The organism is Streptomyces sp. NPDC058525 (assembly GCF_042719495.1).
Lineage (GTDB): Bacteria > Actinomycetota > Actinomycetes > Streptomycetales > Streptomycetaceae > Streptomyces.
Genome location: NZ_JBHXNP010000015.1, coordinates 1 through 53,630 on the forward strand (window position 1 = coordinate 1; position 53,630 = coordinate 53,630).

Sequence of the window (53,630 nt, forward strand, 5' to 3'; positions counted from 1 at the left end):
CCAGATGTGGAAGCCCGGTAACGGGTGAAGCTGACTGGTACTAATAGGCCGAGGGCTTGTCCTCAGTTGCTCGCGTCCACTGTGTTAGTTCTGAAATAACGAACAGCTGTGTCAATGCCAGCGTTCAAATTTCATAGTGTTTCGGTGGTCATAGCGTTAGGGAAACGCCCGGTTACATTCCGAACCCGGAAGCTAAGCCTTTCAGCGCCGATGGTACTGCAGGGGGGACCCTGTGGGAGAGTAGGACGCCGCCGAACAATCATTGCGGAAGCCCCGCATCGAATCCTTACGGGTTCGGTGCGGGGCTTTTCTGCGTTTACGGGGCGATGGGGCGGGGCTAGTCTCGGTCCATGAATCAGTACGTGATACGTCCGGTGCGTGGCGACGAGTGGGAGCAGGTCAAGGAGCTGCGGATCGCCGCGCTGATGGATCCCTTGGCGCCCGTGGCGTTCCTGGAGACCGTGGCAGAGGCCGAGGGCCGGCCCGACGAGTTCTGGAAGGCGCGTGCCGAGGGGGCTTCGCACGGGCGGGCGGCGCGGCAGTTCGTTGCCGAGGGGCCCGGCGGGGAGTGGGTCGGGTCGGTGACGGTGCTTGTCGAGGAGAGCGGGACCGCCGACATCTTCGACCAGGTCATCGAGCGGAACCAGGGGCATCTGGTCGGGGTGTTCGTACGGCCGGAGCAGCGGGGGACCGGGCTCACGGAGAGGCTGTTCCGGGCCGCGCTGGATTGGTGCTGGTCGCTGGAGGAGCCGGCGCTGGAGTGCGCACGGCTCTACGTGCACGAGGACAACCCGCGGGCCGAGGCGTTCTATCGGCGGTTCGGATTCGAGGCGACGGGCACGGTCGCGCACGTGTCGGCCGATCCGGCCGCGAAGGACCTCGAGTACGTGTTCCCGAGGCCGGCGACCGTCTAGGGCAGTTCGGCTTCCGGCCAGCGCGAGCGGGCCTGTTCGCGGCTGCGGCACAGGGCGAGGAGCGGGAGCGTCTCGTCCGTCAGGAGGTCCGGGAGCTGGGGGATCGGGGCGACCGCCGCGATGTCGTCCAGGACGAGCGTGAGTGGTGGGTCGAGCCGACCGTGGGATGACCGTGCGGCCATGCGGCGGCCGTGCTCGACCACGTCAGCGGCGAGTGCGGTGAGCAAGGGCATCGCACCCGGGTGGGTGCGGGGGTCTTCCAGGGATTCGCCCACCATGTAGAGGGTGCCCCCCTCGGTCACGAACGAAGCCAGTGTGAGCGAATCCGTTCGGTTCGGATTGCAGGCCTCGCGGATGTGGATCGAGGTCAGGCAGGCGAGGGCACGGGCCGTCAGGTGCTGGGCCAACTCCCGGCGTTCGGGGTGGGCGGTGAGGGCGCTCTCCAGTTCACCGGCCGCGCCGGCGGCCGCCTGGGGGTGGGTGCGCAGGATGCGGACCGGGTCCTGGGCGCTGTTGCCCTGGGTCCAGCGGTGGAGCTGTTTGAAGGGCCGGTCGTCGAGGGCGGCGGCCTGGAGCCAGCTGCGGAGCAGGGTTTCGGCCGTGTCGGCGACCGCGGCGTCCATACGGGCCTGGGGGCATACGGGGGCCAGCAGGGCGATGGCGCGGGCGGTGGAGGTGTCGCGGTCGGCGCAGCCCTCGGCCGGGTTCCAGTGCAGGCGGGCCGGGGTGTCGCACAGGTGCGAGGGGTCGTAGAGGAGCACCGGGCCGAGCTTGGCGCGGGCGTCCTTGGTCTCGGCCCAGAGGGCGGGGGAGGAGGTCACGACCAGGACCGCGCCTTCGGCCGTGGCGATGCTCTGCGCTGCCAGCCGGTGGCGATCGGCGGGGCCGGCGTAGGCCAGGCGGGGCTGGGGTGCGGCGAGGGCGGGGGGCGCCGGGGCGTAGCCGAAGCCGTAGCGGTAGGCCTCGTCCGCGGGGGCGGACGGACGGTCCGCGCGGAGGGGGACCGGGGGCGGGGCGGGGGCGATGGGGGTGGCGGGTGTGGTCGGGGGTGCGGTGGCCGGGGCCGGGGCGTGAGCCGGGGGTGCGGTGACCGGTGCCGGTGCCGGGGCATGGGCCTGGGCTGCGGTGACCGGGGCATGGGCCGGGGCAGGTGCCGGGGCAGGTGCCGGGGGTGGGATGTAGGGCTGGGTTTTGGGGGGTGTTGCCTGGGCCGGCGGGTGTGGCTGGGGTTCTTGGGCCGGGGCCGCGGGCGGGGGTTCGTACGGTGCGGAGGCGGAGGCCTGGGCGGCCGCCTGTCTTGCCAGGGCGCGGCGGGACTTGGTGCGGGCGATCACGCCGATGGCGAAGACGGTGAGCACGAACAGCACCAGGAGCTGGCTGAGGAACAGGCCCCAGAACAGGCCCCAGCCGGACAGGGCCGCCGGGTCGGTGTCGGGCCAGGCGCCCGGGAGGTCGTGCGGTTGCGCTATCAGGGCGCGGACGGCCTCCGGGGTGCGGGTGAAGGTGACGGTGTCGGGCCAGGCGCCCTTGGCGAAGAAGGCGGCGAGGCCGGTCGCCGACCAGACCAGGACGGCGAGGCCGAGGAGAAAGGCCAGGAGGCCGACCAGCAGGCCGTCCGGGACGCCCCCTGCGCGGGCGGGGGGCTCCGTGCGTCGTGCGTCGTGCATGGTCAGGCCACCGTGGTCGCGGAACCCGGGCCGCCGTTGCCGCGGCGGCGTTCGATGGACAGGGCGCGTTCCTCCGCCTCGAGTTCGGCGGCGAGGAGTTCGTCGGGGAGCTGGGAGGGGACCGAGGACTCGGTCATGGCGCGGTCGGTGTAGACGAGGGGGCGTTCGGCCTCGGTGATCAGGTGTTTGACCACTTGGACGTTGCCGTTGACGTCCCAGACGGCGATGCCGGGGGTCAGGGTCGGGATGATCTCCACCGCCCAGCGGGGCAGGCCGAGTACGAGACCGGTGGCGCGTGCCTCGTCGGCCTTCTGGGCGTAGATGGTGCGGGTCGAGGCCATCTTGAGGATGGCCGCGGCTTCGCGTGCGGCCGCGCCGTCGACGACGTCGGAGAGGTGGTGGACGACGGCGACGAAGGACAGGCCGAGGCGGCGGCCGAACTTCAGGAGGCGCTGGAACAGCTGGGCCACGAAGGGGCTGTTGATGATGTGCCAGGCCTCCTCCACGAGGAAGATGCGCTTCTTGCGGTCGGGCCGGATCCAGGTGTGTTCCAGCCAGACGCCGACGATCGCCATGAGGATCGGCATCGCGATGGAGTTGCGGTCGATGTGGGAGAGGTCGAAGACGATCAGCGGGGCGTCGAGGTCGATGCCGACGGTGGTCGGGCCGTCGAACATGCCCCGCAGGTCGCCGTCGACGAGGCGGTCGAGGACCAGGGCCACGTCGAGGCCCCAGGCTCGTACGTCGTCTATGTCGACGTTCATCGCGAGGGCGGATTCGGCTTCGGGGTGGCGCAGTTGTTCCACGATGTCGGTCAGGACGGGCTGGCGGTCCTGGATGGCGTCGACGACGTAGGCGTGCGCGACCTTGAGGGCGAAGCCGGCGCGCTCGTCGAGGCCGTGGCCCATGGCGACTTCGATGATGGTGCGGAGCAGCGCGAGCTGGCCGGTCGTGGTGATCGCCGGGTCGAGGGGGTTGAGGCGGATCCCGGAGTCGTTGGCGGCGATGGGGTCCAGGCGGATGGGGGTTATTCCCAGCTGCTGGGCGATGAGGTTCCATTCGCCGACGCCGTCTTCGCCCTGGGCGTCGAGTACGACGACCTGGCGGTCCTTGAAGCGGAGCTGGCGCAGGACGTACGTCTTCTCCAGGGCGGACTTGCCGTTGCCGGATTCGCCGAGGACCAGCCAGTGCGGGGCCGGGAGCTGCTGGCCGTACAGCTGGAAGGGGTCGTAGATGTAGCCCTTGCCGCTGTAGACCTCGCGGCCGATGATGACGCCGGAGTCGCCGAGTCCGGGGGCGGCGGTGGGCAGGTAGACGGCTTGCGCCTGCCCGGTGGAGGTGCGTACGGGCAGGCGCGTGGTTTCGACTTTGCCGAAGAGGAAGCTGGTGAAGGCGTCCGTCAGCGCTGTCATGGGATCTCGCATGGGCGGCACTTCCCTCCAGCTAGCGTCGGATGCCGGTGGCGAACGGCAAGGTGTTGACGAAGGCGCGGTGGTGCTCGCGGTCGCACCATTCGAGCTTCAGGTAGGACTTGCCGGCGGAGGCGCGGATGGTGCGCTTGTCGCGGGCGAGGGACTCCGGTGAACGCGAGGACACCGTGATGTACCCGACGAGGTTGACTCCGGCAGCGCCGCTGGCGAGATCTTCACCCCTCTGGTCGAGCCGGCCGTGGGCGGCGATGTCGCGGGGGTCGACGGTGCGGTTCATCTTGGCGGCGCGGGAGGCGTCGGCCTCGTCGTTGGTCTTCTCGGTGAGCATCCGCTCGATGGCCACCTCGGTGGGCTCCAGGTCCATGGTGACGGCGACGGTCCGGATGACGTCGGGGGTGTGGACGAGGAGGGGGGCGAGGAAGTTGACGCCGACCGGGGTCATGGGCCATTCCTTCACCCAGGCGGTGGCGTGGCACCAGGGGGCGCGGGTGGAGGATTCGCGGGTCTTGGCCTGGAGGTAGGTGGGTTCCACCGCGTCGAGTTCGGCGGGCCAGGCGTTGCGCTTGGTCATGGCCTGGATGTGGTCGATGGGGTGGTCCGGGTCGTACATGGAGTGCACGAGGGAGGCGAGGCGGCCCTGGCCCAGCGGCTGGCGGACGCGGATGTCGGCTTCGGCGAGGCGGGCGCAGATGTCGGTGAGCTCGCGGGCCATGACGATGGCGAGGCCGGAGTCGCGGTCGAGCTTGCGGCCCTTCTGGGGGGTGGCGGCGCGGGCGATGGTGTGGGCCTCGGCGGCGAGTTCGCGGGTGTAGTGCATGCAGGCGACGAGGTAGGCGCGGTGCTGCTCGGAGGAGGTGGACACCATCGACTGGAGCTGGTCGTAGGAGTCGCGCAGCCAGCCGGGGGCCTGGGTGTCGCCGCGCTGGGCGACGTCCTTGGCGTGGGCGTCGGGGTCGGCGGGCAGGGTGCGGGCGAGCATCTGGAGGCGGGTGACGAAGCCGTCGCCGTTGGCCACGTGCTTGAGGAGGGTGCCGAAGCGGTCGACGAGGGCTTCCTGGTCCTCGCTGTCGCGCAGGCCGACGCCGGGGCCCTCGATCTCGATGGCTGCGGTGACCGTTCTGCGGTCGGCGTGGAGGAGTACGGCGATCTCGTCGGGGCCGAAGGGGGCGGCGAGCCAGCTGATGCGGCCGATGCCCGGGGGCGGGCCGACCTCGACCTCGCGGCCGTCGGCGCCGCGTACGCCGGCTTCCATGGCGCCCGAGCGGTAGGTGGTGCCGCGGCGCAGGGTGCGCTTGTAGCTGCGGCTGATCTCGAACCAGCGGTAGAAGGTGCGGCCCTTGTACGGGACGTACACGGCGGCGAGCGCGAGCATGGGGAAGCCGACGAGGCTGACGATGCGCAGGGTGAGGTCGGGGACGAGCAGTCCGCTCATCATGCCGAAGAACGCCCCGGCGACGATCAGGGCGATCTCGCCGGTCTCGCGGTTCTTGCCGACGATCGCGTTCGGCCGGGCCCGGCCGATGAGATACGTGCGGCGGGGCGCGACCGGGTGCATCTGGTGGGACTGGGTCGTCAACGCCCGTCACCTCCTGTGTTCCTCGTGCTCGAGCTCGTGCGGGGTGCGGGTGCGGCGGAGGGGACAGATCCGCCGCCGGCTCCGCCGCCGGAGGTGGGGCGGCTGCTGTGGGCGGCCACGCCTCCGGAGAGGGGGTTGGCGGGGCGGGGCGTGCCGCCGCCGCCGTCGCCTCCGCGGTGGGCGCCGCGGCTGCTGTGGGTTTTGATGCCCTGGGAGACGAGGGAGGCCGGGGAGCTGATGACGGCGGCTGCCTGGGCGCCGTCGGTGGCCTTGCTGCGGTTCGAGCGGGCGGCGGCGATCTCGTCGCCGAAGCCGGGCACGAAGCGGTAGATCATCGCGGAGGCGAAGATCGCCAGGAGGATGATGGCGAGGCCGGTGACGACGGCGGAGAAGGCGTCGGGGCCCTCCTCACCGGCGAGGGCTCCGGCGAGGCCGAGGACGATGACGATGACCGGCTTCACGAGGATGACGGCGATCATGATGCCCGCCCAGCGGCGGACGTGGCCCCAGAGGTTCCGGTCGACCAGGCCCGCGTAGACGACGACGCCGAGGAGGGCGCCGACGTAGAGGAGGGCGGCCCGGATGAACAGCTCGAGGAAGAGGATGCCGGCGGCGAGGACGGTGACGAGGGAGACCACGATCAGCATGATCGGGCCGCCGCCGATGTCGTCGCCCTTCTTGAGGGCTTCGGAGAAGGAGCCGAAGAAGACGTCGGTCTGGCTGCCGGAGGCGGAGGCGATGACCTCGGTGACGCCGTCGGTGGCGGAGACGACGGTGTAGAGGATCAGGGGGGTGAAGGCGGAGGCGAGGACGGTGAGCCAGAGGAAGCCGATCGCCTCGGAGAGGGCGGTGCTGAGGGGGACGCCGCGGACGGCTCGCTTGGCCACGGCGAAGAGCCACAGGACGAGGGTCAGGATGGTGGAGGCGGCGAAGACGACGGCGTACTGCTTGAGGAAGGTGGCGTTGGTGAAGTCGACGTTGGCCGAGCCGTTGACGGCTGCGCTGAGCTTGCCGACGATCCAGGCGGCGGCGTCGGCGCAGCCCTTGGCCAGGGAGGAGAGGGGGTTCAGGGCGTCGGCGGGGTCGCTCGGCGCTAGGCCTGGCGCTTGTCCGGTCGAGGCGCCTTCGCCGCGCTCGCAGTACTCCTTGGCGGGGCCTCGGATCAGGTCGCAGGGGTTGTTGCTCGCCTGCGGACTGGGCGTGGCGCCGCCGGGCGGGGTCGGGGACGGCGTGGGAGCGGCCACCGCGCGGGTCGCAAGGAGCACTGCGATGGTCTGCACGGTCGCCACGATGGCCGTGAGGGACAGGCCGCGACGGTCAGCGCGCATAGGTGAGCCCCCCGAACTGTGACACCGCGGCGGCCATCTCTTCCGCCGAGGCGGCGGCCTGGTCCCGGCCCACCGGCGCGGGACCGTCCTTCTGCGTGAAGTCCGCGATCCGCCAGTCGCCGTTGAGCCAGCGGAGCTCGAACGTGTTCGTGTACCAGCTCTCGGAAACCGGGTTCTTCGAACCTTCGCCCGCGAGGCCGAACAGCGCCGAGTACCAGACGGCGACGGTGGCGCTGTCGCCGCTGAACTTCTCGACCTTCGTACCCACCGGGTTCACGCGCGAGATGAAGGTCAGACCCTTGGGCGCCTTGCCGCCGGCTTCGAGGCCGATGCTGGCCAGGAACTCCGGGTCGGCGTAGACCTTGTCGAGGTCGCCCTGGCGCGAGGCGGCCACGTCGGGCAGGTAGACGCTCTGGACGATGGCTCGTCTGCGGGCCGCGTCGAACATGCCGTCCGAGCTGAGCGCGACGGCGTAGTTGGCCGCCGCCGACTGGGCGCCCTGTTCGTCGTGGGCGAAGCCCTTGGGGATGGTGCCGTTCTTGCCCGTGACCGGGGTCGTGCCCGTGGGGGCTGTGGACGTGGTGGACGGGGCGTTGTCCGTGGAGGGGGAGGTGGGGGTGTCCGGGCCCTGGTTCGCGAACGCGATGGCCGCGATCAGGAGGACCACCACGCCGACCACCGTGATGAGGCTGCGGGAGGTGCGCGGGGTGCGGCGGGTGGGGCCGTACGGGTCGGCGGGGGAGTCCGGGAGGCGGGTGCGGGTCTGGCCCGTGCCGCCGTACTGGTCCTCGCTGCTCATTCCGTTTCGGCCCCCTCCGCGTCGTACGACGGTAGTGCTGGTTACCGCGTAGGTGCGGTGTGGTGAGTCCTCATCAGGTCCTGCGGTACGGCGCTACGGCCGCGGTGGCCCGGCTAGACGGCCATTCCGTAGACGATGGTGAAGAGGGTGCCCAGCGAGCCGATGATGAAGACGCCCGTGAGGCCGGCCACGATCAGGCCCTTGCCCTGTTCCGCGCTGAACGTGTCGCGTAGGGCGGTGGCGCCGATGCGCTGTTTGGCCGCGCCCCAGATGGCGATGCCGAGGCAGAGGAGGATCGCTACGGCCATGACCACCTCGATCATGACCTTCGCTTCGTTGCCGAGACTGCCGAACGGCCCCCAGTTCGGGGCGATTCCGCCGATGATGGTGGTGATGTCGCCCTTTTCGGCTGCCAGGATCATGTAACTCACCGCCCCTGTATGGGTAGTTCCGGAAGCCCGTGCCCGACGGCAGGGGTCACGCACTATCTTCGCTGATGAAACCGCCGTCGTCGTCGACTTGACGGCTCTCTTTACCCGATCTCCCGGCCTGCGTCCCGCCCCTGTGCTCTGACCTGCGCAGGTGTGGTGTGTATGCGAAAGAACGTATGGTCACTCTGTGTATCACGGGGGGTGACGCCGGGCAATGATTGTCGTCTCGGCGTACGGGGGGTGGGGTGAGTGGCCGCCGTTCGGCGCAGTGGTTGGCGTGTCGTTGGGTGATATCGGCCGGATATGTCCGATGGTCCGTCAGCCGTGCCGGGGGCTCAGGCCCAGTGGGCGGGGTGGGTCAGGTGCGGGGGGATGCGGGTGGCGGGGGTGCCCCGGGCCGCGTTGAGTTGGGGCTGGGTGAGGAAGAGGGCGTGGCGGAGGTCCGCTTCGCGGAGGTCGGCGTCGCGGAAGTCGGCGCCGATGAGGTCGGCCGTGCGGAGGTCGGCGCGGCTGAGGTCGGCGGCGATCAGGTAGGCGCCGCGGAGGTTCGCGCCGCGCAGGTCCGCGCCGGAGAGGCGGGCGCCCATCAGGTCGGCTCCGCGGTGGTTCTTCTTGCGGCCCGGCACCTTGGCCCGGGTGAGCTCGCTGGTCTTCAGGAGCAGGGTGTTGATCTTCTGGCGGAGGGCGCCGACGTCCAGGTCCGCGAGGGCGGCCGCGTCCTCCCGCGTCCACTGCTCGGTCTCCGCGAGCGCGTGGCGCAGCTGCGGGTGGAGCGGCGCGGCGGCCGGGAGGGTGAGGGCCTCGGCGACGTAGAAGAGCAGTTCGTGCAGCTGCCGCATCACCGGGAAGGCGTCGAACATCTCGGCCCGGGTCTCGGGGTGGGTGCGCCAGTCGCGGCCGCCGAAGGTGACCTGGGAGATCTGCTGGCCGGCCCCGAAGCAGTCGAAGACGGTGCAGCCCTGGAAGCCGGTGTCGCGCAGCCGGGTGTGGATCCCGCAGCGGAAGTCCGCCCGGAGGTTCTTGCAGGGGGTTCCGGCCGGCTTGTTCATCGCGAAGTCGCTGGACTTGGCGAAGGGTAGGGCGACGCAGCAGAGCGCGAAGCAGTTCGAGCAGTCCGCCTGGAGAACGGGGAGGTCGGGGAGGACAGGGAGGTCGGGGAGGTCGGGGAGGGCCGGGGGGTGGGGGCGACGCGTGGGCACGTCGTCCATTGTCACCGGTCGGGGGTGGTGGGCCGGATGCCGGGGGCGGCCGGGCCGAGGTCGTTTCTCGAGTGCGAGGAGAGCGGACGGGCTTGATCCGGGGGTGGGCGGGCGGTGAGCATCGGCCCATGACAGAAGTGATCGCAGTCGCCGTTATCACGATGCTCGCCGTGATCAGTCCGGGCGCGGACTTCGCCATGGTCGTCCGCAACAGCTACCTCTACGGGCGGCCCACCGGGCTGTTCGCCGCCGCCGGGGTCGCGGCCGGGGTCCTGGTCCACGTCTCCTACACGATGCTCGGGGTCGGTCTGCTGATCGCCTCCTCCACCACCCTGTTCACCGTGATCAAGCTGGCCGGCGCGGCCTATCTGGTGTGGATCGGGATACGTACCTTCCGGGCGCGGGCCGAGGTGACCGTGGACCTGGAGTCGAAGGCGCAGCTGACCCGGCTCGGGGCGATGCGGTCGGGGTTCCTGACCAATGTGCTCAACCCGAAGACGACGCTGTTCGTGGTGTCGACCTTCACCCAGGTGGTCAACCCGGGCACTCCGGTGTGGCAGCAGGCCGGGTACGGGCTGTTCATGTCGGCCGCGCACCTGGGCTGGTTCGGGGCGGTGGCGCTGTTCTTCTCCAACTCCCGGCTGCGGGACCGGATGCTGAAGGCGCAGAAGGCGCTGAACCGGGCGATCGGTTCGGTGCTGGTGGGCCTGGGCGTGGGGCTCGGGTTCGCCCGCTGAGCGAGCGGGGATGCGCCCGGCGGCCGGGTCGGCGGCCGGGTCGGCAGTCGGGCCGGCAGTCGGGCCGGCGGCCGGGCCGTAGGGGGCTGGTGGTGGAGGTTACCTGTGGGTAGCGTGGGTGGCATGGGTGCTGCGGAGGGGTTCTTCGAACGCGTCGACGCCGGCCGGTTCCTGGCCACGGAGTACACGCGCGGGCCGTGGGACCCGGGCGCGCAGCACGCCGGCCCGCCGGCCGCGCTGCTCGGGCGGGCCGTGGAGGAGCGGCCGGACGCCCGCGCCGACATGCGGATCGCCCGGATCACGTACGAGATCCTGCGGCCGGTGCCGATCGGCCCGCTGGAGGTCACGACCGGCGTGCTGCGGGCGGGCCGCGGCACCGAGGTGGTCGAGGCCGCCCTCACTCCCGAGGGCGGGGCGGCGCCGGTGATGGTGGCGCGGGCGCTGCGCATCAGGGTGGCCGAGGGCGCGGTGCCGGCCGTGGTGCCGGGGCCGCAGCTGCCGCCGCCGGGGGAGGCCGGGACGGTGCCGTTCTTCCCGGTGCCGTGGGAGACCGGCTACCACACGGCGATGGAAGCCCGTTTCACCGAGGGCGCCTTCGTGGAGCTCGGTCCGGGCACCTGCTGGATGCGGATGAGGGTGCCGCTCGTCGCCGGGGAGGAGATCCGTCCGCTGGACCGGGTGCTGGTCGCCGCCGATTCCGGCAACGGCATCAGCTCTGTGCTGGACTACGGCCGGTTCGTCTTCGTCAACGGTGACCTGACGGTCCATCTGCGCCGCCATCCGGTCGGCGAGTGGGCCTGCGTGGAATCCCGTACGAGCGTGGACGCGGGCGGCATCGGGCTCGTCGACGCGCGGTTGCACGACGAGAAGGGCCCCATCGGGCGCAGCGCGCAGAGCCTGTTCGTCGCTCCCCGGTAGGGCGTGCCCCCGACCGCCGTCCGTGCGGACTGGACGGTGGGCTCCGGTCGCGTCGAGGATTGGGCGGTGACGCGCGCCCGCATCGCCTGTTCGGGTTTCCGAGTGGGGTGCCGGGACGTGCGACACGGCCGAATCACACGTTGAAGTGACGGGGATGGGGGAGGGTTGACGGGTGCGCAGATTCTGGATGGCCGGTGGGATCGGGATCGGGCTGTGTCTGACCTTCGTGGCGCTGCTCGTCGTGGGGACGTACTCGGCGGCCGCGGGCCTGGTCGGGGCCGCCGGGGCAGGCGGCCGTGCCGTGGGGCTCGTGAAGGGGGCGGTGCCCGCCAAGTACCAGGCCCTGGTGGAGAAGTGGGGCAACCTGTGCCCGGCCATAACCCCGGCGCTGCTCGCCGCCCAGCTGTACTCGGAGAGCGGCTGGAACCCGAGCGCGGTCAGCCCGGCGGATGCGCGCGGCATCGCGCAGTTCATCCCGGGTACGTGGGCGGGCCACGGCATCGACGGTGACGGGGACGGGGACCGGGACATCTGGGACCCGAGCGACGCGATCCCGTCGGCGGCCTCGTACGACTGCCAGCTGGCCAAGGACGTGGCGGGCGTGCCGGGTGACGCGACGTCGAACATGCTGGCGGCATACAACGCGGGGGCCTATGCGGTCATCAAGTACGGGGGCGTGCCGCCGTACAAGGAGACCCAGGGCTACGTGAAGACGATCACGACGCTCGCGAAGAGCTTCGCCCGGCCCGTCGGGCGGGTCGCCCCCTCGCAACAGGCCGCAGGGGCCATCTACTTCGCGCAGAAGCAGCTGGGCACGCCGTACCTGTGGGGCGGCAACGGAACGCCCGACCAGGACGGGCGCTTCGACTGCTCGGGGCTGACCAAGGCGGCGTACGAGACGGTCGGGATCCAGCTGCCGCGCGTGGCGAACGACCAGTACAACGCCGGCCCGCATCCTTCGCGTGACGAACTGCTCCCCGGTGACCTGGTGTTCTTCTCCGATGATCTGACGAATTCGCGGGAGATCCGGCACGTCGGGCTGTACGTGGGCGGCGGCTACATGATCAACGCCCCCTTCACCGGCGCCGTCATCCGCTTCGACAAGATCGACACGCCTGACTACTTCGGTGCGACGCGCGTGACCAAGGACGGCGCGGAGGCCCTGCCGGAGCGAGTTGGGGCGAGCCGGGCGCCCTAGCCACGCTCCGTTAAGCCAAGGCCCTGAGCTGCGACGATGAGTCTCTCTTCGATAACGTTGGAGTGATCATTCGGTGGAGAGTGGAACGTAGTTGCCAGAACGGGCGTTCCATGGACACGGGGGCTGATCAATCGGGGGGCGAAGGGGCGTACACCGTCGTGCGCCCGCAGGGGAACCACGGCAAGGGCAAGGGGCCGCATCACCATGGCTGGACTCACGACCGGTGGGCCGAATGTGGATGTCAGCCTGCTGTACGAGATCAACGGACTGGCCCTGCGCGCGCCCGACTGGGTGGACCGGTCGGTCGGCCTGATCGGCGAGTACGGGATTCCGCTGGCGCTGGTGCTGCTGGTCCTGTGGTGCTGGCGCGGCGCCCGCCGGCAGGACGAGAGCACGGCCGTCGAATCCTTCGCGGCGCTGGTGTGGGCCCCGCTCGCGGCCGGGCTCGCGCTGCTCGTGAACGCGCCGCTGCGTGAATTCGTCGGGCGGCCGCGGCCGTTCCGGCAGCACGAGGGGATCCAGGTGCTCGACACGGGCCCCGGGACGCGCTTCGGGGCCGAACTGGCGGGCGCCGACTTCTCCTTCGTCAGCGGACACGCCACCCTCGCGATGGCCCTGGGCGTGGGCCTGTTCGTCGCCAACCGCAGGCTCGGGCTCATCGGGATCGCCCTGGCCGTCGCCGAGGGCGTCTGCCGGGTGTACGCCGGCGTCCACTACCCCACCGACGTGATCGGCGGATTCGCGCTCGGCACCGCCGTCGTCCTGGTGCTCGCGCCGCTCGCCATGGCGCTGTTGACCCCGGTGGTGCGCGCCGTGGCCGGCTCCCCGCGCCTGGGGCGCCTGGTGCGGGCCAAGGACCGGCTGCTGCCCCTGCCGGTCGGCCTGGCGCAGGCTCAGTCCACCCCGCCGGCCGGGCAGCGCCCGCACGAGAGCGACCTCGCCGCGTAGCCCGCGCCGGGGCCGCCGTGATCGGGGCCGCCGTGGTCGGGGCGGACCGGGCGGAGGGACGCCTAGGACGAGTTCCACACCGAGAGCAGCAGGGCCACCACGAGGCACAGGCCCGCCGCGCCGAAGAACAGGCGGACCGCCGTCGGACGGGGCCGGGGGGTCACCGGTCGCCGCCGTCGGGGTCGGTCTCGGTGTCGCGGCGGTAGCGGGAGCGCAGCCACAGGCCGGTGGCCACGGCTGCGGCTCCGGTGAGTCCGATGGCCAGGGCCACGTCGGCCGGGCCGTCCGCCGAGCCGACCGGCCGGGCCCAGGCCGCGGCGGCCGGGGCCAGCGAGAGGAGCAGGGCCCAGAAGAGGGCCGTGAGGCGGGCTGCGGGTCCTGGCATGACTCAAGGGCATCCGCTCCGGCGGACCCCGGCCAGCCGGGCCGTCCGAACGGGCTACCCGCCCCGGCCGCCGCACCGGTACCGCCGGGCCTGCCCCGGCAGACCCGGACCGGCTGCGGACTCCTCCGGGCGGCTCGTTGGTACCTCCGGGCTGCGCCGGGCCGCTCTCTCCTACCCCGCGGCGTGCCGGGTGGCGTCCTTGCGGGCCAGGTCGCGGGAGCGGCGGGCCGGGCCCTTCCAGCCGCAGGTGCACACGGCCAGGCAGAACGATCCGCGGTCGGCGGTGGAAGTGGTGTGCCCGGCGGTCGGCGGCTGTGGCTGGTGCGGCACGGTGGCGGGAAGCGGAAGGGCCAGGGGCGCTTTCATGTGCGGATCCACCCCTCCACGGTACCTGGACCGGAACCGGGTCGCGGAGGGCCGGGGGCCGTGACGGGAAACCCCTGACCTCGTTAACCGGAGCGGGTGGGGGCCTCGGGCAAACAGCGGTCATGCGTTGGGGGTTGGCAGGCGATGGTGGTGCACCAGCACAGGCGGCGGCGCGAGCGTGCGGGTGAGGCCGTGCTCGCCTTCGGCGTCACCCTGGCGGTCACGGCGATGAGCGGGTGCGCGGGCGCCGGCGACGACGACCGTCCCCCCGCCGACGCGGCGGCGGTGATCCGCGGGGCCGCCGACGCGCTGGCCAAGACGGGCAGTGCCCGGGCCCGTACGGCCATGGAGATGGCCACCGGCGGGACCAGGGTCACGATCCGCGGCGAGGGCGGCGTCGACTTCAAGAACCGGATGGGCCAGCTGCTGGTGATGCTCCCCGCCGACGTGAAGGGCAAGGCCGAGCACCGGCCCATCACCGAGCTGCTGGTGCCGGGCGCGCTGTACATGAAGAACCGGGGCGCGGGCGTCCCCGACGACAAGTGGGTCCGGGTCGACACGACGACCCTCGCCGACGGGAACCTCGTCACGGGCGGCGCCACCGATCCGCTGGTCGCGGCCGAGCTGCTGCGCGGCGTACAGGAGGTGACGTACGTGGGGGAGACCGAGGTGGCGGGCACGAAGGTGCGGCACTACCGGGGGACCACCGACATCGGGCGGGCCGCGGGGCGTGCGTCGGCGGAGGTGAAGGGGGCGCTCGAGGCGGCGGCGAAAGGGTTCAGCAAGGACACCGTGCCGTTCGACGCTTACCTGGACGAGGAAGGGCGGCTGCGGAAGGTCCGCCACCGCTTCACGTACGTCAACAATGGCGTGATCGATGTCTCCTCGACCACGCTGCTGTACGGATTCGGGACGCCGGTGACCGTCGTATTGCCCGCAAGCGGGGACATTTACGCCGGGAAGATCGCCGAGTAGCGGTGCGGAGCGGTCAGGGCGGGCCACGGCCGGTATCCGGAAATGGTCCATCCGTGTCATGCGCCGCGGGCGGTGTCCTCCCTACGCTGAGAGTCGAGCGCCGACGACCGAAGACGGCAGATTGAGGTGACACGCGTGACTCCCGCAGGCGGTACGACGGTGCAGGATCATGTGGCGCTCGCCGAGATCGAGCTCTGCGGTGAGTTGATCATCGCGGCCTCGGCGGCCGCGGAGGAGCGGCTCAGTCAGGACCGGATCGACGAGGTGCTGATGGGGATCTGGTCGGGCTGACCGCCTGCGGGTCAGGTGCGCGGTCAGGTGCGCAGGAGGCGGGCGATGGCCTTGGTGGCCTCCTCCACCTTCGCGTCGATCTCTCCGCCGCCCTTGACGGCGGCGTCGGCGACGCAGTGGCGCAGGTGCTCCTCCAGGAGCTGGAGGGCGAAGGACTGGAGCGCCTTCGTGCTCGCCGAGACCTGGGTGAGTATGTCGATGCAGTAGACGTCCTCGTCGACGAGCCGCTGGAGGCCGCGGATCTGGCCCTCGATCCGGCGCAGCCGCTTGAGGTGCTCGTCCTTCTGGTGGTGGTAGCCGTGGACGGCGCCGCCGTCGTGGGAACCCTCCGCCTCGATGGTCGTCATGCGTCCTCCCGTGTCCGGAACGAGGGGTGCATACCCCTCATGGGTATAGGGTACTGGGCCCTGGCCGCGGGGGCAGGGGTCCGTCGTCCTCACTCTGCCTGATGGAGGACACTGGGGAACCGCCGGTTAGCCGTGGCCGGGGGATGCGCCTAGCATCAGCCTGACCGAATCCAATGCACCCCGAGGACCTCACGTGCGATTTCGTCTGACCCCCAGGGAGACGAGCTTCTACGACATGTTCGCCGCATCCGCGGACAACATCGTCACGGGCTCCAAGCTCCTGATGGAACTGCTCGGAGCGGACTCTTCCGCCCGGGTCGAGATCGCGGAGCGGATGCGGGCTGCGGAGCACGCGGGAGACGACGCGACCCACGCGATCTTCCACCAGCTGAACTCCTCCTTCATCACGCCGTTCGACCGCGAGGACATCTACAACCTGGCCTCGTCGCTCGACGACATCATGGACTTCATGGAGGAGGCGGTCGACCTGGTCGTCCTCTACAACGTGGAGGAGCTGCCCAAGGGCGTCGAGCAGCAGATCGAGGTGCTGGCGCGGGCGGCCGAGCTGACCGCCGAGGCCATGCCGCACCTGCGGACGATGGACAACCTGACCGAGTACTGGATCGAGGTCAACCGCCTCGAGAACCAGGCCGACCAGATCCACCGCAAGCTGCTCGCCCAGCTCTTCAACGGCAAGTACGACGCCATCGAGGTGCTGAAGCTCAAGCAGATCGTCGACGTGCTCGAAGAGGCGGCCGACGCGTTCGAGCACGTTGCGAACACGGTGGAGACCATCGCGGTCAAGGAGTCCTGAACCTCGTGGACACCTTTGCACTGGTCGTGACCATCGGTGTCGCGCTCGGCTTTACGTATACGAACGGTTTTCACGACTCGGCGAACGCGATCGCGACGTCCGTCTCGACGCGGGCGCTGACCCCGCGCGCGGCGCTGGCGATGGCCGCGGTGATGAACCTCGCCGGTGCCTTCCTGGGCAGCGGGGTCGCCAAGACGGTCAGCAAGGGCCTGATCGAGACGCCCCACGGCAACCGGGGCATGTGGATCCTCTTCGCGGCGCTGGTCGGCGCGATCGTCTGGAACCTGATCACCTGGTACTTCGGTCTGCCCTCGTCCTCCTCGCACGCGCTGTTCGGCGGCATGGTGGGCGCGGCGCTGGCCGGCGGCATCGGGGTGCTGTGGGGCGGCGTCGTCGACAAGGTCATCATCCCGATGTTCGTCTCGCCGGTCGTCGGCCTCGTGGCCGGCTACCTGGTGATGGTCGTCATCCTGTGGATGTTCCGCCGGGCCAACCCGCACAAGGCCAAGCGCGGTTTCCGTATCGCGCAGACGGTCTCGGCGGCGGCCATGGCGCTGGGCCACGGTCTGCAGGACGCGCAGAAGACCATGGGCATCGTCGTGCTCGCACTGGTCATCGCCGACGTGCAGGCGGCCGACGACGCGATCCCGCTGTGGGTCAAGATCGCCTGTGCCGTGATGCTGTCGCTGGGTACGTACGCGGGCGGCTGGCGCATCATGCGCACGCTGGGCCGCAAGATCATCGAGCTGGACCCGCCGCAGGGCTTCGCGGCCGAGACCACCGGCGCCTCGATCATGTTCGGCTCGGCGTTCCTGTTCCACGCGCCGATCTCCACCACCCACGTGATCACCTCGGCGATCATGGGTGTGGGGGCGACGAAGCGGGTGAACGCGGTCCGCTGGGGCGTCGCCAAGAACATCATCCTCGGCTGGTTCATCACGATGCCGGCCGCGGCCCTGGTGGCCGCGATCAGCTTCTGGCTCGTGAACCTGGCCTTCGTGAACTGACCGCCGTGCGGATGTGAACGGATGTGAAAGCGGGCCGGCTCCCCCCACCCAGGGGGAGCCGGCCCTTTTCTTTCTTTCGCCTTGCGGTGGCACCGCCATGCAGCACCGCAGGACGCCTGTGGCCACGCGGCTCAGCCGCGTGAGGTCCGGGCGGTCTAGCCGAAGCGGCCGGAGATGTAGTCCTCGGTCGCCTGGACGGACGGGTTGGAGAAGATCCGGTCCGTGTCGTCGATCTCGATGAGCTTGCCGGGCTGGCCGACCGCGGAGAGGTTGAAGAAGGCGGTGCGGTCCGAGACGCGGGCCGCCTGCTGCATGTTGTGCGTCACGATGACGATCGTGAAGCGCTCCTTGAGCTCGCCGATCAGGTCCTCGATGGCGAGGGTGGAGATCGGGTCGAGGGCCGAGCAGGGCTCGTCCATCAGCAGGACCTGCGGCTCGACCGCGATGGCGCGGGCGATGCACAGACGCTGCTGCTGGCCGCCGGAGAGGCCGGAGCCGGGCTTGTTGAGGCGGTCCTTGACCTCGTTCCAGAGGTTGGCGCCCTGGAGGGACTTCTCCACGATGTCCGAGAGCTCGGACTTCTTGAAGGAGCCGTTCAGGCGCAGGCCCGCCGCCACGTTGTCGAAGATCGACATGGTGGGGAAGGGGTTCGGGCGCTGGAAGACCATGCCGACGGTCCGGCGGACCGCGACCGGGTCCACGCCGGCGCCGTACAGGTTCTCGTCGTCCAGGAGCACCTTGCCCTCGACGCGGCCACCGGGGGTGACCTCGTGCATGCGGTTCAGGGTGCGCAGGAAGGTGGACTTGCCGCAGCCGGACGGGCCGATGAAGGCGGTCACGGAGCGGGGCTCCACGGTCATCGAGATGTCATCGATGGCCTTGTGGGTGCCGTAGAAGGCGGACAGTCCGCTGACGTCGATTCGCTTTGCCATGGTGGTTACTTCGCTTTCATGTGGTCACCGCGGCGGAGCCGCTAATGGACTCGCTTTTAGCGACCGGTCTTCGGGGCCTTCCAGCGGGCGATGCCGCGGGCCACCAGATTGAGGATCATGACGAAGGCGATCAGGACGAGCGCTCCGGCCCATGCCCGGTCGTAGGAGGCTTCACTGCCGACCTTGTACTGCTCCCAGATGTAGAGGGGGAGCGAGGACTGGGCGCCTTCGAAGGGGTTGCCGTTGATGAGCTGGGAGCCGAAGACCAGCAGCATGATCGGCGCGGTCTCACCGGCGATGCGGGCCACCGCCAGCATGACACCGGTGGAGATGCCGCCGATGGCGGTGGGGAGCACGACCTTGAGGATCACGCGCCACTTCGGCACACCGAGGGCGAGGGCGGCCTCGCGCAGCTCGTTCGGGACGAGCTTGAGCATCTCCTCGGTGGAGCGCACCACGACCGGCATCATCAGGATCGACAGGGCCATGGCGCCGGCGAAGCCGGAGGGGCCGAAGCCGAGCATCAGGTTCCACGTCGTCAGGATGAACAGGCCCGCGACGATGGAGGGGATGCCGGTCATGACGTCGACGAAGAAGGTCACGGCCTTGGCGAGCGAGCCCTTGCCGTACTCGACCAGGTAGACGGCGGTCAGCAGGCCGATGGGCGCGGCGATCAGGGTGGCCAGGGCGACCTGCTCGATGGTGCCGAGCAGGGCGTGGTAGACGCCGCCGCCCTCGTCGAAGCTGGTCACGCCGTTCATCGAGTGCGTGAGGAAGTCGCCGTCGAGGAGGCCGATGCCGCGGCTCACCGTGGTCCACATCAGGGACAGCAGCGGGATGACCGCGAGGACGAAGCAGACCCACACGACGGAGGTCGCCACGCGGTCCTTGGCCTGGCGGCGGTTCTCGACGACCGCGCTGGCGGTGTACGTGACGGCGACGAAGAGCAGGGCCGCGATCAGGCCCCACTGGACCTTGCTGTGCAGGCCGAAGACGAGGCCGACGCCGCTGCCGAGGGCGAGCGAGAGGGCCGCGATGCCGGCCGGGGCCCAGCGGGGCAGGCCGCCTCGGGTGAGGCCGGCGGGGGCGGCGGACTTCGGGGCCCGGGCGGGCCGCTGGTCCTGGAGTGCGTGGCTCATCAGGCGTTCGCCCCCGAGAAGTCCTTGCGGCGAGCGATGATCAGCCGGGCTGCACCGTTGACCAGCAGGGTGAGCAGGAAGAGGACCAGACCGGAGGCGATCAGCGCGTCCCGGCCGAACTCGTTGGCCTCGTCGAACTTCGCCGCGATGTTCTGCGCGAAGGTGCCGCCGCCCGGGTTGAGGACGTGGAACGAGATCAGGAAGCTCGGGGAGAGGACGGTCGCGACGGCCATGGTCTCGCCGAGCGCGCGGCCGAGGCCGAGCATCGAGGCGGAGATGACACCGGAGCGGCCGAAGGGCAGCACGGACATCCGGATGACTTCCCAGCGGGTCGCGCCGAGGGCCAGGGCGGCCTCCTCGTTCATGCGCGGGACCTGGAGGAAGACCTCACGGCTGACGCTCGTCACGATCGGCAGGATCATGATCGCGAGCAGGATGCCGACGGTGAACAGCGAGCGGGCCACGCCGACCTGGGTCTTCTCGAAGATGTAGGTCCAGCCGAGGTACTCGTCGAGCCACAGGTTCAGTCCCGCCAGGTGCGGGACGAGGAACAGGGCGCCCCAGATGCCGTAGATGATCGACGGCACGGCGGCCAGCAGGTCGACCACGTAGGCGAGGGGGGCGGCCAGCTTGCGCGGCGCGTAGTGCGAGATGAACAGGGCGATGCCGACAGCGATCGGAACCGCGATGACCATCGCGATGATCGAGCTGATGACGGTGCCGAAGAGCAGGACGGCGATGCCGAAGACGGGCGGGTTGGCCGACGCGTTCCAGTCGAAGGTGGTGAGGAAGTTCCCCTCGTTCTCCGACAGGGCGATCGTGGCGCGGTAGGTCAGGAAGGCGGCGATCGACGCCATGATCACCAGGAGCAGGATGCCGGAGCCCTTGGAGAGCCCGGCGAAGATCTTGTCACCGGCGCGGCCGGTGGATCCCTTGCTCTTGGAGACAGGCGGAGCCGTGTCTATCTGGGTGGGTGTGGTGGAAGCCATGGTCTTTCCGGTCTGTGTGGGGGGCAGGCCCCCTGGCGGCGGTGCACCGGATCCCCCCGGGTGGAGGGGGAGGGTTCTCGGGCGCCGGGCGGATCGGGGGGAGACCCCGGATCCGCCCGGCACCGAGAGGGATCGGAAGATCAGCCGAGCTTGGTGATGGCCTCGCGGACCTTGGCGTTGATCTCGGCCGGGATCGGCGCGTAGCCGTTCTCGAGGAGCACCTTCTGGCCCGCGTCGGACGCGGTGTAGTTCAGGAAGGACTTGACCGTCGACAGGGTCTCCGGCTTGTTGCCCTTGTCGCAGACGACCTCGTAGGTCACCAGGACCAGCGGGTAGGCGCCCTCGGCCTTGGTGGTGTAGTCGAGCTTCAGGGCCAGGTCGGAGCCGGTGCCAGCGATCTTGGCGGCGGCGATGGCCTTGGAGGCGTTCTCACCGGTGGCCTTGACCGGGGCGGCGGCGCCCGTGTTCAGGTCGACCGTCTTGATGCCCTGCGAGCTGGCGAAGGAGAGCTCGAAGTAGCCGATCGCGCCGTCGACCTGCTTGACCTGGGCGGCGACACCGGCGGAGCCGGACGCGGCCTGGCCACCCGGGGCGGCCCACTTCTTCGCGGCCTCGTACGGCCACGCGTCGGGGGCGGCGGCCTTGAGGTACTTGGTGACGTTCTCGGTGGTGCCCGAGTCGTCAGAGCGGTGGAAGGCCTGGATCGCGGTCGAGGGAAGCGTGACGCCGGGGTTCAGCTTCTTGATCGCCTCGTCGTCCCACTTCTTGATCTTGTCGTTGAAGATGTTGGCGATCGTCGCGGCGTCGAGGTTCAGCTTGTCCACGCCGGCGACGTTGAAGCCGAGGGCGACGGGGCCGCCGACCATCGGCAGGTTGATGCCCTGGCCGCCGGTGCAGACCTTCTTCGACTCCTCGATCTGCTCCGGCTTCAGCGCCGAGTCGGAGCCGGCGAAACCGACGGTGCCCTGGTTGAAGGCGACGATGCCCTCACCGGAGGAGGAGGACTTGTAGTTCACCTCGACGCCCGAGCAGGCGGCCATGTAGTTCTTGATCCACAGCTCGATCGCGTTCTTCTGCGCGGACGAGCCCGAGGCCAGGAGCTTGCCCTTGGCGTCTTCGCACTTGATGTCGCCGGCGGCGGCAGCGGAGGGCTTCGCCGTGCCGCCGGTGTTCTTCGTGTTGTCGTCCGAGCCGCACGCCGTGAGGACCAGGGCGCCGGACACGACAAGCGCCCCGAGGGCGGAGGCACGAAGCATGTTCTTGCGCTGAAGCTTCACTTTCGGGTGTTCCTTCCAGAAGCCGCCGGCCGCTTTCTGCATCGGGGCGGCGTGCGAAGAGGACTACGTCGGTTGCCTGGCTGAGCTGCTCGTTCTCCGGGCCGCTCGCACCTTGCACAGCAGAAACTAGTCAGATCAGGTGAAGCGGCCGACCGGCCCGAGTGAACGGATGGTGAACCGTGGCGGACGACCCGGTGCGATCCGGCCGGTCCGCCCACGGACGTAAGCTTCCGTTATCCGGCCGTTATCTCGGCGTGACCACGCTGGTCCGCGGGGGCCGGGAGCCAGATCTGCCGGAAGTCGAAACGGGCCGACTCCGCCGCGTGCCGCTGATCCGCGTGCAGGATCCCCAGGGCATAAGCCGTCGCCGGAGCGATCCGCGGGGTGCGCGCCGCCGTCGCCGAGGCGTTCGCCGCCTCCGCCGCGTCCCGGTGCCGGTCCAGGGCCTCGCCCGCCGCCGCCGCGCGCGCCACGTCCTCGCCCAGCGCCTCCCGCGCGTACCGGTGGACCCGCAGGAGGCGGCGTACCTCGTGCCAGGGGCCGTCGCGGTCCGCGTCGTACGGGTGCGTGTCCTCCGCCGGCGGAAGCGAACCGACCGCCGCCGACAGTCGGGTTTCGGCCACCGCCGCCAGCGGCACCAGCACGTCCTCGATGCGGCCGCGCGCCGCGCTCGGATCCAGCGGCACCTCCGAGGCCAGCACCGCCACCGCGTCCGCCACCGCGTGGAACCGGGCGGAGCCGAGGGCCTGCAGCGTCGCCGAATGGGCACGGGTACGGGCCAGGGTGAGCTGGCGCTCCAGCAGCGCGCCCGCGCGCGCCGAGCCCACCGTGAGCTCGCCGGCCGTCCCCCGCGGCGCCGGGACCTCGGCCGAGCCCGACAGCCGGTGCAGCGCGTCCATCAGCCGCGCCAGGCGGGCGGCGTACGCATGCTCGTCGGCCAGGGTCGAGGACAGCCACACCAGCTCGGTGCGCAGCCCGTCCGCCCAGGAGGACTCGGTCACCCCCCGGAAGGTGGCCAGGGATCCGCTGATCCGGCGCGCCGCCCCCCGCAGGCTGCGCGCCGCATCGCTTCCTTCCGAGGCGTCGGCCCCTCCCCCGGACTCTCCCCCAGCTACCGCTGGGGGTACCCCCATCCGGGGGGACCCCCACTCCTCGTGCAGGCGCAGCCCGCGCAGGAAGGCGGTGGCCTGGGCGCGCAGGTACGTGCCGAGCACGTCACCCGCGCATCCCGTCATTGCCATCGGGTCATGGTTTGGCTGAGCCACGCCGGCGCCTCCGGGCGTCTATGAGCATCTCCTGTACGTGCCGCAGCGGCTGGCCTTCCGCGTCCGTGCTGTGCCGGGTCCATTCGCCGTCCGGGCCCAGGTGCCAGGAGGAGGTGACGTCGGACATCCCGGTTTCCAGCATCCGGTCCAGGGCCGCGCGGTGGGCCGGGTCGGCGACCCTGACCAGTGCCTCGATACGGCGGTCGAGGTTGCGGTGCATCATGTCGGCGCTGCCGATCCACACCTCGGGTTCGCCGCCGTTGCCGAAGGCGAAGACCCGGGAGTGCTCCAGGAAGCGGCCGAGGATCGAACGGACCCGGATGTTCTCCGAGAGTCCGGGTACTCCGGGGCGCACCGCGCAGATGCCGCGGACCCAGATGTCGACGGGCACGCCGGCCTGGGAGGCCCGGTAGAGCGAATCGATGAGGGCCTCGTCGACGATCGAGTTCATCTTCAGCCGCACGTACGCGGGACGGCCGGCCCGGTGGTGGGCGGCCTCCTTGTCGATGCGGGCCAGCAGCCCGTCGCGCAGCGAGCGGGGCGCCACCATCAGGCGGCGGTAGGTCTCGCGGCGCGAGTAGCCCGACAGCCGGTTGAAGAGGTCGGAGAGGTCCGCGCCGACCTGCGGGTCGGCGGTGAGCAGGCCGAGGTCCTCGTACAGCCGGGCCGTCTTGGGGTGGTAGTTGCCGGTGCCCACGTGCGAATAGCGGCGCAGCTGGTCGCCCTCCTGGCGCACGACCAGCGACAGCTTGCAGTGGGTCTTGAGGCCGACGAGCCCGTAGACGACGTGGCAGCCGGACTCCTCCAGCTTGCGCGCCCACTTGATGTTGGCCTGCTCGTCGAAGCGGGCCTTGATCTCGACGAGTACGAGGACCTGCTTGCCGGCCTCGGCCGCGTCGATCAGGGCGTCCACGATCGGGGAGTCGCCGGAGGTGCGGTACAGCGTCTGCTTGATCGCCAGGACGTCCGGGTCGGCGGCGGCCTGCTCCAGGAAGGCCTGCACCGACGTGGAGAAGGAGTCGTACGGGTGGTGCAGCAGCACGTCCCGCTCGCGCAGCGCGGCGAAGATGTCCGGCGCGGACGCCGACTCGACCTCGGCCAGGTCCCGGTGCGTGCCGGCGACGAACTTCGGGTACTTCAGCTCGGGCCGGTCCAGCGAGGCGATCCCGAACAGGGCCGTCAGGTCCAGCGGGCCGGGCAGCGGGTACACCTCGGACGGGTTGACCTTCAGCTCCTGTACCAGCAGGTCCAGGATGCCCGGGTCGATGGACTCCTCGACCTCCAGGCGCACCGGCGGGCCGAAGCGGCGCCGCATGAGCTCCTTCTCCAGGGCCTGGAGAAGGTTCTCGGCGTCGTCCTCCTCCACCTCGAGGTCCTCGTTGCGGGTCACGCGGAACATGTGGTGCGCGAGCACCTCCATGCCGGGGAACAGCTCCTCCAGGTGCGCGGCGATGACGTCCTCAAGCGGGACGTAGCGCTGCGGGGAGGCCTCCAGGAAGCGGGAGAGGAGCGGCGGGACCTTGACCCGGGCGAAGTGGCGGTGACCGCTGACCGGGTTGCGCACGACCACGGCCAGGTTCAGGGAGAGGCCGGAGATGTACGGGAACGGGTGCGCGGGGTCGACGGCCAGCGGGGTCAGCACCGGGAAGATCTGGTTGCGGAACAGGGTGAAGAGGCGCGCCTGCTCCTTCTCGGTGAGGTCCGGCCAGCGGATCAGGTGGACGCCCTCCTCGGCCAGGGCCGGGGAGATGTCCTGCTGGAAGCAGGCGGCGTGCCGGGCCATGAGCTCGCGCGAGCGGGTCCAGATCAGGTCCAGCACCTCACGGGGCTGGAGGCCTGAGGCCGAACGGGTGGCGACGCCGGTCGCGATGCGGCGCTTGAGGCCGGCGACGCGGACCATGAAGAACTCGTCGAGGTTGCTCGCGAAGATCGCCAGGAAGTTGGCGCGCTCCAGGAGGGGCGTCGTCGGATCCTCGGCGAGCTCCAGCACCCGCTCGTTGAAGGCGAGCCAGCTGCGCTCCCGGTCGAGGAAGCGGCCGGGCGGCAGCTCTCCGCCGTCCTTGTCGTCGTAGGCGTCCAGGTCGGCGTCGAGATCGGGCTCGAGGTCGACGTGCGGGCGGTGCGCGCTGATGGAACCTATGCGCGCGTGGGCTCCGGTGACGGCCATGTTGCCCGGGGTTCCCGTGGGGGCCGAGCCTGCGGCGGCCGAGCCTGCGGCGGCCGGGCCTGCGGCGGCCGGGCCTGCGGCGGCCGGGCCTGCGGCGGCCGGGCCTGCGGGGGCCGGGCCTGCGGCGGCTCTGCCCGAGGAGGAGGATCCCGCGGAGGCCGATCCCGCGGGGGCCGATCCCGCGGGGGCCGATCCCGCGGGCGCGGCGGACGTGTGGGACGGGTGCTGGGCGGGGACCTCGGTGGGGCCGGCGCTGGGCTTGTGGCTCATGACTCCATTCTTCCGCGCAAGCGGGAGGACAGGCGCGTCGGAAGTGTCGGCCGTCAGTCGGAGTCGGGGCTGCATGCGGGGAGGTTCGCAAGTGCGTCTGAATGGCTGGTTAATGGCGCGTGGCTTCCCGGGTCCGGGGTGGTGCACGGCGCCTGCGGCTGGGGCTTGGCCGGGGGGTTGTGCGCCGGGGTGGGCCGGTGTGCGGAGGGCTCGGGTGCGGTGGGGCTGGTGGGGGGCCGGGCTTCGTGAGCCGAGGGGCGCGGGGCCCCTCCGGGGTGTCTCCTCGGCTCGCGCACGAAGCCACGGCTGCGAAGCGCTGGCCCCCGGTTGCGCGCTCGTCCTGCGGGGACCCCCCTACACGGCCCCACCCCCCTCGCCTCACGAACCCCGCCACCCAGGCTACGAGGGCTCCCGGCCCCGGCCCCACCCTCCTCGGCTTACGGAGCCGGGAGCGGGTGGGCCGGCCGCCTGGTTCGCCCCCCGGCCCCTCGGCTTGCGGAGCCTGGGGTGGGTCGGTCGCCCGGTTCGGCCCCCGGCCCCTCGGCTTGCGGAGCCTGGGGGTGGGGGGCGGGGCGCTGGGCCGGGGCCGGTTCGGTCCCACACTCCTCGGCTTACGGAGCCTGGGGTGGGTCGGTCGTGAGGCAAGGCCCCGTTGCCCCTTGGCTCGCGGAGCCCGGGGGTGGGGCGGTCGCCCGGTTCGGCCTCATACCCTTGGCTTGCGGAGCCTAGGGGCGGGTGCCCGCTCTGCGGATACCCCGTTGCAGCCATGCGCCCATTGGCTTGCGGAGCGCGCGGGCGGGGCGGTCGCCCGGTTCGGCCCCATGCCCCCTTGTCTTGCGGAGGCTGGGGGTGGGGAGGTTGGGGTGGGCGGTGCTTCGGCTTGGGTTGCGGAGCCTGGGGTGGGGTGGGGGCGCGTAGGAGGGTCCCCGCAGGACGAGCGCGCAACCCTGGTTCGGGTTTCGTAGCCGTGGCTTCGTGCGCGAGCCGAGGAGACACTCCGGAGGGACCCCGCCCCACACCTTCGGCGAGGCAAGCCTCCGACAAGGCCCCCGCCCCGCACTTCCGACAAGGGCCCCGCCCTGCGCCTTCGGCGGGGCAAGCCTCCGACAAGGCCCCGGTCTCGTCAGCCCTGCCGGGCCCCGACGGCTCAGCTTTCCGTGCGGTACATCAGGTCTACCTCGTGGGTGGTGAAGCCCAGGCCCTCGTAGACGGCCAGGGCCGCCGGGTTGTCGGCGTCGACGTAGAGCATGGCCGTCGGGAGGCCCGACGCGGCGAGGTGGCGGAGGCCGATCGCGGTGAGGGCCTTGCCGAGGCCGCCGCCCTGTGCGCCCGGCCGGACGCCGACCACGTAGACCTCGCCCAGCTGCTCGGCGGCGTGGACCTTCGTCCAGTGGAAGCCGACCAGCTCCCCGGCGCGCTCGGCGAGGAAGAAGCCCGCCGCGTCGAACCACGGCTGCGCGATCCGGTCGTTCAGGTCCCGCTGCGTCAGCGCGCCCTGTTCGGGGTGGTGGGCGAAGGCGGCCGCGTTCGCCGCGAGCCAGGCCGTGTCGTCCGCGCCGGGCACGAAGGTGCGGACCGTCACGCCGGCCGGGAGCACCGGCTCGGGCAGCGCCGGCGCGTCCGGCCCGAGCGGCCGGCGCAGCTGGCGCAGCTCGCGGAAGAGGGTCAGCCCGAGCACCTGGGCCAGGTGCCGGGCGGCCGATTTGCCGCCGTGGGCCCATACCCGGATCCGCTTGCCGGAGGCGGCCAGCAGGGCCGAGCCCAGGGCCCGGCCGTGGCCGCGGCCGCGCAGCGCAGGGTGGACGACGAGCTCGGCGGCGGGCGCCTCCACCGGGTCGGTGTCCTCCAGTTGCCCGTATCCGCAGAGCCGGCCGCCCTCGGTGAGCAGGAAGTGCCGGATGCCCTCGCGCGGCCCGCCGCGCAGCTGGAGGCGGCCCTGTTCGGACACGGCGGTGGTGCCGTCGGTGCGTGCGGCGTCCTCGATCAGGGTGAGGACGGCCGCGGCCTGTTCCTCCGTCAGCTCGTCGAGGGTCTCAATCTGCCGTCCCGGCTCCAGGGCCGCTGCTGCGTCAGTCATGCCTTGAGCCTACGACCGCGGCGGGCGGCCCGGCGGGTGCGGCCCCGGGCAGCGGTCCGTCTTCTGCGCGTAACCACCTCGATACCCGATACCCCCTGTCGTGCTACGCGCGTTGACAATAGGCTGCGGCGGACCTCCCAAGTTTGTCTCGCTGTCCACAAAGGGGACTAAATGTCAGCGACGCCACAACGGCACCGCCGCATCCGCCGGTTGACCCTCACCGCTCTCGCCGTCTCGGTCGGGGCCGGGGCGATGGTCGCCGCCGCTCTGCCGGCCGGGGCCGCGAGTGGTGGCGGTGCCGCCAAGAGCGGGACCGTCGATGTGCAGCTGCTGTCGTTCAACGACTTCCACGGCACGCTCGAGCCCCCGCAGGGCTCCTCCGGCAACGTGAGCGAACGTCAGGCCGACGGCACCACCAAGGCCATACCCGCGGGCGGTGTCGAGTACCTCGCCACCAGCCTGCGCGAGGCCCGCAAGGGCCACGAGTACTCCGTCACCGCCGCGGCGGGCGACATGATCGGCGGCAGCCCGATGCTGTCGGGGCTCTTCCACGACGAGCCGAGCATCGAGGCGCTGAACAAGCTCGACCTGGACGTCACCGGGGTCGGCAACCACGAGTTCGACGAGGGCAGGGCCGAGCTGCGCCGCATGGCGTACGGCGGCTGCCACCCGGTCGAGGGCTGCTTCGAGCCGGGCAAGGAGTTCACGGGCTCCGAGTTCCCGTTCCTCGCCGCGAACGTCACGGACCTGAAGACCAAGCGTCCGATGATGAACCCGACCTTCATCTGGAAGAAGGGGGACGTGAAGATCGGCTTCATCGGCGTCACCCTGGAGGGCACTCCGGACGTCGTCACGGCCGAGGGCGTCAAGGGCCTGAAGTTCGAGGACGAAGTCGAGTCGATCAACAAGTACGCCGCCGAGCTGAACAAGCAGGGCGTGAAGTCGATCGTCGCGCTGATCCACGAGGGCGGTCTGCCCGCGAGCGGTGCGTACAACTACGACTGTGACGTCCCGGGTGCGGGCGCCGGCATCTCCGGCCCCATCGTGGACATCGCCAAGAACCTCGACCCGAAGGTCGACGCGCTGGTCACCGGGCACACGCACCAGGCGTACGCCTGCAACATCCCGGACCCGGCGGGCAACCCGCGCATGGTGACCTCGGCCGCCTCCTACGGCCGGCTGTTCACGGACACCACGCTGACCTACGACCGGCAGACCAAGGACATCGTCCGTACGCCGGTCCGCTCGCCGAAGCCGGTCAACAAGGTCGTCACCCGGGACCAGCCCAAGGCCCCGGACATGACCGAGCTGATCCAGCGCTGGAACGCGCTCGCGGCCCCGATCGCGAACCGTCCGCAGGGCTTCATCTCCGCCGACATCCCGGGCCGCGGTTCGGAGGCGCCGGAGAAGCCGCTCGGCGACCTGATCGCCGACGCGCAGCTCGAGGCGCTGGCTCCGGCCGACAAGGGCGGCGCGCAGCTGGCCATCATGAACCCGGGCGGCATCCGTGCCGACCTGGCCTACAAGGCCTCCGGGGACGAGGGCGACGGTGTGGTGACGTACGGCGAGTCCTACACGGTGCAGCCGTTCAACAACATGATGAACATCGTGGACCTGACGGGCGCGCAGCTGATCACCGCGCTCCAGCAGCAGGTGAGCGGTCCGGTCAACGGTGCGAACCCGAAGATCCTCCAGGTGTCGAAGGGCTTCACGTACACCCTCGACATGACCAAGGCCGGTGCGGACCGCATCGTCGTGGACTCGGTGAAGCTGAACGGTGCGGCGATCGACCCCGCCAGGACCTACCGGGTCGCGATGAACGAGTTCCTCGCGGGCGGCGGTGACGGTTTCACCGTCCTGAAGGAGCACAAGAACAAGCTGGTCGGTGCGCCCGACCTGGACTGCTTCAACGCCTACCTGGGCAAGTCGACGGCGGAGAACCCGATCGTGCCGCCGGCGGCGGACCGGATCACGGTCATCAAGTAGTACCCGCCACACCTGTGTAGCGCGCCCGGAGGGGCGGTGGGCCCGACGGCCCGCCGCCCCTTCGGCGTTTTCGCGGTCCCTAGAGGGTGGCGAGGTAGGTGCGGACGGCCCGGTGGAAGCCCTCGGGGTCCTGGAAGGGCACGAAGTGCTCGGTGTCGAGTGCGGTGTACGAGGTTCCGGGCCGCCGGGCGACCATGGCGTCGGCCTGCTCGCGGGAGAGGGCCTGGCTGCGCAGGCCGTGGATGAGCAGCGCCGGGCAGTGGCTGGCGAGCCAGACGTCCCAGCGGTCGCCGTAGGCGCCGGCGAGGGTGGCCAGGGTGTCCTGCGGGTGGAACGGCAGCCGCCAGCCGGTGCCTTCGGGGCGCAGTGCGGGGGCGTAGGTGGGGCCCATCGGGCCGAGGGCGGTGATGAGTTCCTCGCGGGTCGGCGCGGTGTACGGGAGGTCGTGGAGGAAGGCCCAGGGGTCCGGGCCGTCCTTGCGGACGACCTCCACGGGGGAGTCGACGATGATCAGTGCGGAGACGAGGTCGGGGCGGGCGGCGGCCAGGTGGTAGGCGTTGGTGCCGCCGAGGGAGAAGCCGAGTACGGGTACCGGGGCGCCGAGGCCGAGGTGGTCGAGCAGGGTGGCGGCGTCGCCGACGTAGCCCTCGCGGTCGTAGGCGGGGGTGCGGTCGGAGTCGCCGTGGCCGCGCTGGTCGGGGGCGATGACCCGCCAGTCGTCGCCGAGTGCGGCGGCGAGGCCGGTGTAGGCGGCCGCTTCGGAGAGGCCGCCGTGCAGGGCGAGCAGCGGGCGGCCGGTGCCTCCGAAGTCCAGGTAGGAGAGGGTGCGGTCGTCGATCTTCAGCTCGTGGCGCATGGCTCGTGCCTCCCGGGGGCCCGTGGATCTTGCGGTGGTTCCACCCTGCCAGGATTTGGGCAAGCGTGCAATACGTTCGTATAGGGCGCTTGCCCAAATCCTGGCGCGGATACGATCCCGCCATGGGAAATCGCGAGGACCTGCTGGCCGGAGCCCGGCGCTGCCTTGAGGAGAAGGGGTACCTCCGCACGACCGTGCGCGACATCGCCACGGCGTCGAAGGTCAGCATGGCCGCGATCGGCTACCACTTCGGCTCGCGCGAGGCCCTGCTCAACCAGGCGCTCTTCGCCGCGATGGACGAGTGGGCCGCGGGCTCCGGACGGCTCGCCGGCCAGGGCGCCACCGCCTCGGAGCGCTACGCCGACACATGGGACCGCAAGATCCGGGACTTCGGCGACATGCGCTGGCTGTGGATCGCCAACATCGAGGCCTTCGTGCACGCGCAGTCCTCGCCCGAACTGCTCGCCACCCTGGCCGAGGGCCAGCGCCGGTCCCGGCGCGTGGTGGCCGCGCAGCTGCGCGGGGTGCCCGAGGACGCGGTCACCGAGGAGGACGTACGGGCCCTCGGGTCGGTGCACATCGCGCTGCTGACCGGCGTGATGGTCCAGCACCTGACCGACCCGGAGCACACGCCCGACGGGCAGGCGATCGCCCGGGGGCTGCGAACGATGGCGGAGCTGCTGGCGGACTAGTGCCGGGGTCTGTCCCAACTCGCCTGATTTTCAAGGACGTTGTCTCGAAGTTCGGCTCTACCGGCGGGTAGTAAAGGCTGGTTCCGCACGCCATAATCCGGTCCCACCACTGGGTCGGCAAAGGGGCGGACATGGGCATGGGCACGGGACTGGACCGGCGGACGTTTCTGGCCGGAGCACTGGCCGCGGGCGCGGCCGTCGGGCTCGGAGCGCCACCCGCCGCGGCCGCCGCGCTCGGCACCCAGGACTGGATGGCGGGCCTCGGCGACGCCACGCCCCTCCAGCGGATGACCATCCCCGGCACCCACGACTCCGGCGCCACCAAGGGCGGCCTCTACGTCGCCTGCCAGAACACCTCGATCGCCCAGCAGCTCGACTCCGGCATCCGCTTCCTCGACGTCCGCTGCCGGGTCACGGGCGGCTCCTTCGCCATCCACCACGCGGCCTTCTTCCAGGACCTGATGTTCGGCGACGTGCTCGCCGCCTGCTGGAACTTCCTCGCGGCGCGCCCCTCCGAGACCGTCCTGATGCGCGTCAAGCAGGAGTACTCCACCGACAGCGACGCCACCTTCCGCGCGGTCTTCGACGACTACCTCGACCACCGCGGCTGGCGCCCGCTGTTCCGGATCGCCGACACCCTGCCCACGCTCGGCCAGGCCCGCGGCAAGGTGGTCCTGCTCGCCGACAACGCCGGACTGCCCGGCCTGCGCTACGGCGACGGCAACGTCTTCGACATCCAGGACGACTACAACACCGAGCCCTTCGCCAAGCGCGGCCGGATCGAGAACCACTTCCGCAAGGCCGTCCAGCAGCCCGGCAAGCTCTTCGTGAACTACGTCAGCACCGCGGCCTACATGCCGCCGCGCTGGAACTCCGACCGGCTGGGCCCGCAGGTGCACGGCTTCGTCGACGGCGGGGAGATGGCCGGCCGGACCGGGCTGGGAATCGTCCCGATGGACTTCCCCAACACCCGCTCCGGCCTGGTCGCCTCACTGATCCGGCACAACTGAGGCCGCGGGCGGTGGCGGGGAGGGCGCCCCCGGGATGCGGAGCACCGCCTCCGCCCCCGGGCCGCCGCCGGCCGCCGCCCGCAGCTCGGCGCTGCCGCCCGCGCGGGCCACCGTACGGGCCACGATCGACAGGCCGAGGCCGCTGCCGGGCAGGGCGCGGGCCGAGGGCGAGCGCCAGAACCGTTCGAAGACGTGCGGGAGGTCCTCGGCCGGGATGCCGGGACCGTGGTCCCGTACGCGCAGCTCACCGGCCCGCAGCGTCACCTCCACCGCACCGCCCGGCGGGCTGAACTTCACCGCGTTGTCCAGGACGTTGACCACCGCCCGCTCCAGCGCGGCCGCCTCGCCCCGTACGTACCAGGGCTCCAGGGACGAGCTGAACTCCAGCTCCGGACCGCGCAGCCGGGCCCGGGACAGCGCGGCCCCGGCGATCTCGTGCAGGGCCACCACCTCGAGCGGGCCGGGGGAGACGGCGTCGGGGCGCGACAGCTCCTGGAGGTCGCCGATCAGCGCGGCGAGTTCCGTCATCTGCGCCTTCACCGAGGCCAGCAGCTCCTTGCGGTCCTCGGGCGGGATGGCCCGGCCGGTGTCCTCGCTGCGCGCCAGCAGTTCGATGTTGGTCCGCAGCGAGGTCAGCGGGGTGCGCAGCTCGTGCCCGGCGTCGGCGATCAGCTGGGCCTGCCGGTCCTGGGAGGAGGCGAGGGCGGCCGTCATGGAGTTGAAGGACCGCGACAGCCGGGCGATCTCGTCGTCGCCCTCGTCGGGGATGCGGACGGTGAGGTCCTCGGTGCGGGCGATGTGCTCGACGGCGCCGGTCAGTTCGTCGACGGGCCGCAGCCCGGTCCGGGCCACCCACAGCCCGGCCGCGCCCGCGCCGACCACGCCGATGCCGGAGACCAGCAGCAGCACCCAGGCCAGCGTGGACAGCGGCTTGTCGACGTCGGCGAGCGGCTTGGCCACGGACAGCGCGGCGAGCTGCCGGTTCACCAGGGCGGGCTGGGTGTAGACGCGCACCGGGACGCCGTCGGAGGTCGTCGAGTCGTAGAGGGCCGGGCCGCGCAGGCGCTGGGCGACCTGCCGGTCGATGTCGGTGGCCTGCAGGGTGTTCTTGCCGTCGACCCAGCAGGTCCTGCCGTCCGGCAGGACGATCTGCACCTGCGCGCTGAGGTTGTTCGCGGGCCGCTCCGGCAGCGCCTCGCCGGACACGCAGCCGCCGAAGGCGTCGAACACCTGGTTGGCCTGGGCGCCCGCGTTGGTGGCGCGCAGCGAGCTGTCCAGCTGGTCGCGGAGCTGGGTGCGCACCATCACCCAGGACACCGCGGCGACGGCCGCCACGGCCAGTGCCACCGCGACCGTGACCAGCAGCGCGAGGCGGGAGCGCAGCGGCAGGGCGCGGAATCTGGCGGCGGGGCTCACTCGGGACCGCTCTCGCCGGCGCGCAGTACGTAGCCCACCCCGCGCACGGTGTGGACCAGGCGGGGCTCGCCGCCGGCCTCGGTCTTGCGGCGCAGGTACATCACGTACACGTCCAGGGAGTTGGAGCTGGGTTCGAAGTCGAAGCCCCAGACGGTCTTGAGGATCTGCTCGCGGGTCAGGACCTGGCGCGGGTGCGCGAGGAACATCTCCAGCAGGGTGAACTCGGTACGGGTCAGCTCCACCGGGCGTCCGGCCCGGGTGACCTCGCGGGTGGCCAGGTCCATGCGCAGGTCGCCGAAGGTCAGCGCGTCCTCGGGGCCGTCGTCGCCCGCCTGCGGGGCGGCGTAGGAGCTGCGGCGCAGCAGGGCGCGGACGCGGGCGAACAGCTCGTCGAGCTCGAAGGGCTTGACGAGGTAGTCGTCGGCGCCCGCGTCGAGGCCGGTGACGCGGTCGCCGACGGTGTCGCGGGCGGTGAGCATCAGGATCGGGGTGGTGCCGCCCGCGGCGCGCAGCCGGCGGGCGGCCGTCAGGCCGTCCATCCGGGGCATCTGGATGTCGAGGACGATCAGGTCGGGGGCGTACGAGGCGGCCTTGTCGAGGGCGTCGATCCCGTCGACGGCGGTCTGGACGGCGTACCCCTCGAAGGCGAGGCTGCGGCGCAGGGCCTCGCGGACGGCCGGCTCGTCGTCGACGACGAGGATGCGGTGCTGGTCGCCTTCGGTGGACTGCACGGGTGGTCCCCCTGGGTGGTGTTCGGTGCGGGCGGGCGTCTCCCAGCCTCGCACGGCGGGCCGGTGCGGTGCCCGCAGCGCTAGTACGAGGTGCCGAAGCCGTTGAGGGCGTTGTTGCCGCCGCCGCTGTTGCCGCTGTTGCCGCTGTCGCCGCCGGAGCCCGTGCCGCCGGGGCCGCCCTTGCGCAGGGAGTCGAGGTCGGCCTTGATGGTGTTGACCGGGATGGCGAAGCCGAGGCCCACGCTGCCGGCGTCGCCGCCGCTGTTGGGGGAGTAGATCGCCGAGGGCATGCCCACGATCTCGCCGTTCATGTTGAACAGGGCGCCGCCCGAGTTGCCGGGGTTGAGGGAGGCGTCCGTCTGGATGGCCTTGTACGAGGCCGTGTCCGAGCCGGTCTTCCCGTTGAACTGCTGGCCGCCGTACGAGAAGGGCCAGCCGTCGCCCTGCCGCTGCGGGGACTGCTGCTCCGGCTTGGCGACGTTCACCTCGCGTTCGAGGGCGGAGACGATGCCGCTGGTGACGGTGCCGGTGAGGCGGTCGGGGGAGCCGATGGCGACGACCTGGTCGCCGACCTTGAGGCTGTCGGAGTCGCCGAGCTTGGCGGGCTTGAGGCCGCTGGCGCCCTGCAGCTTGATCAGGGCGAGGTCCTTTTCGGGGTCGGTGCCGACGACCTTGGCGGTGTACTTCTTGCCGTCGCTCATCGTCACCTGGATCTCGGAGGCGCCGCTGATGACGTGGTTGTTGGTGACGATCTCGCCGTCGGCGGTGATGACGATGCCGGAGCCGGTGCCCTGGCCGGAGCCGGTGCGGGTGTCGATGCGGACCACGGAGGGGCTGTTCTGCTCCGCGACGCCGGAGACGGTGCCGGTGTAGGACTGGGAGACGTTGGTGCCGTTGACACCGCCGCCCCCGGTGCCGCCCGAACCGCCCATCAGCTGCTGGACGGCGGCCGCGGTGCCGCCGCCGACCACGGCCGCGGCGAGGGCCACGGCGGCGATGAGGGCGACGGGCTTCTTGGCGCGGTGGCGGGCCGGGGGAGCGGTGTCGGGGGCCGCGGGGACGGTCTCGCCCCGGATGACCAGGGGTTCGTGCGCTTCGTGCCAGCCGGGTGCGGCGGGCGGGTACGAGGGCGGCGGCGGGTAGGCCGCCCCGGCCGGGGTCGGGCGGTGCTCTTGCGGGTACTCGCCTTCGCGGCGGAAGCTCTCGTTCATGGCTATGACTCTGTCCGCGGATGATGAGAGCTTCCTGAGTCTGGCCTGAGAAGCCCGACAGAACCGCGTATGCCCGTTATAAGGCCGCGTTGGGTCTGCGGGCTCCGCTGCCGGGTTCTACCGCGGCCCGAAGGTGCGGGCTGCCTCAGGCTGTCCGGGACGGAGCCCCCGGCGGACGGGCCCGGGGCGGACGGGCCCGGGCCGGTCCCACCGCTGACCGCCGGAGGCTAGGGCCTGTCCGGCGGATCATGGCCGGGGTCGCGGCGTCTGGTGCGGCACCTCGCCGCGTTGCCGAAACGCCCCAATAGCTCCGCTATCAGGACGCTCCGGCGCCTTGCGATGCACCGCACCAGACGCCGCGACCCATCCGACCCTGATCCGCCGGACAGGCCCTAGCGGCAGCCGCAGGAGCGGCGGATCACCAAGGCCGACGGGAACTGCTTCAGGCGTTCGCGGCGGCTTCCCGCCACGCGCACGGCGTCGTCGAGGACGAGGTCCACCGCCGCACGGGCCATCGCCGGCCGGTCCGAGGCGATCGTGGTCAGCGGCGGGTCCGTGAGGGCCGCCTCCTTCACGTCGTCGAAACCCGCGACGGCGAGCTCGCCCGGTACGTCGATCCGCAGCTCGCGGGCCGCCCGGAGCACGCCGATGGCCTGGTCGTCCGTGGCGCAGAAGATCGCCGGCGGACGGTCCGGTCCGGACAGGACCTCGAGGGCCACCCGGTAGGCGTCGTACCGGTTGTACGGGGCCTCGAAGAGCCGGCCCTCGACCGAACGGCCGGATTCCAGCATGGCCCGGCGCCAGCCCTCGACGTGGTCGGCCACCGGGTCGCCGACCGACGGGGTGTTCTCGACCCCGCCGATGCAGGCGACGTACGCGTGGCCGTGCTCCAGCAGGTGCCGGGTCGCCATCTGGGCGCCGCCGATGTCGTCCGTGATGACGGCGACGTCGTCGATCGCCTCGGGCCGCTCGTGCAGCAGCACGACCCGGGCGTCCCAGGCCTCGATCTCGCTGGCGGCCTGCTCGCTCATGCCCTGGCTGACCAGGATGAGGCCGGAGACCCGCATGCCGAGGAAGGCCCGCAGGTAATGGACCTCGCGCTCGGTGCGGTAGTCGGAATTGCCGACGAGCACCATCTTCCCGCGCTCGGCGGCGGCCTGCTCGACCGCGTGCGCCATCTCCGCGAAGAACGGCTGACGGGCGTCGGGGACGATCATGCCTATGAGGTCGGTGCGCCGCGACGCCATCGCCTGGGCGACCCGGTCCGGGCGGTAGCCCAGGTCCTTGATCGCGGCGAGTACACGCTCGCGCGTGGCCGGGGCAACCGGCCGGGGTCCGTTGTTGATGACGTAGCTCACGACGGCGGTAGAGGTACCCGCAAGTCGCGCCACGTCATCCCGCGTCACCTTGGCCACGCGCGGAAGTCTACGCGGGGTGACCTCCCGCTGGGCAGGGCCTCCTGCGGAGTGGATGCTCACAGGATCTTCGGCCGACCGGGTGATGCGCGCGCGGGGCCGTGCGCGGGCTTGTGCACGGACCTGTGCGCGGGCGCGCGCGGACCTCCGCGGTGGCCCGCGCGCGCCCGTGCCCGTGCCAGGTCTTACGCGGTGGTGGTCTGTGCCCCGGCCTGTGCGGTGGTCTGCGCGGCCGCCTGGGCGGCCACCTTCGCCGCCGCCTGGGCCGCGGCCTCGGCCGCCGCCCGCTCGACCTTCTCCGGCGTGACGAAGCGGTAGCCGACGTTGCGGACGGTACCGATCAGCGACTCGTGCTCGGGGCCGAGCTTCGCGCGCAGCCGCCGTACGTGGACGTCGACCGTCCGGGTGCCGCCGAAGTAGTCGTAGCCCCAGACCTCCTGCAGCAGCTGCGCCCGCGTGAAGACCCGGCCCGGGTGCTGCGCGAGGTACTTGAGCAGCTCGAACTCCTTGAAGGTGAGGTCCAGGACCCGGCCCTTCAGCTTCGCCGAGTAGGTCGCCTCGTCCACGGACAGGTCGCCGTTGCGGATCTCCATCGGGGAGTCGTCCGAGCCCAGCTGCTGGCGGCCGGTGGCCAGCCGCAGCCGTGCCTCGACCTCGGCGGGACCGGCGGTGTCCAGGAGCACGTCGTCGATGCCCCAGTCGGCGGTGACGGCGGCGAGGCCGCCCTCGGTCACGACCAGGATCAGCGGACAGCCCGGACCGGTGGAGCGGAGCAGCTGGCACAGGGAGCGCACCTGCGGCAGGTCGCGGCGGCCGTCCACGAGGATGACGTCGGCGCCCGGGGTGTCCACGAGCGCCGGGCCCTCGGCGGGGGCCACCCTGACGTTGTGCAGCAGCAGGCCGAGGGCGGGCAGCACCTCGGCGGACGGCTGCAGGGCGTTGGTCAGCAGCAGAAGAGAGCTCATGCCTGACCACCTGCCCGGGTCGGGCGGTTCTGCACGGATCGCTGGTCCATCACGTCGGTTCCTCCTCGGTCCCGTCGAGGACGTGCGCGGTACTGCTTCGTACGGTGACGCGGGTGACTCTGCCGGTCTCCATGCGGGCCCCGCGCCCTGAGGCCCGGATGGAGACCACTGTTCTCGGTTCGTTCAACGTGCTGAAAGCACAAAAGGACCCGGGGGCAACATTGCCCGGATCCTCTCGCCAGCAGAATAGCTCACGGCCCTCGCCCGGCCGAGGTCTCCGCCGGGTCCACTTCTGTGGTTCCCGCCACGCCCCTGACCTGGGGGCGTGTCCCCGGGGCGGCCGGGATTATGCCCCGGTTTCACCGGATCGGCGGCCCGCCGGGCGGTACGGGCGGCCCCCGGGGCGCACCCGGGGCGCGCGGAGGCACACCGATGCGGAGGCGCGGAGGCGTCATCATGGAGGCCGACGGTAGAGAGCCGACGATAGGAGCTGCAGTGGCAACCGGAACCATCCGCTACTGGGCGGCGGCCAAGGCCGCGGCCAAGACTGCGGAGGAGCCGTACTCGGCGCGCACCCTGGCCGAGGCGCTCGACGCCGTGCGGGAACGCCACCCCGGGGAACTGACCCGGGTCCTGCTGCGCTGCTCCTTCCTGGTGAACGACGAGCCCGTGGGCAAGCGCCCGCACGATGCCGTCCTGCTGACCGAGGGGGGCACCGTCGAGGTGCTCCCGCCGTTCGCGGGCGGGTGAGCGGGAGCCGATGAGCACGCCCGAGGAACAGCAGCGGTACGAACAGCAGCAGTACGAGCGGCAGCGGTACGAGCAGCAGCAGTACGAACTGCAGCAGCAGAACCAGCAGCAGTCGCAGGACCGGCCGCAGCAGCAGTACCAGGACCCGTACGGGACCCAGACCTGGCAGTCCGACACCTGGGACACCGGGTATCAGCCGGTGCATCCGCCGCTGGGCGGGGTGCCCGGGCAGCCCGTCGCGCCCGAGGGCTGGTTCCGCGACGAGGCGCCGGCCGCCGGGCAGGGCGGCTATCCGCCGCCCGCGGCGCCCGCCGCGCCCGCTCCCGAGGGCTGGTTCCGTGACGAGGTCCCGGCTCCGGCGCCCGCTCCGGCCCAGGACTGGTCGCAGCCGGCCCCGGCCGCCGAGCAGACCGCGTACCTGCCGCCGTACCCCGGCCCGGGCTCCGGCCACGGCGCCGGTGGATCCGTGCAGCAGCCGGCCGCCCCCGAGGGCTGGTTCCGCGACGAGGCCCCGGCCCCGGCGCCCGCCGGGGGCTGGGCCGAGACCCCCGCGTACCTCCCGCCGCAGGCCGCGGAGCCCGCGGCCGAGCAGACGGCGTACCTGCCGCCGGTGGCTGCGGAGCCCGCGGCCGAGCAGACGGCGTACCTGCCGCCCGTGGCCGCTGCCGAGCCCGCGGCCGAGCAGACCGCCTACCTGCCGCCCGTGGCCGCCGAGCCCGCGGCCGAGCAGACGGCGTACCTGCCGCCGGTGGCTGCGGAGCCCGCGGCCGAGCAGACGGCGTACCTGCCGCCGGTGGCTGCCGAGCCCGTACAGCCCGTGCAGCCCGTCCGGCCCGCGGCGCCCGGCCCGTCGGAGGCCGCCGGTGAGGAGCCGGAGTACTCCCCGCCCACCCTCGGCGGCAACACCCTGCGCGCCGTCGACCCGGCGCAGGCCCGTGCCGAGGGCCGGTCGCCGATCATCGACCCGGGTCCGCAGCCCGCGATACTGACCGCCGTCCTCGGAGTGCTGATCGCCGCGGCGGCGGCCGTCGGCCACTACGCCCTGCTCCTGCCGCTGATCCTGCTCCAGGGGCTCACCGCGGCCGGCTGGTTCCGCCTCAACGGCATGTGGCCCGCCCGCCAGGGCATCGCGCTGGCCTTCGCCGGAGCGCTCGTCGCCGACGCGGCGGTGCTCGCGGTGGACGAGGCGTACGGACCGGGCGCGATCATCGGCACGCTCGGAGCCTGGGTGGTGCTGACCCTGGTCCTCCAGCTGCGCAGCCACGCCGACCCCGACGAGCGGATGTACGGCCTGATGGCCTCGGTGGCCTCGGCCGCCCTGGCCATCGTCTGCGCCGGCTACCTGGCCGCGGACACCGCGGCCGTCACCGTCGGGGCGGCCGCCGTCGCGGTGGCCGTCTTCGCCCGCGCCCTGCCGCTGCCGACCGCGCCCTCCGTCGGCGTCTCGCTGGCCGCGGCCGCCGGTTCGGGCATCGCCGTCGGGCCGCTGGCCGGAGCCGGGGTGGGCGGCGGTGCGCTGCTCGGGCTCGTCGCCGGGGTGTGCGCGCTGATCGGGCTGCGGGTGGCGGCGTACGACTACCCGTCGAAGTTCGTCCACATGACGGCCGGTGTCGCGCTGCCGCTGGCGGCCGCGGCCCCCGCCGTCTACCTGATCGGCCGGGTGGTGGGCTGAGCCCCGCTTGACGGGCGCATGGTCAACTAGAACGCACGTACCGACAAGTAGGGGGAGGGCACGTGCGTTTCCTGCGCGCCATTGTGATCATCGGGGTGGTTCTGGGAGCCCTGTTCGTGGGGGCCGACCGGTGGGCGGTGAGCTACGCCGAGAACCGGCTGGCCGACCGGATCCAGGCCCGGCAGGGGCTGGCCGGCACCTCGGAGGTGGAGATCGACGGGTTCCCGTTCCTGACCCAGGCGCTGAGCCACGACCTGGACCGGGTCGACCTGCGGCTCCGGGGTGTCGAGCTGGCCGCGGAGGGCCGCAAGACGCGGCTCAGCGAGCTCGACGCCACCTTCCGCGGTGTGAAGCTGAACGGGGACTACAGCGGCGGCACCGCCGAGCGGGCCGAGGGCACCGGCCTCATCACGTACGCGGACCTGACCGCCGCCTCGCAGACCGGCGCGACCCTGTCGTACGGCGGGGCCCCGAACAAGGTGCGGGTGTCGGCGGCGGTGGACGTCCTCGGCAAGTCGCTGACGCGCAGCGTGGTGTCGACCATCACCCTGGAGGACGCGAAGGACGGCAAGGGCGGGAAGATCGTCCGGGTGCGCGCCGACGAGGTGCCGGGCGAGGGGATCCCCGGGGTCGAGAAGCTGGTCCGCAAGAAGACCGACTTCGAGCGCGACCTCGACGGCGGGCTGCCCGCCGGCCTGCACCTGTCGGCCCTGACCTCGGACGAGGCCGGTGTGCACCTCACGCTGGGCGGCAAGGACGTGGTGCTGGCCGGATCGTGAGACGGTGCGGTCCGATCCGCAGAAGGACGGGCCGTACGAGGGGCCCGGTGGGCGGCGCGGCGGCCGCTCACCCCGTTTCGATCCCAGTATTCGGACGATCCTGTCTCGGAATATGACACGCCGGTGACAGAGCGGCCGTTTCGTCCCTACGATCCATGGCTATGAAGCATCAGCAGGCGGACCTCACGAAGCGGCGGGCAGTAGACCTGTGTCGCGTCGCCGCCATGCTCTGTCGATCCATGTGACGTGTGAGCGCATCGCTCCACCAGCGCCGGACGACGGCCCTTCCCGCGTGACCGCACCTGCCTCCTGATCCCCTGGCGCCCCTTCGTGCCGGACCGGATCCGCGAGTGCACCCGGACGTACGCACGCCCGCACCAGCCGGCAGCACCACCATCCGCAGCCGGCAGGTGCGCAGCACCGCCCGCATCGCCAGCACCCCGCACAGCCCCGCCGCACACTGCCCCGGAGGAGATCACCATGAGCCGCAGCGACGTCCTCGTAGACGCCGACTGGGTCGAGGCCCACCTGAACGACGCCAATGTCGTCATCGTCGAGGTGGACGAGGACACGTCCGCGTACGACAAGAACCACATCACCAACGCCGTCCGGATCGACTGGAAGACCGACCTCCAGGACCCGGTCCGCCGTGACTTCGTGGACCAGGAGGGCTTTGAGAAGCTCCTCTCCGCCAAGGGCATCTCCAACGACGACACCGTCGTCCTCTACGGCGGCAACAACAACTGGTTCGCGTCCTACGCCTTCTGGTACTTCAAGCTCTACGGCCACCAGGACGTCAAGCTCCTCGACGGCGGTCGCAAGAAGTGGGAGCTCGACTCCCGCGACCTGGTCGACGGCAAGGACGTCCCGAACCGCCCGGCCACCGAGTACAAGGCCAAGGCCCAGGACACCTCGATCCGCGCCTTCCGCGACGACGTCGTGGCCGCGATCGGCTCCCTGAACCTGGTCGACGTCCGGTCGCCCGACGAGTTCTCCGGCAAGCTGCTCGCCCCGGCGCACCTTCCGCAGGAGCAGTCGCAGCGCCCCGGCCACGTGCCGAGCGCCCGCAACATCCCGTGGTCGAAGAACGCCAACGACGACGGCACCTTCAAGTCGGACGAGGAGCTCAAGGCCCTCTACGAGGCCGAGGGCGTCGACCTGTCGACGGACACCATCGCCTACTGCCGCATCGGTGAGCGCTCCGCGCTCACGTGGCTCGTGCTCCACCAGATCCTGGGCCAGAAGAACGTCAAGAACTACGACGGCTCGTGGACCGAGTACGGCTCCCTCGTCGGCGTGCCGATCGAGCTCGGCGCCAACAAGTAACCCTGCCGGGCATGCAGGGCCTCGTAGGCCCGTAGTAGTCAGAACCACTCTCTAGGACAGGACAGAGACCATGTGTGGAGCACAGATCGGCGGGCCCGACCTCGCGACGCTCAAGCCCGGTGAGACCGCGATCCAGGGTCAGATCACGAAGGGCGGCGAGCCGGTGTCCGGCTACGTCCGCCTGCTGGACTCGACCGGCGAGTTCACCGCCGAGGTCCCGACCTCGGCGACCGGCCAGTTCCGCTTCTACGCGGCCGAGGGCTCCTGGACGCTGCGCGCGCTCGTCCCGGGCGGCACGGCGGACCGCAAGGTCGTCGTCGCCGAGGCCGGCGGCGTGACGGACGTGGCGATCGCGGTCTGAGTACCGCACTTGTGATCGCCTGATCGATCGGCCGAAGGGCCGCACCCCAGGGGTTGGACGCCACTGGAACGGGGTGCGGCCCTTCGTGCCGTCTGCTCCTACCCTGGAGACATGTACGCCCGGCGCCGACGCGTCTACTTCCTGCTCATGGGCGGATGCCTGGTCCTGTTCGTCTCCGCCTGGGCCTTCGTGCGCCTGTGGTCGGTGGAGGCCGCGGTGGCGATGTGCGTGGTCGCCATGGTCATCCCGCCGGTCGCCGCGGTGATCGCGAACCGGCGCGGGCCGGAAGACCGCTGGTGGGACGACCCCTCGGGGGATCCGAAGTCCGACGAGTGGTGGGACGAGCTGGATGGAAAGCGGCGTCACGAGGATTGAAACGCCGTGAGATAAAAATGTAATAAGGGTTCGTACAACCAGTTCTCGCCAGGGCGGGTCATGGGTACGCGCGGATATCCGAATCCGCGCATCCAGGCCTGTGGGGGGACTTCCTTGGAACACGAACACACCATCCCCGAGCAGCGGAAAGAGGGGGAGCTCGCGGCTCCCGACCCCGCTGCCGAACCCGCGCCGGCCCTTGCCCCGCGCCGCCGCCGGGGCCGGGGCCGTACGACGCTCCTGATCGCGGGCGCGGCCGTCCTCGGCGTGCTCGCCGGGACGATCACCGGCTACGCGGTCCAGTACCACCGGGCCCCGACCCCGCTGCCGCCGCTGGCGCAGCAGAGGGTGGCCATGCCGAAGCCCGTCGCACCGAACGACGCGACCAGCCACCGGTCCATCAACGCCAACCGGTGGGACAAGGCGGACGAGGACCTGGCCAAGAAGCTCGTGGAGGCTCCGGGCGGCGCGAAGAACGGCTACTCCGGCTACGAGTCGCCCGACGAGTTCGCGGCGGACTACTACGAGCGCCCCACCCTGGGCTTCTTGTCCCTCGCGGGCGGCGTGCGGCGCATCGCCACCGCGGGCTGGCAGCAGGGGGAGGACGATTACGTCGAGGTCCGGCTGCTCCAGTTCCACGACCGGTCCGACGCGGAGCGCCACCAGCAAGGACAGTCGGGCTATCAGAGCGACGAGCGGCACGCGGGCAACGACGGCTTCGCCCTGCCCGGTGTTCCCGACGAGCACGGCCGAGCCTGGGTCTCCAACGTGAAGTCGAAGCCGGGCTACCACCCTGTGCGCGTGGCACGGGCCATCATCCGCCGCGGGGACATCGTGATGGACGTCGAGATCACGAACACGCGAGGTGAGGTCTCCGAGCGCGAGATCACCGATCTGGCCAAGCGACAGTTGGAGCGGCTGTGACCGAGCAGCAGAGCGAAGCAGTGACCCGGCCGGCGGCGGAGCAGGACGCGCCGGTCTCGGCACGTCCCCCGCGTCGCCGCAGGACGGCGGCCCTGGTGGCCGGCGGGCTCGGCCTGGCCGTCCTCGTGGGCGGCGGCTTCTGGGCGTCCGGCCGGATCGACCAGGCCGACCGGACCTCCCCGACGCGCTACTGGGTGCCGGCGGGGCCCCGGCCGGTGGCCTCGGAGACCCCGGAACTGGCTGTGCCCGCCAACGGGCTGACCGGCAAGCTCCTGCCGCTCCCCCCGGGCTTCAGGCTCGGGCCCGACCTCGACGAAGAGGGCAACGACTTCTACGTCTCGGGCGAACGTGCGATCCAGGCCATGAAGGATTCCCGTACCGGGCTGTCCAGCAGTGAGCGTGCCGAACGGGACAAGGCTCTGGCCGACATGAAGATCAAGGGCGTGGCGGGGCGGAGCTACACCAAGCACTCCGAGCCGGTCACCGAGATCGAGCTCATGCAGGCGGATCCGCAGGCACTCGGCTCGCTCTCGGACATCAGCAAGAAGCTGTTCGACGTCCTCGCGGCCCTGGGTGACAACAAGCGGGAAGCGCCGAAGGTCGATGGATTCCCGCAGGCCAAGTGCGTCCTGACCGACGTGGTCGAGGAACGGCCGAACGGGGCGAAGCCCGAGAAGCTCGACTCCCTCGAATGCGTGGCCGTCGAGGGCGACGTGCTGGTGAGCTTCCGGTCGTACGGAGCCGGGCTCTCCGCGAAAGACGCCGTCGACCTGTTCAAGCAGCAGCTGAACCACCTGAAGTCCCCCGGGGAGTCCGCGTGACCGAGCAGAACACCACCGACGCCGCCGCCCCCGCCGCCGGACCGGACCTCGCGGCCGAACCGACCGCCGGGCCGACCGCCGAACCGACCGCCGGGCCGACCGCCGGGCCGACCACCGAGGCGGCCCCTGGGCCGGTGGCCGAGCCGGCCGCCGAGCCGGACCCCGCCTCGGCCCCCGAGCCGGTGCTCGAGCCGGCCGCCGAGCCGGTGCCGGTCGTGCCGAAGGACCGTCGGAAGCTCTTCGCCGTGCTGCGGTGGACCGCCGCAGTCCTCGTCTTCGCCGCCGTCGGCGCGGGCACCGCGTACGGGGTCGTCCAGCCGGAGCGGACCAGGATCCCCGGGCTGTCCACGCTGTCCGACGGCCGCTGGACCTACCCGGAGCTGGCCAAGCCCGAGCTGCCGGCCGGCGCCTCGCTGCCCGGCGGCCCCGACAACAAGGACGGCAAGCACTACGCGGCCCTGACGAGCCTGCTGCTGCCCGTGCCCGGGGGAGCCAAGCCGGACGACACCGTCAAGGCGGACAAGGACGGAAAGGTGGCGCCGGACTCCTTCCTGGAGGAGTACGCCCCCGAGGACCGGGCGAAGCTCAAGGAGTCCTTCGAGTTCGAGGGGCTGCGCCAGATCACCGGCCGGTCCTGGACCATGCCCGACGGCACCCGCGCCCGTGTCTACCTGCTGCGCTTCCACTCCTCCGGCTTCGTGGACACCTTCCCGGGCTGCGGCACCGGTACCAGGCTGACCGGCGCCGACGCGCTCATGGTCGACCTGTCGTGGAGCAAGGCCAAGACGGAGCAGTACAGCAACATCGGCAGCGACGGCTTCGGCTCCTCCGGGACCCTCAGCACCAGCGACATCAGCATCTACGAGGAGGCCAAGCCGTTCGGCGACGAGCAGGTCCGCCTCGGCTGCCTCCAGGTGGGTGACGTTCAAGGCGTGATCATCCAGTCCCGCAAGGGAGGAGCGGCCACCATCCCGTTCCACCAGACGGTGATCCTCCAGAGCCAGCTCCTGAGCTGAGGTCCGTCCGGCCGACCTCGCAGAGTGCGCCGGTCCCCGGGCCAGTAGGCTTGGGGACCGGCCGTACCCTCCTCGGACTCCGTCCGGGGGGACCCCCAAACGAATCCTCCGAGGAGCACCCCGTGCTTGAGGCAGTCTTCACCTCCCTGCTGGTCCTGGTCTGCGTCGGCGTCCTCGCCTTCACCGTCCTGGCCGTCAAGAAGCTGTACCAGGGTCAGCGCTGAGCGTCCGCCCAGCCGACCGCCCCGGAACCCCTCCCACAGATCGCCTGAGCAGCCATCCATGATCCAGATCCCGTCCGACCTGAACCCGGGACTCGTCCCCCTCGCCTTCCTCCTCGGCAACTGGGAGGGCGCGGGAGTCTTCGACTTCCCGGGTGAGGACAAGTGCAACTTCGGCCAGGAGGTCGTCTTCAGCCACGACGGCCGGGACTTCCTGGAGTACACCTCCCACACCTGGGTCCTCGACGCCGAGGGCAAGAAGGTGCGGCCGCTGGAGTCCGAGTCGGGTTACTGGCGCATCGACAAGGACCGCAAGGTCGAGGTCGTCATGGTCCGCGACCAGGGTGTCGTCGAGGTCTGGTACGGCGACCTCGCCGACCAGAAGCCGCAGATCGACCTGGTCACCGACGCCGTCGCGCGCACCGCGGCCTCCGGCCCGTACAGCGGCGGCAAGCGGCTCTACGGCTACGTGAAGAGCGACCTGATGTGGGTCGGCGAGAAGGCCACGCCCGAGGTGGAGCTGCGCCCGTACATGTCGGCCCAGCTGAAGAAGGTCGTCACCCCCGAGGAGGTCGCCGAGATGGCGCGCAACCTCCCGGACATGCCGGACGACGGCATCGCCTTCTTCCGCTGAGCCACGGCTGACGGGAAGGGGACCGCGGGGAAGCCCTGCGGTCCCCTTCCCGCGCTTACACTGGCCGAGTGGTGAGCACCGAGAGGGCCGACAGCACCGGGCGCGCCGAAGGCGTCGACTGGAAGACCGACCTGCGGCGGCGCGGATACCGGCTGACACCGCAGCGCCAGCTCGTCCTCGAAGCGGTCGACACCCTGGAGCACGCGAGCCCGGACGCGATCCTCGCCGAAGTGCGCAAGACCGCCTCCGGCGTCAACATCTCCACCGTCTACCGCACGCTGGAGCTGCTGGAGGAGCTGAAGCTCGTCTCGCACGCCCACCTCGGCCACGGCGCGCCCACCTACCACCTCGCCGACCGGCACCACCACATCCACCTGGTCTGCCGCGACTGCAGCGAGGTCATCGAGGCGGATGTCGACATCGCCTCCGAGTTCACCGCCAAGCTCCGCGCGACCTTCGGTTTCGAGACCGACATGAAGCACTTCGCGATCTTCGGGCTGTGCCGGAACTGCGCCGCGAAACACCGTGCCGGGCACGCGTAGCCGAGTCGTACGCTTGGTCCCATGACCAGCAGCCCCTTGCTCCATCTCCCCGGCGCCGTGCAGGCCGAAGGCCGCGACGAGGGCGTCGCCGCCCACTACGGCGAGCTGTACCGCGAACAGCGCGCCCTCGCGGACGGCCGCGGCTTCGTCGACCTCTCGCACCGCGGAGTCGTCACCGTCACCGGGCCCGAGCGGCTGAGCTGGCTGCACCTGCTGCTCACCCAGCACCTCACCGAGCTGCCGGCCGGGCAGGCCACCGAGGCGCTGATCCTCTCCGCGAACGGCCACATCGAGCACGCGCTCTACCTCGTCGACGACGGCGAGACCACCTGGGCGCACGTGGAGCCCGGCACCCAGGGCGAGCTGATCGCCTACCTGGAGTCGATGAAGTTCTTCTACCGCGTCGAAGTCGCCGACCGCACCGAGGAGTTCGCGGTGGTGCACCTGCCGGCCGGCTCCATCGCCGAGGTCGCCAAGGAGCACGCCGTACGGGAGACCGCGTACGGCCGTGACGTCTTCCTGCCGCGCGAGGGCCTGGAGGCCTTCGCGGCCGGCCACGGCCCCGCCGCCGGGCTCCTGGCCTACGAGGCCCTGCGCGTCGAGGCGCACCGGCCGCGGCTCGGTCTGGAGACCGACCACCGCACCATCCCGCACGAGCTCGGCTGGATCGGCACCGCCGTCCACCTCCAGAAGGGCTGCTACCGCGGCCAGGAGACCGTGGCCCGCGTCCACAACCTGGGGAAGCCGCCGCGCCGCCTGGTCTTCCTGCACCTGGACGGCTCCGACGTGCTGCTCCCGCCGCACGGAGCCCCCGTCCGGCTCGCCGCCGACGGCGCCGAGGGCCGGCAGCTGGGCTTCGTGACCACCGCCGTACGCCACCACGAGCTGGGCCCGATCGCCCTCGCGCTGGTCAAGCGGAACGTTCCGGTGGACGCGCCGCTGCTGGCCGGGGACACGGCCGCCGCGCAGGAGGTCGTCGTAGCACCCTGACCGGGCCCGGCGCCGGGCCCGGTGCCGGCGTACGCGCTAGACGTCGATGACGATGGTGAACGGGCCGTGGTTGGTCAGCGAGACCCGCATGTCCGCGCCGAACCGGCCCGTCGCCACCGTCGCGCCCAGCGCCCGCAGCTGCGCCACGACCTCGTCGACCAGCGGCTCGGCCACCGGTCCGGGCGCGGCCGCGTTCCAGGTGGGCCGGCGGCCCTTGCGGGCGTCTCCGTACAGCGTGAACTGGGAGATCACCAGCAGTGGCGCGTCCACGTCGCTGCAGGACTTCTCCGCCTCCAGGATCCGCACCGACCACAGCTTGCGGGCGAGCAGCGCCGCCTTCTCCGGCGTGTCGTCGTGGGTCACCCCCACCAGCACGCACAGTCCCTCGCCGACGATCTCGCCCACGGTCTCGCCGCCCACGACGACGCTCGCGCCGTCCACCCTCTGCACCACAGCTCGCATACCACCTGTGTACCAGGGTTGCACCCGTCCGGGGCCGATCGGGTGGAGTAGCACTGCGTCGGGGCCACGGAGAGTGGCACCATGCACGCAGGCGGTGCGGGTGCGCCGCACCGGCCGAGGGGACGGATCCGTTCGTATGAATACTTCTGGTACCTCCGTACCTGCATCACCCGGGGCCACGTCGTCCGTGCCTGCCGTCGCCGCCTCGGTACGACCGCCCGCGCAGCGCACCGCCGACAGCCCGGCCCCGGCCCCGGCCACGGGCGGCGCGCCGACCAGCGCCCTCGGGCTGCCGGAGCTGCGGACGCTGCGCCGCGACGCCCAGCGCGACGAGGCCGACCTGAGCTACGTGCGCCGCCTGCTCCAGGGCCGCATCGACATCCTGCGGGCCGAGCTGGCGCGGCGTACGGACCCGGAGGCGCCGGTGGTGGACCGGCTGTCCGAGATCCTCGCCGACGCGCCGTCCAGCCGCAGCGCCTCGGCCCGGCACGTCACGCTCGGCACCCCGCACAGCGAGGAGTACCGGCTGCTGGCGGCGGAGATGCTGGCCGACGTCGAGCTGTCGGACCTGGCCGCGCGCACGGACGGCGAGCTGTACGACGGGATGGGCAAGCTGGTGCGCTACGAACAGCAGGTCTCGCGGCGCAGGCAGCAGCTCCAGCGGACGGTGGACGACTGCAGTGCGGAGATCACCCGCCGGTACCGGGAGGGCGAGGCGCAGGTGGACGACCTGCTGGCCTGAGGTGCCGAGGCGCCCCGGGGCACCCCGCGCGGGGCCGCCGGAAATCCGGGCGACGCGGGCCGACGGGGCCACTAGCGTGGCCTGTCATGAGTGCTGATGTGCGGCCGATCGCCGCGTCCGAACTCGCCGAGTGGCTGCGGACCCTGAACACCGGCTTCCTGACCCCGGCGCGGGTGACGGAGTCGGACGTCGCCCAGCGGGCCAAGTACAGCGACCTCGCCCGGCTCCTGGGGGCCTTCGACGCCGCTACCGGCCGCTGCGTGGCCACCTTCCGCTCCTTCGACCAGCGGCTGACCGTCCCGGGCGGGGCCGACGTCCCGTCCAGCGCGGTCTCGAACGTCGCGGTGCTGCCCACGCACCGCCGCCAGGGCCTGCTGACCCGGATGATGTCCGCCGAGCTCGCCGCCGCCCGCGCGCGCGGCGACGTGCTGTCCACGCTGATCGCCGCCGAGTACCCGATCTATGGCCGGTACGGGTATGGGCCCGCCGCCTCGATCGCGGAATGGGAGATCGACGTACCGCGCACCGGGCTGGACCCGCGCTGGTCGGGGCCCGCGGACGGCGGGAGGATCGACCTGGTGGACGCGGCCGAGGTCCGGGAGGTGGGGCCGGACCTGCACGAGCGGCTGCGCGCGGCCGTGCCCGGGGCGGTGAACCGGGACGAGCGCTGGTGGCGGCTGGCGACCGGCCTGGAGGAGATGTCGTACCGTCCGTACAAGGAGAAGTTCCACGCCGTGTACCGGACGGCGGCGGGCGAGGTGGCCGGGCTGGCCGTCTACACCGCCGACGACCACTGGACCGACGCGAAGGTTCCGCTGAACACCGTGCAGGTCAAGGACCTGATCGCGGTCACGCCGGAAGCGGAGCGGGCGCTATGGCACTTCCTGTGCTCCATCGACTGGGTGCTGAAGGTCCGCACCGGCGGCCGGGCCCCCGACGACCTGGTCGCGCAGCTCCTGCCCGACCCGCGGTCCGCCCGGCCGCTGACCTCGGCGGACTTCCTGTGGGTGCGGCTGCTGGACGTCGTACGGGCGCTGGGCGCGCGGACGTACGCCGTGCCCGGGGTCCTCGTGCTCGAGGTCACGGACGCGGCGGGGCTCGCGGACGGCCGCTACCGGCTGGACGCGGGGAGCGGCACGTGCGAGCGCACCGAGGAGGCGGCGGACCTGCGGCTGGACGTGTCCGCGCTGGGTTCGCTGTACCTCGGCGACGAGTCCGCGGTGCGGCTGGGCGCCCTGGGTCGGGTGGCCGAACTGCGGCCCGGCACGCTGGCGCTAGCCGACGCGGTGTTCCGCACGGCACGCCGGCCGTGGTGCCCGGACGTGTTCTAGGGCGTCCGGGTGTCCGGGTGTCCGGGTGTCCGGGTGTTCGGGCGTTTGAGTGTTCGTGTGTTTGTGTGTGGGTGCGTGTGCAAGAGAACCGAGGACTGAGGCGTTTGACGACCCTGGTGGAACAACTGCGTGCGGCCGGCTGCGTCTTCGCCGAGGAGGAGGCGGACCTGCTGGCCGCCGCCGCGCGCGACGACGGCCATCTGGCGGAGCTGCTGGCCCGCCGGGTCGGCGGGGAGCCGCTGGAACACGTGGTGGGCTGGGCGGAGTTCTGCGGGCTGCGCGTGGAGGTGGGCGCGGGGGCCTTCGTGCCGCGCAGGCGCAGCGAGTTCCTGGTGGCGCAGGCCGTGGCCGCGGCCCGGCCCGGCGCCGTGGTGCTGGACCTGTGCTGCGGGGTCGGGGCCCTGGGCGCGGCGGTCGCGGCGCGGGTGCCGGGCGGGGTGGAGCTGCACGCGGCCGACATCGACCCGGCGGCGCTGGCCTACGCACGGCGCAACGTGGCCCCGTACGGCGGCAGCGTGTGGGAGGGCGACCTGTACGCCGCGCTCCCGGAGTCGCTGCGGGGGCGGGTGGACGTGCTGGTGGTCAACGCCCCGTACGTGCCGACGGAGGAGATCGGCCTGATGCCCTCCGAGGCCCGGGACCACGAGCCCCGGGTCTCCCTGGACGGCGGTGCGGACGGCCTGGACGTCCACCGCCGGGTCGCGGCGGACGCCCCGGCCTGGCTGGCCCCGGGGGGCAGGCTGCTGATCGAGACGAGTGCCCGGCAGTGCCCGGTGACGGCTTCGGCGCTGGCCTCGGCGGGTCTGACGACCCGGGTGGCCACCTCGGAGGAGTTGTACGCGACGGTGGTGATCGGCGCGCGGTGAGGTCTACCGCGTGCGGGGCTGGGTGATGCGGAGCATGTTGCCGGAGGGGTCGCGGAAGGCGCAGTCGCGGACGCCGTACGGCTGGTCGACCGGCTCCTGCAGCACCTCGCCGCCGGCCGCCTTGACCTTCTCGAAGGTGGCGTCGCAGTCGTCGGTGGAGAAGATCACCCCGCGCAGCATGCCCTTGGCCAGCAGTTCCGCCATGACCTGGCGGTCGGCCGGGGCGGCGTTGGGGTCGGCGAGCGGCGGCTCGAGGACGATCTCCACGTCGGGCTGCGACGGGGAGCCGACGGTCACCCAGCGCATCCCCTCGAAGCCGACGTCGTTGCGCACCTCGAGGCCGAGGGCGTCGCGGTAGAAGGCGAGGGCCTTGTCGTGGTCGTCGACGGCGATGAAGCACTGCGAGAGATTGATGTCCATGCCCCGACGCTACGAGACGCCGCCGCATCACGCTCCCCCGAAGCGCGCATTGCCACCCCGTCGGCCTGCTCCGGGCTCTCGGCTCCCGGCTCCCGGCTACCTGTTCCGGACGGGCCGGGTGAGGACCTTGGCGACGCAGGCCGGGATCGGGGCGCCCGCCTCGTGCCGCCGGGCCCGGTAGGCGCTCGGGGTCTCGCCGACCAGCTCGGTGAAGCGCGAGCTGAACGACCCGAGCGAGGTGCAGCCGACCGCGAAGCAGACATCGGTCACGCTCATGTCGCCGCGCCGCAGCAGCGCCTTCGCCCGCTCGACGCGGCGGGTCATCAGGTAGCTGTACGGGGTCTCGCCGTAGGCGGCGCGGAAGCTCCGCGAGAAGTGCCCGGACGACATGAGGGCGACCTCGGCCAGCGCGGGCACGTCCAGCGGCAGCGCGTAGTCGCGGTCCATCACGTCCCGCGCGCGGCGCAGCCGTACCAGGTCCTCCAGGGTCACGGCACCAGCATGGCATGGCGCTCCGACAGCCAGGGGTGGGAGCTGTTGCAAGCACCTGCTTGCAATAGTTAGCAGAGTCGGGCAGGATCGGGGCATGGCATCGCTCAACGTCGGAAACCTCGGCGAGTACCTCCGTGAGCAGCGTCGGCAGGCCCAGCTTTCGCTGCGGCAGCTCGCCGACGCGGCGGGGGTGTCGAATCCGTACCTGAGCCAGATCGAGCGCGGGCTGCGCAAGCCGAGCGCGGACATCCTCCAGCAGCTGGCCAAGGCGCTGCGGATCTCCGCGGAGACGCTGTACGTGCAGGCCGGAATCCTGGATGAGCGGGACCGGGACGAGGTGGAGACGCGGGCCGTCATCCTCGCCGACCCGTCCATCAACGAGCGGCAGAAGCAGGTGCTGCTCCAGATCTACGAGTCGTTCCGCAAGGAGAACGCGCTCGACGCGCCCGAGGGGTCCGCCGCAGCCGACGGACCCGGTGCAGCCGACGTACCCGACGTAACCGACGCGCCCGCCGGCGAGATGCCGCCGAAGACGAACTGAACTTGATCCGGGAGGACCCGCACATGGCCATCGCCGATGACCTGAAGAAGACCCTCACCGACCCCACTCCCCTCTACTTCGCCGCCGGTACGGCCGACCTGGCCGTGCAGCAGGCCAAGAAGGTGCCGGGGCTCATCGAGCAGCTGCGCGCCGAGGCGCCGGCGCGCATCGAGGCCGTGAAGAACACCGACCCCAAGGTCGTGCAGGAGAAGGCCGCGGCGGCGGCCAAGGAGGCGCAGGAGGCGGTCTCCGCGAAGGTCTCCGAGGTGTTCGGCGCGATCGACCCGAAGAAGATCGGGGAGACCGCCCAGGACCTGGCGCTGCGCGGCGTCGGTGTGGCCGCGGAGTACGCGGTCCGCGCCAAGGAGACCTACGACAAGGTCGCCGAGCACGGCGAGCAGGCCGTCCGGGCCTGGCGCGGCGAGGTCTCGGAGGAGATCGTCGAGATCGCCGTGGCCGTCGAGCCGGAGGCCGAGCCGGCCGCCGCCGAGGCGTCGTCCGACGCGGAGGACAAGCCCGCGGCGCGGAAGACCACCGGGCGCAAGAACACGGCCAAGAAGGCCACCGTCGCCGCCGGCGACGAGAGCTGAGCACGAAGGCCGGGCGCGAGCCGACAGGCATGAGCGGCGGCGGGCCG

Annotated in this window: 56 protein-coding genes and 1 rRNA gene; 31 read left to right on the forward strand and 26 right to left on the reverse strand. The window is 71.6% G+C overall.

Annotation, left to right across the window (positions count from 1 at the left end; translation table 11 throughout):
- Positions 1-140: 140 nt before the first annotated feature.
- Positions 141-257 (forward strand): 5S ribosomal RNA (gene rrf / locus ACFWP3_RS10325).
- A gap of 93 nt (positions 258-350) precedes the next feature.
- Complete coding sequence (locus ACFWP3_RS10330; RefSeq protein WP_384218430.1) at positions 351-914, forward strand: GNAT family N-acetyltransferase; 564 nt, start codon at positions 351-353, stop codon at positions 912-914.
- On the opposite strand, the gene ACFWP3_RS10335 is transcribed toward ACFWP3_RS10330, so the two are convergent.
- The 7 genes from ACFWP3_RS10335 to ACFWP3_RS10365 form a co-directional block, all read right to left on the reverse strand.
- Positions 911-2,581 (reverse strand): type VI secretion protein, encoded by a 1,671-nt coding sequence (locus tag ACFWP3_RS10335; RefSeq protein ID WP_384218432.1) that lies wholly within the window; start codon positions 2,579-2,581, stop codon positions 911-913. The two genes, ACFWP3_RS10330 and ACFWP3_RS10335, sit on opposite strands and share 4 nt — an antisense overlap.
- A 2-nt stretch (positions 2,582-2,583) precedes the next feature.
- A complete protein-coding gene (locus tag ACFWP3_RS10340) occupies positions 2,584-4,005 on the reverse strand; it encodes an ATP-binding protein (RefSeq protein ID WP_384218435.1) in 1,422 nt (473 codons plus the stop codon).
- Positions 4,006-4,024: 19 nt separating this feature from the next.
- Entirely contained in the window at positions 4,025-5,587 is a 1,563-nt protein-coding gene (locus ACFWP3_RS10345) for an SCO6880 family protein (RefSeq protein WP_384218437.1), read from the reverse strand.
- Positions 5,584-6,915: a hypothetical protein gene (locus ACFWP3_RS10350; protein WP_384218440.1), complete on the reverse strand. Its 1,332-nt coding sequence runs from the start codon at positions 6,913-6,915 to the stop codon at positions 5,584-5,586. Before ACFWP3_RS10350 ends, ACFWP3_RS10345 begins: the two co-directional genes overlap by 4 nt.
- Positions 6,905-7,714 carry a hypothetical protein gene (locus ACFWP3_RS10355; protein WP_384218442.1) on the reverse strand — a complete coding sequence of 270 codons (810 nt, stop codon included), beginning with the start codon at positions 7,712-7,714 and terminating at the stop codon, positions 6,905-6,907. Before ACFWP3_RS10355 ends, ACFWP3_RS10350 begins: the two co-directional genes overlap by 11 nt.
- 113 nt (positions 7,715-7,827) lie before the next feature.
- Positions 7,828-8,136 (reverse strand): hypothetical protein, encoded by a 309-nt coding sequence (locus ACFWP3_RS10360; protein WP_008742356.1) that lies wholly within the window; start codon positions 8,134-8,136, stop codon positions 7,828-7,830.
- 344 nt (positions 8,137-8,480) lie between these two features.
- Complete coding sequence (locus tag ACFWP3_RS10365; RefSeq protein ID WP_384218648.1) at positions 8,481-9,353, reverse strand: pentapeptide repeat-containing protein; 873 nt, start codon at positions 9,351-9,353, stop codon at positions 8,481-8,483.
- A 119-nt stretch (positions 9,354-9,472) separates the two neighbouring features.
- Here ACFWP3_RS10365 and ACFWP3_RS10370 point away from each other — a divergent pair, with 119 nt between their 5' ends.
- From ACFWP3_RS10370 to ACFWP3_RS10385, 4 genes are all read left to right on the forward strand, one after another.
- On the forward strand, positions 9,473-10,081 hold the full coding sequence (locus ACFWP3_RS10370; RefSeq protein ID WP_384218444.1) for a LysE family translocator: 609 nt from the start codon (positions 9,473-9,475) through the stop codon (positions 10,079-10,081).
- A gap of 123 nt (positions 10,082-10,204) precedes the next feature.
- A complete protein-coding gene (locus tag ACFWP3_RS10375; RefSeq protein WP_384218445.1) occupies positions 10,205-10,999 on the forward strand; it encodes a thioesterase family protein in 795 nt (264 codons plus the stop codon).
- 187 nt (positions 11,000-11,186) lie between these two features.
- The gene (locus ACFWP3_RS10380; protein WP_384218651.1) at positions 11,187-12,197 is read left to right on the forward strand and encodes an NlpC/P60 family protein; all 1,011 of its coding nucleotides are present in this window, start codon (positions 11,187-11,189) and stop codon (positions 12,195-12,197) included.
- 204 nt (positions 12,198-12,401) lie between these two features.
- On the forward strand, positions 12,402-13,145 hold the full coding sequence (locus ACFWP3_RS10385; protein ID WP_384218447.1) for a phosphatase PAP2 family protein: 744 nt from the start codon (positions 12,402-12,404) through the stop codon (positions 13,143-13,145).
- A gap of 160 nt (positions 13,146-13,305) precedes the next feature.
- Here ACFWP3_RS10385 and ACFWP3_RS10390 read toward each other — a convergent pair whose 3' ends face one another.
- Both ACFWP3_RS10390 and ACFWP3_RS10395 read right to left on the reverse strand, forming a co-directional pair.
- The gene (locus ACFWP3_RS10390; protein ID WP_384218448.1) at positions 13,306-13,530 is read right to left on the reverse strand and encodes a hypothetical protein; all 225 of its coding nucleotides are present in this window, start codon (positions 13,528-13,530) and stop codon (positions 13,306-13,308) included.
- Positions 13,531-13,701: 171 nt separating this feature from the next.
- Positions 13,702-13,896, reverse strand: coding sequence for a hypothetical protein (locus ACFWP3_RS10395; RefSeq protein WP_384218451.1), 195 nt, complete (start codon positions 13,894-13,896; stop codon positions 13,702-13,704).
- A gap of 144 nt (positions 13,897-14,040) precedes the next feature.
- Between ACFWP3_RS10395 and ACFWP3_RS10400 the strand changes: the two genes are divergently transcribed.
- Together ACFWP3_RS10400 and ACFWP3_RS10405 are read left to right on the forward strand one after the other, a co-directional pair.
- Complete coding sequence (locus ACFWP3_RS10400; protein WP_384218454.1) at positions 14,041-14,871, forward strand: hypothetical protein; 831 nt, start codon at positions 14,041-14,043, stop codon at positions 14,869-14,871.
- Between the two features lie 135 nt (positions 14,872-15,006).
- Entirely contained in the window at positions 15,007-15,162 is a 156-nt protein-coding gene (locus ACFWP3_RS10405) for a hypothetical protein (RefSeq protein ID WP_199808149.1), read from the forward strand.
- A gap of 23 nt (positions 15,163-15,185) precedes the next feature.
- Here the strand turns inward: ACFWP3_RS10405 and ACFWP3_RS10410 are convergent, their stop codons facing one another.
- Positions 15,186-15,509 carry a metal-sensitive transcriptional regulator gene (locus tag ACFWP3_RS10410; protein WP_384218457.1) on the reverse strand — a complete coding sequence of 108 codons (324 nt, stop codon included), beginning with the start codon at positions 15,507-15,509 and terminating at the stop codon, positions 15,186-15,188.
- Between the two features lie 193 nt (positions 15,510-15,702).
- On the opposite strand from ACFWP3_RS10410, the gene ACFWP3_RS10415 reads away from it, so the two are divergent.
- Entirely contained in the window at positions 15,703-16,323 is a 621-nt protein-coding gene (locus ACFWP3_RS10415; protein ID WP_033225924.1) for a DUF47 domain-containing protein, read from the forward strand.
- A gap of 5 nt (positions 16,324-16,328) precedes the next feature.
- Positions 16,329-17,330, forward strand: a complete 1,002-nt coding sequence (locus tag ACFWP3_RS10420; RefSeq protein WP_384218460.1) for an anion permease — start codon at positions 16,329-16,331, stop codon at positions 17,328-17,330.
- A gap of 155 nt (positions 17,331-17,485) precedes the next feature.
- Here ACFWP3_RS10420 and pstB read toward each other — a convergent pair whose 3' ends face one another.
- The 7 genes from pstB to mshD all read right to left on the reverse strand — a co-directional run bounded on the left by pstB (position 17,486) and on the right by mshD (position 27,446).
- A complete protein-coding gene (gene pstB, locus ACFWP3_RS10425) occupies positions 17,486-18,262 on the reverse strand; it encodes a phosphate ABC transporter ATP-binding protein PstB (RefSeq protein WP_384218461.1) in 777 nt (258 codons plus the stop codon).
- 56 nt (positions 18,263-18,318) lie between these two features.
- Positions 18,319-19,401, reverse strand: a complete 1,083-nt coding sequence (gene pstA, locus ACFWP3_RS10430) for a phosphate ABC transporter permease PstA (RefSeq protein ID WP_384218463.1) — start codon at positions 19,399-19,401, stop codon at positions 18,319-18,321.
- Positions 19,401-20,390, reverse strand: a complete 990-nt coding sequence (pstC, locus tag ACFWP3_RS10435) for a phosphate ABC transporter permease subunit PstC (RefSeq protein WP_384218472.1) — start codon at positions 20,388-20,390, stop codon at positions 19,401-19,403. The genes pstA and pstC overlap by 1 nt, the downstream gene beginning before the upstream one ends.
- 140 nt (positions 20,391-20,530) lie before the next feature.
- A complete protein-coding gene (gene pstS, locus ACFWP3_RS10440) occupies positions 20,531-21,667 on the reverse strand; it encodes a phosphate ABC transporter substrate-binding protein PstS (protein WP_384218475.1) in 1,137 nt (378 codons plus the stop codon).
- A gap of 233 nt (positions 21,668-21,900) precedes the next feature.
- Positions 21,901-22,908: a CHAD domain-containing protein gene (locus tag ACFWP3_RS10445; RefSeq protein WP_384218477.1), complete on the reverse strand. Its 1,008-nt coding sequence runs from the start codon at positions 22,906-22,908 to the stop codon at positions 21,901-21,903.
- A 4-nt stretch (positions 22,909-22,912) separates the two neighbouring features.
- The gene (locus ACFWP3_RS10450; protein WP_384218653.1) at positions 22,913-25,099 is read right to left on the reverse strand and encodes an RNA degradosome polyphosphate kinase; all 2,187 of its coding nucleotides are present in this window, start codon (positions 25,097-25,099) and stop codon (positions 22,913-22,915) included.
- A 1,417-nt stretch (positions 25,100-26,516) separates the two neighbouring features.
- Positions 26,517-27,446 carry a mycothiol synthase gene (gene mshD, locus ACFWP3_RS10455; RefSeq protein ID WP_384218480.1) on the reverse strand — a complete coding sequence of 310 codons (930 nt, stop codon included), beginning with the start codon at positions 27,444-27,446 and terminating at the stop codon, positions 26,517-26,519.
- A 171-nt stretch (positions 27,447-27,617) separates the two neighbouring features.
- Here mshD and ACFWP3_RS10460 point away from each other — a divergent pair, with 171 nt between their 5' ends.
- Positions 27,618-29,432, forward strand: coding sequence for a bifunctional metallophosphatase/5'-nucleotidase (locus ACFWP3_RS10460; protein ID WP_384218482.1), 1,815 nt, complete (start codon positions 27,618-27,620; stop codon positions 29,430-29,432).
- A 79-nt stretch (positions 29,433-29,511) separates the two neighbouring features.
- Here the strand turns inward: ACFWP3_RS10460 and ACFWP3_RS10465 are convergent, their stop codons facing one another.
- The gene (locus ACFWP3_RS10465) at positions 29,512-30,288 is read right to left on the reverse strand and encodes an alpha/beta fold hydrolase (protein WP_384218484.1); all 777 of its coding nucleotides are present in this window, start codon (positions 30,286-30,288) and stop codon (positions 29,512-29,514) included.
- A gap of 122 nt (positions 30,289-30,410) precedes the next feature.
- Here ACFWP3_RS10465 and ACFWP3_RS10470 point away from each other — a divergent pair, with 122 nt between their 5' ends.
- Together ACFWP3_RS10470 and ACFWP3_RS10475 are read left to right on the forward strand one after the other, a co-directional pair.
- Complete coding sequence (locus ACFWP3_RS10470; protein ID WP_384218487.1) at positions 30,411-30,980, forward strand: TetR/AcrR family transcriptional regulator; 570 nt, start codon at positions 30,411-30,413, stop codon at positions 30,978-30,980.
- Between the two features lie 131 nt (positions 30,981-31,111).
- Complete coding sequence (locus ACFWP3_RS10475; protein ID WP_384218489.1) at positions 31,112-31,990, forward strand: phosphatidylinositol-specific phospholipase C; 879 nt, start codon at positions 31,112-31,114, stop codon at positions 31,988-31,990.
- Here ACFWP3_RS10475 and ACFWP3_RS10480 read toward each other — a convergent pair.
- The 5 genes from ACFWP3_RS10480 to ACFWP3_RS10500 all read right to left on the reverse strand — a co-directional run bounded on the left by ACFWP3_RS10480 (position 31,970) and on the right by ACFWP3_RS10500 (position 37,728).
- Positions 31,970-33,406, reverse strand: coding sequence for a sensor histidine kinase (locus ACFWP3_RS10480; RefSeq protein WP_384218492.1), 1,437 nt, complete (start codon positions 33,404-33,406; stop codon positions 31,970-31,972). The two genes, ACFWP3_RS10475 and ACFWP3_RS10480, sit on opposite strands and share 21 nt — an antisense overlap.
- The gene (locus ACFWP3_RS10485; RefSeq protein WP_384218494.1) at positions 33,403-34,137 is read right to left on the reverse strand and encodes a response regulator transcription factor; all 735 of its coding nucleotides are present in this window, start codon (positions 34,135-34,137) and stop codon (positions 33,403-33,405) included. Before ACFWP3_RS10485 ends, ACFWP3_RS10480 begins: the two co-directional genes overlap by 4 nt.
- An 80-nt stretch (positions 34,138-34,217) precedes the next feature.
- Complete coding sequence (locus ACFWP3_RS10490; protein WP_384218496.1) at positions 34,218-35,348, reverse strand: S1C family serine protease; 1,131 nt, start codon at positions 35,346-35,348, stop codon at positions 34,218-34,220.
- 392 nt (positions 35,349-35,740) lie between these two features.
- Positions 35,741-36,763 (reverse strand): LacI family DNA-binding transcriptional regulator, encoded by a 1,023-nt coding sequence (locus tag ACFWP3_RS10495; protein ID WP_384218498.1) that lies wholly within the window; start codon positions 36,761-36,763, stop codon positions 35,741-35,743.
- A gap of 185 nt (positions 36,764-36,948) precedes the next feature.
- Positions 36,949-37,728: a response regulator transcription factor gene (locus ACFWP3_RS10500; protein WP_384218501.1), complete on the reverse strand. Its 780-nt coding sequence runs from the start codon at positions 37,726-37,728 to the stop codon at positions 36,949-36,951.
- Positions 37,729-38,223: 495 nt separating this feature from the next.
- Between ACFWP3_RS10500 and ACFWP3_RS10505 the strand changes: the two genes are divergently transcribed.
- The 13 genes from ACFWP3_RS10505 to ACFWP3_RS10565 all read left to right on the forward strand — a co-directional run bounded on the left by ACFWP3_RS10505 (position 38,224) and on the right by ACFWP3_RS10565 (position 48,139).
- Entirely contained in the window at positions 38,224-38,478 is a 255-nt protein-coding gene (locus ACFWP3_RS10505) for a MoaD/ThiS family protein (protein ID WP_030718384.1), read from the forward strand.
- A 10-nt stretch (positions 38,479-38,488) separates the two neighbouring features.
- Positions 38,489-40,150: a hypothetical protein gene (locus ACFWP3_RS10510; protein ID WP_384218503.1), complete on the forward strand. Its 1,662-nt coding sequence runs from the start codon at positions 38,489-38,491 to the stop codon at positions 40,148-40,150.
- A 62-nt stretch (positions 40,151-40,212) separates the two neighbouring features.
- Positions 40,213-40,929 carry a DUF2993 domain-containing protein gene (locus ACFWP3_RS10515; protein WP_384218506.1) on the forward strand — a complete coding sequence of 239 codons (717 nt, stop codon included), beginning with the start codon at positions 40,213-40,215 and terminating at the stop codon, positions 40,927-40,929.
- A 161-nt stretch (positions 40,930-41,090) separates the two neighbouring features.
- Positions 41,091-41,174, forward strand: a complete 84-nt coding sequence (locus ACFWP3_RS10520; RefSeq protein WP_350206375.1) for a putative leader peptide — start codon at positions 41,091-41,093, stop codon at positions 41,172-41,174.
- 235 nt (positions 41,175-41,409) lie between these two features.
- Positions 41,410-42,255: a sulfurtransferase gene (locus ACFWP3_RS10525; RefSeq protein ID WP_384218508.1), complete on the forward strand. Its 846-nt coding sequence runs from the start codon at positions 41,410-41,412 to the stop codon at positions 42,253-42,255.
- A 70-nt stretch (positions 42,256-42,325) separates the two neighbouring features.
- Entirely contained in the window at positions 42,326-42,616 is a 291-nt protein-coding gene (locus ACFWP3_RS10530) for a DUF1416 domain-containing protein (RefSeq protein ID WP_361759364.1), read from the forward strand.
- A gap of 111 nt (positions 42,617-42,727) precedes the next feature.
- Positions 42,728-42,991 (forward strand): DUF3099 domain-containing protein, encoded by a 264-nt coding sequence (locus ACFWP3_RS10535; RefSeq protein WP_384218511.1) that lies wholly within the window; start codon positions 42,728-42,730, stop codon positions 42,989-42,991.
- Positions 42,992-43,105: 114 nt separating this feature from the next.
- Positions 43,106-43,915: a hypothetical protein gene (locus ACFWP3_RS10540; RefSeq protein WP_384218513.1), complete on the forward strand. Its 810-nt coding sequence runs from the start codon at positions 43,106-43,108 to the stop codon at positions 43,913-43,915.
- A complete protein-coding gene (locus tag ACFWP3_RS10545; protein ID WP_384218514.1) occupies positions 43,912-44,736 on the forward strand; it encodes a hypothetical protein in 825 nt (274 codons plus the stop codon). The genes ACFWP3_RS10540 and ACFWP3_RS10545 overlap by 4 nt, the downstream gene beginning before the upstream one ends.
- The gene (locus tag ACFWP3_RS10550; RefSeq protein WP_384218517.1) at positions 44,733-45,752 is read left to right on the forward strand and encodes a hypothetical protein; all 1,020 of its coding nucleotides are present in this window, start codon (positions 44,733-44,735) and stop codon (positions 45,750-45,752) included. The genes ACFWP3_RS10545 and ACFWP3_RS10550 overlap by 4 nt, the downstream gene beginning before the upstream one ends.
- A gap of 282 nt (positions 45,753-46,034) precedes the next feature.
- Positions 46,035-46,607 carry an FABP family protein gene (locus ACFWP3_RS10555; RefSeq protein WP_384218519.1) on the forward strand — a complete coding sequence of 191 codons (573 nt, stop codon included), beginning with the start codon at positions 46,035-46,037 and terminating at the stop codon, positions 46,605-46,607.
- 71 nt (positions 46,608-46,678) lie between these two features.
- Positions 46,679-47,149: a Fur family transcriptional regulator gene (locus tag ACFWP3_RS10560; RefSeq protein ID WP_384218521.1), complete on the forward strand. Its 471-nt coding sequence runs from the start codon at positions 46,679-46,681 to the stop codon at positions 47,147-47,149.
- Positions 47,150-47,170: 21 nt separating this feature from the next.
- A complete protein-coding gene (locus tag ACFWP3_RS10565; RefSeq protein WP_384218523.1) occupies positions 47,171-48,139 on the forward strand; it encodes a YgfZ/GcvT domain-containing protein in 969 nt (322 codons plus the stop codon).
- Between the two features lie 36 nt (positions 48,140-48,175).
- On the opposite strand, the gene dtd is transcribed toward ACFWP3_RS10565, so the two are convergent.
- On the reverse strand, positions 48,176-48,601 hold the full coding sequence (gene dtd / locus ACFWP3_RS10570) for a D-aminoacyl-tRNA deacylase (RefSeq protein ID WP_384218526.1): 426 nt from the start codon (positions 48,599-48,601) through the stop codon (positions 48,176-48,178).
- Between the two features lie 136 nt (positions 48,602-48,737).
- Here dtd and ACFWP3_RS10575 point away from each other — a divergent pair, with 136 nt between their 5' ends.
- The 3 genes from ACFWP3_RS10575 (at position 48,738) to ACFWP3_RS10585 (ending at position 51,540) form a co-directional block, all read left to right on the forward strand.
- On the forward strand, positions 48,738-49,343 hold the full coding sequence (locus ACFWP3_RS10575) for an AmfC protein (protein ID WP_384218528.1): 606 nt from the start codon (positions 48,738-48,740) through the stop codon (positions 49,341-49,343).
- Positions 49,344-49,429: 86 nt separating this feature from the next.
- Positions 49,430-50,674: a GNAT family N-acetyltransferase gene (locus tag ACFWP3_RS10580; protein WP_384218531.1), complete on the forward strand. Its 1,245-nt coding sequence runs from the start codon at positions 49,430-49,432 to the stop codon at positions 50,672-50,674.
- A gap of 104 nt (positions 50,675-50,778) precedes the next feature.
- Positions 50,779-51,540 (forward strand): putative protein N(5)-glutamine methyltransferase, encoded by a 762-nt coding sequence (locus tag ACFWP3_RS10585; RefSeq protein WP_384218533.1) that lies wholly within the window; start codon positions 50,779-50,781, stop codon positions 51,538-51,540.
- A gap of 3 nt (positions 51,541-51,543) precedes the next feature.
- Here ACFWP3_RS10585 and ACFWP3_RS10590 read toward each other — a convergent pair whose 3' ends face one another.
- Positions 51,544-51,960: a VOC family protein gene (locus tag ACFWP3_RS10590; RefSeq protein ID WP_384218536.1), complete on the reverse strand. Its 417-nt coding sequence runs from the start codon at positions 51,958-51,960 to the stop codon at positions 51,544-51,546.
- A 96-nt stretch (positions 51,961-52,056) separates the two neighbouring features.
- Positions 52,057-52,452, reverse strand: a complete 396-nt coding sequence (locus ACFWP3_RS10595) for a helix-turn-helix transcriptional regulator (protein WP_384218538.1) — start codon at positions 52,450-52,452, stop codon at positions 52,057-52,059.
- 94 nt (positions 52,453-52,546) lie between these two features.
- Between ACFWP3_RS10595 and ACFWP3_RS10600 the strand changes: the two genes are divergently transcribed.
- Both ACFWP3_RS10600 and ACFWP3_RS10605 read left to right on the forward strand, forming a co-directional pair.
- Positions 52,547-52,993 (forward strand): helix-turn-helix domain-containing protein, encoded by a 447-nt coding sequence (locus tag ACFWP3_RS10600; RefSeq protein ID WP_384218541.1) that lies wholly within the window; start codon positions 52,547-52,549, stop codon positions 52,991-52,993.
- A 23-nt stretch (positions 52,994-53,016) separates the two neighbouring features.
- Positions 53,017-53,583 (forward strand): hypothetical protein, encoded by a 567-nt coding sequence (locus tag ACFWP3_RS10605; protein WP_384218543.1) that lies wholly within the window; start codon positions 53,017-53,019, stop codon positions 53,581-53,583.
- Positions 53,584-53,630 lie beyond the last annotated feature (47 nt).

What these genes read in the sequence shown, in the direction of transcription:
- ACFWP3_RS10330 (WP_384218430.1), top strand. Translation starts at nt 351, where the DNA reads ATGAATCAGTACGTGATACGTCCGGTGCGTGGCGACGAGTGGGAGCAG.
- ACFWP3_RS10335 (WP_384218432.1), bottom strand. Translation starts at nt 2,581, where the DNA reads ATGCACGACGCACGACGCACGGAGCCCCCCGCCCGCGCAGGGGGCGTC.
- ACFWP3_RS10340 (WP_384218435.1), bottom strand. Translation starts at nt 4,005, where the DNA reads ATGCGAGATCCCATGACAGCGCTGACGGACGCCTTCACCAGCTTCCTC.
- ACFWP3_RS10350 (WP_384218440.1), bottom strand. Translation starts at nt 6,915, where the DNA reads ATGCGCGCTGACCGTCGCGGCCTGTCCCTCACGGCCATCGTGGCGACC.
- ACFWP3_RS10355 (WP_384218442.1), bottom strand. Translation starts at nt 7,714, where the DNA reads ATGAGCAGCGAGGACCAGTACGGCGGCACGGGCCAGACCCGCACCCGC.
- ACFWP3_RS10360 (WP_008742356.1), bottom strand. Translation starts at nt 8,136, where the DNA reads ATGATCCTGGCAGCCGAAAAGGGCGACATCACCACCATCATCGGCGGA.
- ACFWP3_RS10365 (WP_384218648.1), bottom strand. Translation starts at nt 9,353, where the DNA reads ATGGACGACGTGCCCACGCGTCGCCCCCACCCCCCGGCCCTCCCCGAC.
- ACFWP3_RS10370 (WP_384218444.1), top strand. Translation starts at nt 9,473, where the DNA reads ATGACAGAAGTGATCGCAGTCGCCGTTATCACGATGCTCGCCGTGATC.
- ACFWP3_RS10375 (WP_384218445.1), top strand. Translation starts at nt 10,205, where the DNA reads ATGGGTGCTGCGGAGGGGTTCTTCGAACGCGTCGACGCCGGCCGGTTC.
- ACFWP3_RS10380 (WP_384218651.1), top strand. Translation starts at nt 11,187, where the DNA reads ATGGCCGGTGGGATCGGGATCGGGCTGTGTCTGACCTTCGTGGCGCTG.
- ACFWP3_RS10385 (WP_384218447.1), top strand. Translation starts at nt 12,402, where the DNA reads ATGGCTGGACTCACGACCGGTGGGCCGAATGTGGATGTCAGCCTGCTG.
- ACFWP3_RS10390 (WP_384218448.1), bottom strand. Translation starts at nt 13,530, where the DNA reads ATGCCAGGACCCGCAGCCCGCCTCACGGCCCTCTTCTGGGCCCTGCTC.
- ACFWP3_RS10395 (WP_384218451.1), bottom strand. Translation starts at nt 13,896, where the DNA reads ATGAAAGCGCCCCTGGCCCTTCCGCTTCCCGCCACCGTGCCGCACCAG.
- ACFWP3_RS10400 (WP_384218454.1), top strand. Translation starts at nt 14,041, where the DNA reads ATGGTGGTGCACCAGCACAGGCGGCGGCGCGAGCGTGCGGGTGAGGCC.
- ACFWP3_RS10410 (WP_384218457.1), bottom strand. Translation starts at nt 15,509, where the DNA reads ATGACGACCATCGAGGCGGAGGGTTCCCACGACGGCGGCGCCGTCCAC.
- pstB (WP_384218461.1), bottom strand. Translation starts at nt 18,262, where the DNA reads ATGGCAAAGCGAATCGACGTCAGCGGACTGTCCGCCTTCTACGGCACC.
- pstA (WP_384218463.1), bottom strand. Translation starts at nt 19,401, where the DNA reads ATGAGCCACGCACTCCAGGACCAGCGGCCCGCCCGGGCCCCGAAGTCC.
- pstC (WP_384218472.1), bottom strand. Translation starts at nt 20,390, where the DNA reads ATGGCTTCCACCACACCCACCCAGATAGACACGGCTCCGCCTGTCTCC.
- ACFWP3_RS10445 (WP_384218477.1), bottom strand. Translation starts at nt 22,908, where the DNA reads ATGGCAATGACGGGATGCGCGGGTGACGTGCTCGGCACGTACCTGCGC.
- ACFWP3_RS10450 (WP_384218653.1), bottom strand. Translation starts at nt 25,099, where the DNA reads ATGGCCGTCACCGGAGCCCACGCGCGCATAGGTTCCATCAGCGCGCAC.
- mshD (WP_384218480.1), bottom strand. Translation starts at nt 27,446, where the DNA reads ATGACTGACGCAGCAGCGGCCCTGGAGCCGGGACGGCAGATTGAGACC.
- ACFWP3_RS10460 (WP_384218482.1), top strand. Translation starts at nt 27,618, where the DNA reads ATGTCAGCGACGCCACAACGGCACCGCCGCATCCGCCGGTTGACCCTC.
- ACFWP3_RS10465 (WP_384218484.1), bottom strand. Translation starts at nt 30,288, where the DNA reads ATGCGCCACGAGCTGAAGATCGACGACCGCACCCTCTCCTACCTGGAC.
- ACFWP3_RS10470 (WP_384218487.1), top strand. Translation starts at nt 30,411, where the DNA reads ATGGGAAATCGCGAGGACCTGCTGGCCGGAGCCCGGCGCTGCCTTGAG.
- ACFWP3_RS10475 (WP_384218489.1), top strand. Translation starts at nt 31,112, where the DNA reads ATGGGCATGGGCACGGGACTGGACCGGCGGACGTTTCTGGCCGGAGCA.
- ACFWP3_RS10490 (WP_384218496.1), bottom strand. Translation starts at nt 35,348, where the DNA reads ATGAACGAGAGCTTCCGCCGCGAAGGCGAGTACCCGCAAGAGCACCGC.
- ACFWP3_RS10500 (WP_384218501.1), bottom strand. Translation starts at nt 37,728, where the DNA reads ATGAGCTCTCTTCTGCTGCTGACCAACGCCCTGCAGCCGTCCGCCGAG.
- ACFWP3_RS10510 (WP_384218503.1), top strand. Translation starts at nt 38,489, where the DNA reads ATGAGCACGCCCGAGGAACAGCAGCGGTACGAACAGCAGCAGTACGAG.
- ACFWP3_RS10520 (WP_350206375.1), top strand. Translation starts at nt 41,091, where the DNA reads ATGAAGCATCAGCAGGCGGACCTCACGAAGCGGCGGGCAGTAGACCTG.
- ACFWP3_RS10525 (WP_384218508.1), top strand. Translation starts at nt 41,410, where the DNA reads ATGAGCCGCAGCGACGTCCTCGTAGACGCCGACTGGGTCGAGGCCCAC.
- ACFWP3_RS10530 (WP_361759364.1), top strand. Translation starts at nt 42,326, where the DNA reads ATGTGTGGAGCACAGATCGGCGGGCCCGACCTCGCGACGCTCAAGCCC.
- ACFWP3_RS10535 (WP_384218511.1), top strand. Translation starts at nt 42,728, where the DNA reads ATGTACGCCCGGCGCCGACGCGTCTACTTCCTGCTCATGGGCGGATGC.
- ACFWP3_RS10555 (WP_384218519.1), top strand. Translation starts at nt 46,035, where the DNA reads ATGATCCAGATCCCGTCCGACCTGAACCCGGGACTCGTCCCCCTCGCC.
- ACFWP3_RS10565 (WP_384218523.1), top strand. Translation starts at nt 47,171, where the DNA reads ATGACCAGCAGCCCCTTGCTCCATCTCCCCGGCGCCGTGCAGGCCGAA.
- dtd (WP_384218526.1), bottom strand. Translation starts at nt 48,601, where the DNA reads ATGCGAGCTGTGGTGCAGAGGGTGGACGGCGCGAGCGTCGTCGTGGGC.
- ACFWP3_RS10575 (WP_384218528.1), top strand. Translation starts at nt 48,738, where the DNA reads ATGAATACTTCTGGTACCTCCGTACCTGCATCACCCGGGGCCACGTCG.
- ACFWP3_RS10580 (WP_384218531.1), top strand. Translation starts at nt 49,430, where the DNA reads ATGAGTGCTGATGTGCGGCCGATCGCCGCGTCCGAACTCGCCGAGTGG.
- ACFWP3_RS10590 (WP_384218536.1), bottom strand. Translation starts at nt 51,960, where the DNA reads ATGGACATCAATCTCTCGCAGTGCTTCATCGCCGTCGACGACCACGAC.
- ACFWP3_RS10600 (WP_384218541.1), top strand. Translation starts at nt 52,547, where the DNA reads ATGGCATCGCTCAACGTCGGAAACCTCGGCGAGTACCTCCGTGAGCAG.
- ACFWP3_RS10605 (WP_384218543.1), top strand. Translation starts at nt 53,017, where the DNA reads ATGGCCATCGCCGATGACCTGAAGAAGACCCTCACCGACCCCACTCCC.